The organism is Mesorhizobium sp. M00.F.Ca.ET.216.01.1.1 (assembly GCF_004010325.2).
GTDB lineage: Bacteria > Pseudomonadota > Alphaproteobacteria > Rhizobiales > Rhizobiaceae > Mesorhizobium.
The window spans coordinates 171,840-229,318 of sequence record NZ_SADR02000007.1 but is presented as its reverse complement, the minus strand read 5'-3'; the positions used below and the strand labels follow the sequence as shown (position 1 = coordinate 229,318).

The following is a 57,479-nucleotide window of genomic DNA, read 5'->3' as shown; positions in this document are numbered from 1 at the left end:
CTGCTACGCAAGGAGGCTGACGGAACGAAATTCCGGCTGCTCGGCATCGGCGTCAGCGATCTTTCGGACGACGAAAAGGCCGACCCGCCCGATCTCGTCGATATCCGGTCGCGCAAGCGCGCCATGGCCGAAGGCGCCATCGACACGCTGCGCGACAAGTTCGGCCGCAAGGCTGTGGAAACAGGCTACACTTTCGGCAAAGGCCGCAACGCCAACCCACCCGAGCCGATCGAAGACTGAAACGACACCGTCAGCTACGGCGCAAATCGATCCTGCTTGTCATCACGCTCTTGCCGGTCTTCGGATCGATGTCGGTAACCGTGAGCCGCATGCCGTTGTCGCCGGTTTTCTCGAGCCTCATCTGCGCCTTGCGATCGCCGTTGACTTCCTTCGCCCAACGGATGCCGAGATTGATCGCGTTGCCCGAGCGGCGGCCGGCGAGTTGTGCGGGCCCGGTGCGGGACCCGACATAGGTGCCGGTGTACTTCGTTCCACTGGACTTCAGATCCGCGCTAATAGCACGCGTCACCACGATAAGGCCGCGGCAGGTGCCGTCCAGGGACAATGAGGTCGAGGTCGCGTCGGAATTGAAGTTACAGGAGACATTCACCGCCGGTGCATCTGTGTTTACCTTGACAGTGCCCTTGCCAGCGAAATTGCCTTGGAACGAGCTGAGGAAATTGGCCTCGTCGGCATGAGCGCCCGCCGCAGCCATCAGGCAGCCGGCGAGCACAAATCGCGCTAATGATTTCATCGAAACTCTCCCCGCTGATATCGGAAACACAACGCTTCTACGAAGCGGGCGATACCGAGAATCAACGCCCGCCCCTGCGGCAGGTTCCGCCTTCAACATGACTGTTTTTTAACGCCGCTGGCCCAGTCGAATGCGTCGGCTAGCGATTGCGGTCGAAGTCGCGGCTTGCGACATAGCGCGCATGGCACCTGCTCCCTCAATCCCCAAGGCCGCGTTCTGGATGGCGCTGTCGATCGCGTCGTTCCTGGCGATGTCGGTCGCCGGCCGCGCCACGACAGCCGAGCTCAACGTCTTCCAGGTGCTGGAGCTGCGCTCAGTGATCGGCTTTTTTATCCTTCTGCCGCTGGTTATGATGAGCGGCGGCTTTGCGGCAATGCGTACCGAGCGTCCGCTGGCTCATGTCGCCCGCAACGTGGTCCACTATGGCGGCCAGGCGGCGTGGCTCTACGCGCTGACGCTGATCCCGCTTGCCGTGCTGATCTCCATCGAATTCACGACGCCGATCTGGACGGCCATCCTGGCGGTCGGTTTCCTTGGCGAAAGGCTCTCCCGGCCGAAGCTCGCAGCGATCGTGCTGGGGTTGATCGGCGTGGTGATCATCGTGCGTCCAGGTATCGGCTCGGTCGATCCAGGCCATGTTGTGGTGCTGGGTGCCGCAGTCTGCTTCGGCATCTCGGTGGTCCTGGTCAAGTCGCTGACACGGACCGACAGCGTCGTGCGCATCATCTTCTGGATGCTCATCATCCAGTCGGTGCTCGGCCTCATCCCGGCGCTGTATGAATGGCGCAACCCACCCCTCGAACTGTGGCCGTGGATCATGCTGATCGCCTTCACCGGCATGTCGTCGCATTTCTGCATGGCCCGCGCGCTCGCCTATGCCGACGCGACCGTCATCTCGCCGATGGATTTCTTGCGCGTCCCGCTGTCGGCGCTGATCGGTTGGCTGCTCTACAACGAGCAGATCGACGCCTTCACTGCCGGCGGCGCCTTGCTGATCCTGATGGGCAATTTGCTCAATCTGCAGCGGAAAGCGCCGCGTCCGGCGGAGATCGCGGCGTCGTAGTCAGGCAAAGTCGAGCTGGCGGCTATACCAGCTCCACTTCCACGACGCCCGGCACCGCGCGCATGGCCGACGCGATCTGCGGCGAGACGCGGTAGCGGTTGGGCAGTTCGATCTCGACCTCGCCCTGTGCTTCATCCTTGATGATGATTATGCTCACCTGACTTTCACCACGCTGGGTAAGCTGCGATTGGATCGCCGATGCGGGTCGGTCATTTCTGACAAAGATGCGCAGGGCCTTCTGGATCCGGCTTGCCTCGTCCTCCAGCGACTGCACGGTCTGGATGCGCAGGTTGACGCCTTCGGGCCTGTCCTCCGCCGAAACGGTGATCACCACCGAGCGGCCGGGCTCCAGCAGGTCGCGATACTGCGCCAGCCCTTCGGAAAACAGCACCGCCTCATACTGGCCCGACGTGTCGGAAAACTGCACGACGCCCATCTTGTTGCCGGTGCGCGTCTTGCGCTCCTGCTTGGTGGTGACGGTACCGGCAAGCCGCCCGGCGGCAGCACCGCGTTTGACGGCGGCCGAGAACTCGGCCCAGTTCTGCACCCGCATCTTCTGCAACGCCGCCTTGTACTCGTCGAGCGGATGGGCGGAGAGATAGAAGCCAACCACCTGGAATTCGCGGTGCAGGCGGTCGGCGGCAAGCCACGGCTCGGTCACCGGCAGATTGAGCGCCTGCGATTGCGCCCCGAGCGAGGCGCCGAAGATGTCGTGCTGGCCCGACATTGCATTCTGCTGTGCCAGCGACGCCAGCCCCATCATCCGTTCGACGCCCGCCATCATAGCGGCGCGGTCATGGCCGAAGCAGTCCAGCGCGCCGGCCATGATCAGGCTTTCGAAGACGCGCTTGCCGACGATCTTCGGATCGACCCTTTCGCAGAAATCGGCGAGGCTCTTGAACGGCTTTTCGCCGCGCATGGCGACAATGTGCTCGACAGCCGCGTCGCCCACCCCCTTCAACGCCGCCAGCGAATAGAAGATCTTGTTCTCGCCGACCTCGAAGGCGCGAAAACTTGTCATCACCGATGGCGCCACGACCTCAATGCCGAGGCGCAGTGCATCCTGGCGGAAATCGGCGAGCTTGTCGGTGTTGCCCATGTCGAGCGTCATCGACGCCGCCAGGAATTCGACCGGGTAATGCGCCTTCAGATAGGCTGTCTGATAAGAGACGACGGCGTAGGCGGCGGCGTGCGATTTGTTGAAACCATAGTCGGCGAACTTTGCCAGCAAGTCGAAAATGAAGTCGGCTTGCGGTTTGCCGACGCCGCGCTCGACCGCGCCCGAGACGAAGCGCTCGCGCTGCTTGTCCATCTCGGCGCGGATCTTCTTGCCCATGGCGCGGCGCAGAAGGTCGGCTTCGCCGAGCGAATAGCCGGCAAGCTCCTGCGCGATCTGCATGACCTGCTCTTGGTAGACGATGACGCCTTGCGTCTCCTTCACCAGGTGGTCGATCTTGGGGTGGATCGACGCCATCTCCTCTTCGCCATGCTTTCTGGCATTGTAGGTCGGGATGTTCTCCATCGGTCCCGGCCGGTAGAGCGCCACCAGCGCGATGATGTCCTCGATGCAGTCGGGCCGCATGCCGATCAGCGCCTTGCGCATGCCCGCACTTTCCACCTGGAACACGCCGACCACCTCGCCGCGCGACAGCATGGTGTAGGTATCGGGATCATCGAGCGGAATGTGGGCGAGATCGATCTCGACGCCGCGACGTCGGATCAGCTTGACCGCGGTCTCCAGCACCGTCAGCGTCTTCAGGCCGAGAAAGTCGAACTTCACCAGCCCGGCCTGCTCGACATATTTCATGTTGAACTGGGTAACCGGCATGTCCGAGCGCGGATCGCGGTACATCGGCACCAGTTCCGACAGCGGCCGATCGCCGATAACGATGCCGGCGGCGTGCGTCGAGGCATGGCGATAGAGCCCTTCAAGCTTCTGCGCCATGTCGAGCAGCGTCTGGACGATCGGCTCCTTTTCGGCCTCTTCGGCAAAGCGCGGCTCGTTGGCGATGGCGTCGGCAAGCTTGACCGGATTAGCCGGGTTCTGCGGCACCATCTTACTCAACTTGTCGACCTGGCCATAGGGCATCTGCAGCACGCGGCCGACGTCGCGCAGCACGGCGCGGGCCTGCAGCGTACCGAAGGTGATGATCTGGCCGACCTGGTCGCGGCCGTATTTCTGCTGGACGTAGCGGATGACCTCCTCGCGCCGGTCCTGGCAGAAGTCGATATCGAAGTCGGGCATCGACACGCGGTCGGGATTGAGGAATCGCTCGAACAGCAGCGAGAAGCGCAACGGGTCGATATCGGTGATGGTCGTAGCATAGGCGACGAGCGAACCGGCGCCCGAACCGCGGCCCGGCCCGACCGGAATGCCTTGCGCCTTGGCCCATTTGATGAAGTCGGCAACGATCAGGAAATAACCCGGATATTTCATCTTCTCGATGACGCCGAGCTCGAAATCTAGCCTTTCGCGATATTGTTCGACCGTGTAGCCGGGGGTCGGGCCGTGCGCGGCCAGCCGCGCCTCCAGCCCCTCATGCGCCTGCCTGGCAAGCTCCTGCGCCTCCGCCCGCACCGCCGCATCGGCGTCGGCGACATCGCCACCGGCAAAGCGCGGCAGGATCGGGTTGCGGGTCTTCGGATAATAGGCGCAGCGCAGTGCGATCTCGACGGTGTTGTCGATCGCTTCTGGAAGGTCGGCAAACAGCCTCGCCATGTCGGCCTGGCTTCTCAGAAAATTGTCGGGCGACAGGCGGCGGCGATTGTCGGCGGCGACGACAGAACCCTCGGCGATGGCGATCAGCGCGTCATGCGCATCATAGTCGTCGCGCGAGGAGAAAAATGCCTCGTTGGTTGCGACCAGCGGCAATTCATGGCTGTAGGCGAGATCGACCGACGACTTCTCGACGATACGGTCATAGCCGGAAACCCGCTCCAGCTCGACATAGAGCCGGTCGCCGAACAGCGCCTTGAGCGCCAGCAGCCGCGCCTCGGCGAGATCACGGCGGTCCTCCTTCAAGGCGCTGCCGACCGGGCCGCGCGGCCCGCCGGTGAGGCAGATCAGGCCGCTGGAATGGCCCTCCAGCATAGCGGTCGTCAGATGCACGGCCTCGCCGGGCGGCGTTTCGAGATAGATCCGGCTGACCAGCTTCACCAAATTGCTGTAGCCAACCTCGGTCGCCGCAATCAGCACGACGGCGCGCATCTCCGGCCCCTGGCGGCGGCGGTCGCGCTGGGCGTCGCTTGCCTCGCCGGAAAAGGCGAGATCGATCTGGCAGCCGATGATCGGCTGAATGCCGTCCTTCACCGCCTTCTGGGCAAATTCGAGCGCGCCGAACAGATTGTTGGTGTCGGTTACGGCGATCGCCGGACTTTCGTCCTTGACCGCATGGGCAACGATCGTGCCGATCTGCAAGGCACCTTCGAGCAGCGAATAGGCCGAATGCACGCGCAGATGGATGAACGGCCGCTCCGGGGCCTCCGCCCTCGTTGCCCTCGCATAGGCCTCACGCAGCAACGGGTCGCGTGGAAGTCTCTCATCCGCCATGGTTTTTGCGCCGCTTGAAAGGACTCAATTCGATGAAGATGTATTGTCCGGCACCGGACGATGCGAGTCCAGCAATAGAGGAGACCAGCAACAGCATGCTCGAGCCGGCCTCAGGCGAATTCCATGATCACCGCATCGACGGCAAGGCTGTCGCCCGGCCTCGCGTTGAGTTTCACCACGATGAGGTCGCGCTCGGCACGCAACACGTTTTCCATCTTCATCGCCTCGACCACGGCCAGCGTCTCGCCGGCCTTGACCGCCTGGCCCTCGGCAACTGCGATCGAAACGACAAGGCCGGGCATCGGGCAGAGCAGCATCTTTGAAGTGTCCGGCAACACCTTTTCCGGCATCAGCCTTTCGAGTTTGGCAATGCGCGGCAGCATGGGTCGTGCCGTCACCGACATGCCCTTCCAGGCTATGCGAAACCCGTTCGGCACCGGCCTGATCTGTGCTGCGATCTTGCGGCCGCCGACCGTGCCGCGCCAGATGAGGTCACCCGGCCGCCAGTCGGATGCCACCGTCAGCGCCTTGCCGCCATCGACCGACAGGTCGATTTCCATGGGGATGGAGATCATGCGTTCGAGAATCGAGACCGAAAGATAGTCCTCGCTGATCTTCACCACCCAGTCCCGCTTGAGGACGCCCGAATGCGGCGCCAGCCGGCCGCCGAGCCGGTCGAGCCGGTCGCGGCGCAGCAGCTCGACCGCAGTGGCGATCGCTGCCAGCACCGCTTTTTCCGCGTCGTTCGGCACGATCGGCGCGAATCCTTCCGGGTATTCCTCGGCGATGAAGCCGGTCGACAGCCGCCCTTCCCGCCAGCGCGGATGCTGCATCAGCGCCGCCAGGAACGGTATGTTGTGCTCGATGCCGTCGACGACAAAACTGTCCAGCGCCTCAGACATGGCGTCGACGGCTGCCAGCCGCGTCGGCGCCCAGGTACAGAGCTTGGCGACCATAGGGTCATAGAACATCGAAATTTCCGAACCCTCGGTGACACCGGTATCGTTGCGGATCACGACATCGCCGAACTGCCCCTCTTCCGGCGGCCGGTATCGTGTCAGCCGGCCGATCGACGGCAGGAAATTGCGGTACGGATCTTCGGCGTAGAGGCGGCTCTCCACCGCCCAGCCGTTGAGCGTCACCGCGTTCTGCTTGATGACCAGCTTTTCGCCGGCCGCGACACGGATCATCTGCTCGACAAGATCGATGCCGGTAACGAGCTCCGTCACCGGGTGCTCGACCTGCAATCGCGTATTCATTTCAAGGAAATAGAAGTTTTTTTCGCTATCGACGATGAACTCGACCGTGCCAGCGCTCTGGTAGTCGACCGCCTTGGCCAGCGCCACCGACTGCTCGCCCATGGCTTTCCGGGTCTTGGCGTCGAGAAACGCCGACGGCGCCTCTTCCACGACCTTCTGGTTGCGGCGCTGGATCGAGCATTCGCGCTCGCCGAGATAGACCGCGTTGCCATGCGCGTCGGCCAGAACCTGGATTTCGATATGGCGCGGATCGACCACGAATTTTTCGATGAAGAGGCGGTCGTCGCCGAACGAGCTTTTGGCCTCCGACCGCGCCCGGTCGAAGCCGTCGCGTACCTCGGCCTTGCTCCAGGCGATGCGCATGCCCTTGCCGCCGCCGCCGGCCGAGGCCTTGATCATCACCGGATAGCCGATCTCGCCGGCGATCTTTTCCGCGTGGTCGGCGTTCTCGATGACGCCGAGCCAGCCGGGAACCGTGCTTACCTCAGCGGCATTGGCGAATTTCTTCGATTCGATCTTGTCGCCCATCGCCCTGATCGCCTTGGGCTTCGGGCCGATGAAGATGATGCCTTCTTTCTCCAGCGCCTCGCAGAAGGAGGCACGCTCCGACAGGAAACCGTAGCCGGGATGCACGGCTTGCGCGCCAGTCGCCTTGCAGGCAGCAATGATCTTTTCTGACACCAGATAGCTCTGCGCGGCGGGCGAAGGTCCGATATGCACGGCCTCGTCGGCCATCTCGACATGCACGGCGTCGCGATCGGCATCGGAATAGACCGCGACGGTGGCAATGCCCATCTTGCGCGCCGTCTTGATGACGCGGCACGCGATCTCGCCGCGATTGGCGATCAGGATTTTTGTGAACATACGGGCTTTGTTCCCTCCGGCTGCCTTTCTTTTATGGGCTTCACGCGGCGGGTCAAGGCAAGTTGGCGCATGTCCCGGCCGCAATCGGCGGCGCCGACAAAAACGCCGGCCACGACTGTCAATTCGTCCCATAGTCCAGAACCTGCAGATAAGCTAAGGCACAGCCTCGATTATAGGTTTGCCTTGAGAGGAGATGCCCCGATGAAAACGCGCGCCGCTGTCGCTGTAGCCGCCGGAAAGCCGCTGCAGATTATGGAGGTCGACCTCGATGGCCCGCGCGAGGGTGAGGTGCTGGTCGAGATCAAGGCGACCGGCATCTGCCACACCGACGAGTTCACGCTGTCTGGCGCCGACCCCGAAGGCATCTTTCCAACCATCCTCGGCCATGAGGGTGCCGGCGTCGTCGTCGATATCGGCAAGGGCGTCACCTCGGTCAGGAAGGGCGACCACGTCATCCCGCTCTATACGCCGGAATGCCGGCAGTGCCCGTCTTGCCTGTCGCGCAAGACCAATCTGTGCACCGCCATCCGCGCCACGCAGGGCCAGGGCCTGATGCCGGACGGCTCGTCGCGCTTCTCGATCGGCAAGCACAAGATCTTCCACTATATGGGCTGCTCGACCTTCTCCAACTTTACCGTGCTGCCCGAGATCGCGCTGGCCAAGGTCAATCCCGACGCCCCCTTCGACAAGATCTGCTACATCGGCTGCGGCGTCACCACCGGCGTCGGCGCGGTGATCAACACCGCCAAGGTCGAGATCGGCGCCACGGCGGTCGTCTTCGGCCTCGGCGGCATCGGCCTCAACGTCATCCAGGGCCTGCGTCTTGCCGGCGCCGACATGATCATCGGCGTCGATTTGAACAACGACAAGAAGGAATGGGGCGAGAGGTTCGGCATGACGCATTTCGTCAATCCGAAGGAGATCGATGGCGATGTCGTGCCCTACCTTGTCAACATGACCAAGCGCGGCGCCGACCAGATCGGCGGCGCCGACTACACCTTCGACTGCACCGGCAACACCAAAGTCATGCGGCAGGCGCTGGAGGCCTCGCACCGCGGCTGGGGCAAATCGGTCGTCATCGGCGTAGCCGGCGCCGGCCAGGAGATCTCGACGCGGCCGTTCCAACTGGTCACCGGACGCACCTGGATGGGTACCGCCTTCGGCGGCGCGCGCGGCCGCACCGACGTGCCGAAGATCGTCGACTGGTATATGGACGGCAAGATCGAGATCGACCCGATGATCACCCACACGCTGAAGCTTGAGGACATCAACAAGGGTTTTGATCTCATGCATGAGGGCAAGTCGATCAGGAGTGTGGTGGTTTACTAATCGATAGGGCCGGCTAAGGCGCCCGCCCCATACGCGTTGGAACGAAAGATGTCCGCACCCGCTATTTATGTCGATGCCGATGCCTGCCCGGTGAAAGCCGAGGTCGAAAAGGTTGCCGAGCGCCACGGCGTCGTCGTCACCTTCGTTTCCAATGGCGGCCTGCGCCCGTCGCGCGATCCGATGATCCGCAACGTCGTCGTCTCCAAGGACGCCGACGCTGCCGACGACTGGATCGTCGACAATGTCAAACCCAACGACATCGTGGTGACGGCCGACATCCCGCTTGCCGCCCGCACGGTGGCGCTCGGCGCCCATGTGCTCGGCCCGACCGGACGCCCCTTCACCCCGGAGACGATCGGCATGGCGGTGGCGATGCGCGACCTCAGGCAGCATCTGCGCGAGACCGGCGAAAGCAATGGCTACAATGCCAGCTTCGCGCCGCAGGACCGCTCGCGGTTCCTCGGCGAGCTCGACCGCATCTTGCGGCGGGCACTGAAATCCGTCGCACCGGGCAGCGCATGACCCCGAAAATCGGGATCGATTTTCGGAAAGGATCATGCGCCCAATCAAAAAGTGCTACAGCGTACTTTGCGCGTAAAAAGAACGCGCGGCGCTGCAGAAACTGACCGCCACCCGAGATCAGGGCCATGGCTGCCGACACACCCATGAAGAAACCCATGCATCGGCACATGCAGTTCGCGGTGTCGGCATGCATCGGCGCGGCAGCTCTGGTCGTGGCGCTGGTTTTGCGAGCGCCGATCGCCTTTTCGATCGGCGCCAATGCGTTCTTCGCTGCCTATATTATCCTCGTCATCGCCCAGATGCCGCTGCTTACCGGCCGCTATCTGAGCAAGAAAGCGCGTGAAACCGATCAGCCGGTGCTGGTCATCTTTGCCGTGACGCTGATTGTCGTTGGTGTCGCCATCGGCTCGCTGTTCCAGCTGATCAATCAGAAGGAGAGCGCGCATCCCATAGAACTCACCTTCGCGCTGCTGTCGATCCCGCTCGGCTGGTTCACGATCCACGCCATGGCGGCGCTGCACTACGCGCATGTCTACTGGATGGATGGCGATGCGGTCGATACGGAAACCAACAAGAAGATACCCGTCGGCGGCCTGCAGTTCCCCGGCGACAAACGGCCAGAAGGTTGGGATTTCCTCTATTTCGCGACGGTGATCGGCATGACGGCGCAGACTGCCGACACCGGCATAACGACCTCGCATATGCGCCGCGTCGTGCTTGTCCATTCGATCCTGTCGTTCTTCTTCAACACCGTCATCGTCGCCGCCGCGGTCAACCTCGCCGTCAGCCTCGGCAGCCCGTAGGGTCCGTAATAATTCCGTGATCGGATGAAACATCGCTTTGGCTGAAGACGTATTGGGAGGAGAACGATCATCGCAAGCGCTGCAGGGAAACTGCACGGTCGGGAGGACGGAAAAGAATGGAATCGGTTGCCAGAAGCCAACCCACCGCAAGGGCGGATGCTGCCGCGCCTAAGGATGCGACGCTGATCTACCGGCAGTCGCGCTGGACGCGGCTGACGCACTGGCTGTGGGCGATTTCGCTGTTCTTCATGCTGCTCAGCGGCCTGCAGATATTCAACGCCCGTCCGCAACTCTATATCGGCAAGGAGTCGGGATTCGGCTACAACAACACGGTTTTCGCCATCGGCGCCGAGAACACCGCAACTGGTCCGCGCGGCTATACTGAAATCTTCGGCAAGCGCTTCGATACCACCGGCGTGCTCGGCTGGTCGGGCCCGCCTGGCCAGGAGACATCCCGCGCCTTCCCGTCCTGGGCGACGATCCCGTCCTACTATGACCTCGGCACCGCCCGCGTCGTCCATTTCTTCTTCGCCTGGGGGCTGACCACGACCCTTGTCGTCTGGCTGGTCGCCAGCCTGATCAACGGCCATCTCCGCCGCGATCTTGCCCCGCGCATCGACGATCTCAGGCGCCTGCCGCGGGACATCGTCGACCACGCCAAGCTCAAATTCCACCACACACGCGAATACAACACGCTGCAGAAGATGGCCTATGGCGGCGTGCTGTTCGTGCTGCTGCCGCTGATGATCATCACCGGCCTTGCCATGTCGCCGAGCATGAACTCGGTGCTGCCGTTCCTGAACGACCTGCTTGGTGGCCGGCAGACGGCGCGCACCATCCATTTCGCGGTGATGCTGCTACTCGTCGCCTTCTTCATCATCCATATCCTGATGATCATCGCTGCCGGCCCCATCAACGAGCTGCGCTCCATCATCACCGGCTGGTACCGCATCGACCCGCCGGCGCATGGCGATGAAAGACCCGAGAGGAGTGCTTGAGATGGCGAAGTTCCAGATCAGCCGCAGAAAGTTCCTGACCACGGCCAGCCTCGGCGTGTCCGGCATCGTGCTGTCGGGTTGCGACGCCTTCGACAGCCAGCTTGGCACGGGCGCCGCCCTGCGCAGTTTCCTAGAAAGCGCCAACAACCTGACCTGGCGCGCGCAACGCCTGCTCGCCGGCCGCGGCGCGCTGGCACCGGAATTCACCGAGGCCGACATCCGCCAGCCGCAGCGGCCGAACGGCGTCACCGCGCCCGACGACGATTTCTACAAGGGCCTGCTCGCCAGCGATTTCGCCGACTGGCGGCTCGAGGTTTCCGGCCTCGTCGAAAAGCCGCTGTCGCTGACCCGCGAGCAACTGATGAACATACCTAGCCGCACGCAGATCACCCGCCACGACTGCGTCGAGGGCTGGAGCTGCATCGCCAAATGGACCGGTACGCCGCTGTCACTGGTTCTCGATGAGGCGGTGGTCAAGCCGCAGGCGCGCTATGTCATGTTCCATTGCCTCGACACCATCGACCGCAGCCTGTCCGGCGATATCAAGTATTACGGCTCGATTGACCTGATCGATGCCCGTCACCCGCAGACAATCCTTGCCTATGGGCTCAACGGCCAGCCGTTGCCGGTCGAGAACGGCGCACCGTTGCGCGTCCGCGTCGAGCGCCAACTCGGCTACAAGATGCCGAAATACCTCTACAAGATCGAACTGATCGACAGTTTCGCCAATCTCGGCGGCGGCAAGGGCGGCTATTGGGAGGACAATGGCTACGACTGGTATGCCGGCATTTGATCAAAACGCTCAGTTGTTGCTGTACGCGTGCGCCGCTATTGGTTCGACAGCTTCAAGTGGATGTCGCGGTTCGACACCGGCGCCAAGTCGGCCAAGCAATAGTTTCGTTCGCGTGACCACGCACAACGACAACTCTAGTTCGATGCAATTGCAGCATCCAGCCGCTTGCCGAAGATGTCGGCCATCGAGCGTGCGTAGGTTGCCGTCAGATGATGGCGGTCACGCCAGACCACGACATTGCCAATGACCGCAGGGCAACGTTCGTTGGGACAGACTACGTCCTTGAAATCGATCAGCGCCACGTGCGGGTAGCTCCGTTGAGCAACCACCAGTGGGTCAGTGCGCGCTATCGACTGGTAGGGGACAAAGCAGGCTGGGTCTTTGGCCAGGCATTCGTCGGATTTTACTCCCCACTCCGGAGTATCGGCGATGACCACCACCTTCGGACCCAAAGCCTCGATATCGCGCCATAGTCGCACCAGCGTCGAGTCGATCGACGGATGGATGTTCGCAGCTCCCTCGGGATACAGCTGCAAGTCGTTCTTGTGGCTCAGGATAACGACATCCGGCTTCTGTTGCTCAATAATCTGCAACATACGTTGCCCCCAGGCCAGACATGACTCGTAGGGGCTACCGTTGCGCAGCAACATGGCTGGAAAAAGCGGACAGGCAGATTTGGTATAGGTCGCGGCATTCCAGCCGCGATCCGACGCCACCTTCTCAAACGCAGGAACCCATTGTTCGGCGTGCGAATCTCCCATCAGGAAAACCTTGAAATCGCCGTTTCGGTTGCCGAATTGGCAGGAAACAGGCGCGACACCGTCGAAGGACAGACGGCAGTCTTCCGTGCTGGTCGGGGTGTCCTCTTTTATTGTTGCGAGCGGTGGCGCAAAGAACGCCACATGGGGCACCGGCGCGCCGCTGAGCAAGGCGGCGGCGCCTGGGTAATCGCCCGGATTGGCTGCCACCGATGCGGTTTCTTGCGCAACACCGGCGTAGACCGTGCTGAAAGCAACGATTGGCACCACGATTAGGGAAGCGAGCAATTCGGCAAGCCTGCGCAGCGGCTGCGAAGGTTGCGGTGATCGGAAACGGTCCTCGATATGAACCTTCGAGATAGCGGCGAGACCGATGCTCGCGGCAAGGATCGCCGCGCCGCCGATGGGATCGATCGCCTCGCCCATTCCGTGTGAGAAGAACACGACCAGTGGCCAGTGCCAGAGATAGAGCGAATAGGAGATGTCGCCGAGAAATTGGAATGGCCGTAATTTCAGCAGGCTGAACACGCTCAGCGGTGAACGGCTCTGCCCCGAGAGGATTACGAACACGGTTCCCAATGTAGGCAGCAGCGCGGCATAACCCGGGAAAGGCGTTTTTGTGGAGAAGAGAAAGGCAGCCGCAAGGATCGCCGCTATGCCAGCAAAGCCAAAAAACCGCCGCACCCCCTCGCCGATCACGGGCACTCCGAGGGCGAGGAGGCCCCCGAGACCAAGTTCCCAAATTCGCGTGTGGGTGACGAAATAAGCCCAAGCCGGGTTGGTTAGCGTCAGCCAGATCGACGCGGCGATCGAAGCGGCGGTGATGATAGCAAACATGGCGCGTAGCAAAATGCGCGGCGACATGCCGAGCACGCGTGTCGCCGACAGCCCGGCAATGATCAGCGCAGGCCAGACAATGTAGAATTGTTCCTCGATCGAAAGCGACCAGTAATGCTGCACCGGACTTGGCGCGTTTTCGGCAGCCAGATAATCGACCGCCTGCGTCGCAAGCCGCCAGTTCTCCAGGTAGAAGCAGCTGAAGAACACCTCGATCGCGCTGTCTTTCCATTGTGAAGCCGGAAGGCACAAAGGCGTCAGCACCCCGACAAGCAGGAGCACCAGCATGGCCGCCGGCAGCAGGCGTCGCGCCCGGCGCGCGTAGAAGGCGATGAGGTCTACCCGCCCGGTTCGCTCACCCTCGCGCACCAGAACGCCGGTGATGAGGTAACCTGAAATGACGAAAAAGACATCGACACCGACATAACCGCCCGGAACCAGGGACGGCCAGACGTGAAACATTGCGACCAGGCAGACGGCGATTGCGCGCAACCCCTGAATCTCCGGACGAAATTGACTCTCAGGGCGAAATTGGAACTCTGGGCGAAACTGTGATGGGCTCAAATACTTGCTGCCGATTGCTGACCGGCTCGTCTTACTCATCTTCGGAACGAAAGACCATCTGGCAACGCTCGATATCCAGTGCCGACTGGCGGTGCCCGGGCCATCCTTTCGGTGAGGACATCGGCGGTGTCCTGAGAGCCCCCAAACCGCGTGGTTAGCGAAGACTTGTCAGTGCTTAGCGAAGACTTGTCAGTAAAATGTCGCTGGCAGGTGACAAGGTGTCGTTCGCGGGCTATGGATGACGCGTCGAGGGCTCATGCTGAGTCCTACCTGTTTGCGGGAGAGAGCAGCGAGAGCTGCCGCCGAAGGGGAAATCGCCCGAAATCTCTCAGGCAAAAGAACCGTAGACGGGAAAGACACTCTGGAAAGTCGGGGCTTGCCCCCGCGCCGAAGGTGTAAGCGCTGCCGACAGAGTTACGGGGCGCGAGTCTCTCAGGCTTCAGACAGAGGGGCACGGACTGGTCGCCATTCGCGGCCGATTGCGTGCGACTCTGGAGATGACATGACGGGCGACGACACCAAACACCTTCCCCTCGAAGACCTACACGCCGCCGCCGGTGCGCGCTTCGGCGCGTTCGCCGGCTGGTCGATGCCGCTGACCTATCCGGCCGGCGTGATGAAGGAGCATCTTCACACACGCGAGCATGCCGGCCTGTTCGACATCTCGCATATGAGGCTATTCGAAGTCAGCGGCCCGGGCGCCGCAGCGCTTGTGACCCGCGCCTGCCCGCTCGATGCTGGCGCGCTGGCAATTTCCCAGTCCAAATATACCTTTTTCCTGAATGAGGCCGCCGGCATAATCGACGATCTCATCATCACCAGGCTCGGCGGTGAGCGCTTCATGGTGGTCGCCAATGCCGGCAACGCCGCCACCGACGAAAAGCACCTGCGCGCTCTTGCCGCGGATTTCGATGCGAAGGTGGATGCCCTCGACCGCGTCTTTCTGGCCATCCAGGGCCCCGAGGCCTGGGCCGCCCTTTTCCGCGCCGGCATCGAGACCGGCTCGCTCTTGTTCATGCACGGCATCGAACCCCGTGAAAACTGGTTCATGAGCCGCTCGGGCTACACCGGCGAAGACGGCTTCGAGATCGGCCTGCCGGAAGCGGACGCGCGAAACCTCGTCGCCAAGCTGCTCGAGGACGAGCGTGTGCTGTGGATCGGCCTCGCCGCCCGCGACAGCCTGCGGCTGGAGGCCGGGCTCTGCCTGCACGGTCAGGACATCACGCCGGAGATTGACCCGGTCAGCGCCGGGTTGATGTGGGCGGTGCCCAAGGAAATCCGGGCGGCCGGCTCGTTCATCGGCGCCGACGCGCTGCGCGCGATTGCCGCGCGCGGCCCGGCGCATAAGCGCGTCGGCCTGAAACCGGAGGGCCGCCAGCCGGTGCGCGCCGGCGCCGCCCTTTTCGACGCCGACGGCAATCCCGCCGGCCATGTTACCTCTGGCGGCTTCGGTCCCTCGGCGGCCCATCCGGTCGCCATGGGCTATGTCCAGACAGCGCTGGCCCTATCAGGCACAAGACTGTTCGCTGACGTTCGCGGGACGAAAATCCCGATCGATATCAATCCCCTGCCCTTCACGCCTCATCGCTATCGCAAAGGATGAATCTCTCATGGCAAAGACCTATTTCACAGAAGATCACGAATGGCTCCGCGTCGAAGGCGACATCGCCACTGTCGGCATCACCGACTACGCGCAGGAGCAGCTTGGCGATCTCGTTTTCGTCGAATTGCCGGAGCTCGGAAAAAAACTGACCAAGGGCGATACGGCGGTGGTGGTCGAATCCGTCAAGGCGGCATCAGATGTCTACGCCCCGGTCGACGGCGAAATCATCGAGGCCAACACCTCGCTGTCGTCGGACCCGTCCCTGGTCAATTCGGCGGCGACCGGCGCCGGCTGGCTGTGGAAGATGAAGCTGGCCGATGCAAGCCAACTCGAAGGCCTCCTGGATGAGGCCGCGTACAAAACCCATATCGGCTGATATCAGGACCAGGAAAATGACTGCAGCACCCTACTCCTTCTCGGCTCGCCACATTGGCCCCGGCCTCAATGATGTCAGAGCCATGCTGGCCACGATCGGCGTTCCCTCGGTCGAAACCCTGATCAGCCAAGCAGTGCCCAAATCGATCCGGCTCGACCGGCCGCTGGCCTTGCCGGCACCGGCGAGCGAGGCGCAGGCGCTGGCCGAGCTTTCGGCGACAATGGCAAAAAATACGGTGCTGAAGAGCTTCATCGGCGCCGGCTATCATGGCGTTCACGTGCCGCCGGTCATCCAGCGCAATCTGTTCGAGAACCCAGCTTGGTATACGGCCTACACGCCCTACCAGGCCGAGATCAGCCAGGGCCGGCTCGAAATGCTGTTCAATTTCCAGACCCTGGTCACCGAACTGACCGGCCTGCCGGTGGCGTCGGCCTCGCTGCTCGACGAAGCGACGGCGGTTGCCGAGGCCGTCGGCATTGCCTTGCGCCATCATCGTGACAAGCGGACCAAGGTGGCGCTGGCCGGCACGCCGCATCCACAGACGCTGGATGTCGTGCGCACCCGCGCCGAGCCGCTTGGCATCGAGGTCGACGGCGACACGATCGACGACAACACCGCCGCTGTGCTTGTCTCCTGGCCGGATACATCAGGCGTCTACGGCGACCACAAGGCAGCAATCGAAAAGGCCCGCGCCACCGGCGCCCTCGTCGTCTTCATCGCCGATCCACTCGGCCTGACGCTGACCGACGCGCCGGCAAAGTTTGGCGCCGACATCGCCGTCGGTTCGATGCAGCGCTTCGGCGTGCCGATGGGCTTTGGCGGACCGCATGCGGCCTATTGCGCCGTCTCCGACAGGCTGACGCGTCTGATGCCTGGCCGCCTCGTCGGCCAGTCGACGGACAGCAAGGGTCGCCCTGGCTATCGCCTCGCCCTGCAGACGCGCGAACAGCACATCCGCCGCGACAAGGCGACCTCCAACATCTGCACCGCGCAAGCGCTGCTTGCCAACATGGCGACGGCCTATGCGATCTGGCATGGCCCCACCGGCCTGCAGGCGATAGCCGGCCGAATCCACACACTGGCCAACCGCCTGGCTGCCGGCCTCAAGGCATCAGGCGTTTCGGTTCTTGGCGAAAGCCGCTTTGACACGGTAACGGTGGAAGTGAAAGGCAAGGCCTCCGAGATTGCCGCTGCTGCCGAAAAGACCGGCCGGCTGCTGCGCGTCATCGACGCCGACCATATCGGCATCAGCTTCGACGAGACCTCTACCGATGCCGATCTGGATGCGATCGCCAGACTGTTCGGCGCCAAGGCCGGCGTCGCTGCCAGCACCATGCCCGGGACGGCGCGTGGCAAGGAGTTCCTGACCCAGCCTGTTTTCCACGAGAACTGCTCGGAAACCGACATGATGCGCTTCCTGCGTCGGCTGGCCGATAAGGATCTGGCGCTTGACCGCGCCATGATCCCGCTCGGCTCCTGCACCATGAAGCTCAACGCCGCCGCCGAGATGATGCCGGTAAGCTGGCCGAGCATCGCCAATCTGCACCCCCTTGCGTCAGTAAGCCATTCGGCCGGTTACCGCGCCATGATCGCCGAGCTGGAAGGCTGGCTGTCGGAGATCACCGGTTTCGACGCGGTGACCATGCAGCCCAATGCCGGCAGCCAGGGCGAGTATGCAGGGCTTCTCGCCATCCGCGGTTATCATCGCTCACGCGGCGAGGGCCATCGCACCGTCTGCCTGATCCCGTCCTCCGCGCATGGCACCAATCCGGCGAGTGCGGCGATGGCCGGCATGAGCGTCGTCGTCGTGCGCTGTACCGAGGACGGCAACATCGACATCGACGACCTGAGGGCCAAGGCGGCCGAACATGCGGAAGATCTCGCGGCGCTGATGTTCACCTATCCCTCGACGCACGGCGTGTTCGAGGAAGGCGCGCGCGACCTCTGCGCCCTCGTCCACAGCCACGGCGGCCAGGTCTATTTCGACGGCGCCAACCTCAACGCGCTGGTCGGTCTCGCCCGCCCCGGCGACATCGGCGCCGATGTCTGCCACATGAACCTGCACAAGACCTTCTGCATCCCGCATGGCGGCGGCGGTCCCGGCGTCGGCCCGATCGGCGTCAAGGCCCATCTGAAGCCGTATCTGCCTGGCCACGTCACCGAGGGCTCAGGCCATGCCGTGTCTGCAGCACCGTTCGGCAGTGCCTCGATCCTGCCGATCACCTGGATGTATATCCGCATGATGGGCGCTTCCGGCCTGAAGCAGGCGACGGAGACAGCGATCATTTCCGCCAACTACGTGGCGACGCGGCTCGGAGCGCATTTCCCGGTGCTCTACAAAGGCAGGCATGGGCGTATCGCGCATGAATGCATCCTCGACACCCGCGTGCTCAAGGACAGCGCCGGCATCAGTGTCGATGACGTCGCCAAGCGGCTGATCGATTATGGTTTCCATGCACCGACCATGTCGTTTCCGGTGGCCGGCACGCTGATGGTGGAGCCGACGGAGTCCGAGCCCAAGCGCGAACTCGACCGCTTCTGCGAGGCGATGATCGCGATAGCCGGCGAGGCAGCCAAGGTGGCAAAGGGCGAATGGCCTTTGGCCGACAATCCGCTGGTCAATGCGCCGCATACCGCGGCCGAGGCGCTGGCCGGCCAGTGGACCCATCCCTATTCGCGCCTGGAAGCGGCCTACCCCGCCGGCGATGCCGACATCGCGGCCAAATACTGGCCGCCGGTGTCGCGTATCGACAATGTCGCCGGCGACCGCAACCTCGTCTGCTCCTGCCCGCCGCTCTCGGAATATTTGGGGGCTGCAGAATAGCTATCAGGCAGAACGCAAGGCCGGCTCGTCGGCCTTGCTTGCCTTGTTCTGGACGACGACGCGATTTCGCCCGGCGCGCTTGGCCGCATAGAGCGCAGCGTCGGCTGCGGCCAGGACATCGTCGAGGCTGCTGCCGCCTGTCTCGCCAAAGCCGATGCCGCCGCTGACCGTGCTGCGCAGCGGACCACGCTGGGTGGCCACGACTTCGGTGCCGAAGGCGACGCAGACCTTGCTCGCAATGTCGTACGCCTTCTCCTCCGTCATCCGGGACATGACCAGCGCGAATTCCTCGCCGCCCAGCCGATAGGCATCTACACCGGTTCTGCCATATTTCCTGATGACGGCGGCGAACCGGCACAGAACCTTATCGCCGACCGGATGACCGAAAACATCGTTCGTCATCTTGAAATGATCGAGGTCGAACATGACGACGGACATGAACGGACCAAAGGCGCGGTCGCCGTAATGTGCCGTCAACGCCCGCCTGTTCATCAGGCCCGTCAACGGGTCTGTCATGGTCTCGGCCTTCAATTCGATCTGCGCCTGCAGATGATGCAGCGATAGCGTCAACGCGCCGAGCCCGGTCATGCAGGCGACCGCGACGACGGAATTCAGCCGTTCGGCCCAGTTGTCGGGCGCCACGCCGAGCACCCATTGTCCACGGATCGCCAGCATCACGCCGCACAGTGCGAAGGACACCGCACAGGTGCCGCTGAGGAACGAAACAACCAGTAGGATCCGGCGATCATGACCGCCGCCTTTGATCCAGAACATCACCCCGATCACGGCGAGCAACGCCGTTACCGTCATATAGATGATGATGAAGCCAAAGCCGTCCAGGCCGAGATAAGTCACGGCCGCGCAGACGGCCATCGCAACCAGCGTCGGCAGGATAACGTTGCCATAGTTGCCCACGCCCAGATATTGCATGGCCGACAGGCAGATGATCAGAAAACCCAGGCTGAGCAGCGCCAGCACCGATTGGCAAAGCCAGGGGCCGGGATCCTTGGTGTACTGCCAGAACAGAACGACATGCGCGACAAGCACGAGGATGCCGCACGCCACCGTCAGCAAAAAGCGTGCCTGTGGAGCTGTGAACCAGATCGCCAACATGGTTATGCTGAGGCACGTGCCCGACAGCGCAGCCGCAAGTAGAAGCGAACTGAAATCCAACATGCGTAAACAGCAGCCTCTTGAGGTCGTCGGTTCCGCTGCATTCTAGGTCAACGGCAGACAGCAGATACCGTTTTCAGCTGACCTTCCGACGCTACCTTCGGACAAGGTTTACAAAGCGTCGATGCCCATCTTGCGGCATCGCTACACGAAAAGGTGCGAAGACCAAGAAGAGCTCAGCCCTTGCTCAGCAGCGCCAAATTGGCATCGACCACGGTGGCGTCGGCCATGCCGGCTTTCGCTTCCAGCAGCAGCGCCCTGGCCTTCTTTCTGTTGCCGCGCAGCAGCTGTGAATAGCCCATATTGTTGACGATCTGCGGCTTGCGCCCGGCGACTTTCAAAAGCTGGTCGTAGGCGCGGTCGGCGAAGTCGAATCGGCCAAGCTCGTCATAGGAGGCGGCCAGGCCCATCCACGCCTCGGCGTTGTCGGCCTTCAATTCCACCGCCTTGCGGAAGTGCTTTTCGGCAAGGCCGTAATTTGCCTCGCGGAACTGAGCCTTGCCTTGCACCAGATCGGAGGCGCTGACGTCCTTTGCCACTGGCTGGATGGCAGTGGTCTTGGTCGTGTCGACGTTGCCCGTCGTGCAACCGGTGATCATCAAGACGACCGCCATCGCGGCCGTTGCCGTGAGAGTTCTGTGACGCATGCCCCTGCCCCAATCGCCCGATTTTGCCGGGTCGTTCTTCAGCAAGCACTGTACAAGAAAGCAATTAACCTTCGGTGCCGAAACGAGCCTAAGATTTGGTTTCGCACAACGGTCGCATTAGACTTTAATACGAAAATTCTAATCCGCCGTCATTTTGACGATGATGGGGATGATGGCGAGCATCAGCACCACCGGCAGGATGCACACCGTCACCGGCACCGACATCTTGGCCGGCAGTGCGTGCGCTTTCTCTTCGGCAAGCGACATGCGCTTGTGGCGCATTTCGTCTGAGAAGACCCTCAGTGCCCCCGACAGACTGGTGCCGAGTTCCTTCGACTGCTGCAAAAGCGTGGCGAAGGAACGCACTTCGTCGAGGCTGAGGCGATCGGCGAGCGCCTTCAGCGCATCGTCGAGGCCGCGGCCCGCCCTGAGCTCCAGCGAGACGAGCTGCAGGTTCTGGCTGAGCGCCGGGTAGGTCTTGGCGAGTTCCTTAGAAACGCGTTCGATGCCCGCTTCCATGCTCATGCCGGCGTCGGAACAGACGATCATCAGGTCCATGAAGTCGGGAAAGCCGTTGCGGTATTCGCGCATCTTTTCCCGCACTTTCTGGGTCAGCACCAGGCCGGGCAGGAAATAGCCGGCAGCTCCCGACATGATGATGAAGGCCCAGCGGCTACTCATCGTCGCATCGGCGCTGGCCATCCACTGGTTGATGGCAAACGTGCCGATCGCGGCACCGACAAAGCCGGCAAAACGGATCAGAAAGAACATACCGACCGCGCGCGGCTCCATGTAACCTGCCTGGATAAGCTTCATGCGCAGCCGGGCGACGTTCTCCGGATCGCTCTTGGCATAAAATTCCTGTGCCCGCTTCACCGCCCTCTCACGCACGGCGCTGGAATTCTTCCTGGGCGCCGGTTCGGCCCGTTCAGCCACTTTGCTGTTCTCGACCTTGAGCCGGCGCTTGAGTTCGTTGCGGCCGCCTTTCGCCGCGACCAGCGGCCACGCCACTGCCCCGGCACCCAATGCCAACAGCAGCACCGCCACCGGTATCAGCGAGGTGGGCGCTAGCGACGCGAGGAACCGGATGATCTGTTCCATGTCAGAATTTGAAGTTCGACATCTTGAACATGATGAGATTGCCCAGCATCAGCCAGGTGATCGAGCCGCCAAGCAGGTACCAGGTCTTGGGTTCGCCCCAGACGTCCTGGTAGAACTGCGGCATCAACGCCATGATGGCGGCAAACAGCAGCGCCGGTACCGCCGTCAGAATGTAGGCCGACATGCGGCCTTCGGTCGAAATGGCGCGCACCTTGCGGCGTAGTTTGCCGCGTTCGCGGATCGTTGACGACAACCCGTCGAGGATTTCGCGCAAATTGCCACCCGAGCTGGTCTGGATCGATACCGCGGTGACGAACAGCGGCAGGTCCTCATGGCCGACCCTGTCGAACAACGAGTTCAACGCCGAAACCAGATCGGAGCCATAGGTCACCTCGTCGGCGATGACGCCGAACTCGGTGCCGATCGGGTCCGGCATTTCACGCGCCACCATGGCAATCGCCACCGGTACCGGATGGCCTGCCTTCAGGCCGCGCGTGATCAATTCAAGCGCTTCCGGCAACTGCATGCCGAACCGCTTCAGCCGACGGCCGCGCTTGAAACGCATCACCATAACCGGAAGCATCGGCACCAGGACGGCAAGCAAGAGAAGGCCTATCAGTGGTGGCAGCCCGTACCAGAGCATGACCAAAGCCATCGCCAGCGCCACGCCCGACGTGATTATCAGGAATTTCGACAGCGGCATCGTCATGCCAGACTGTGTGCGCAGCGCGCGAAACCGGTCGGGCGAAAACAGTGACGTGCCGGCTTCGAGGCCGCGCTCCTTGCGCAACTGGATCAGCACCTGTTCCTGGCTGATCTGGTTCTCCTGCAACTTCATGCGCCGGTTGATGGCGGTGCGCTTGTCGCTACGGCCGGCATAGAGCAGGTAGCACGCCTCGGCAATCATGATGCCGGTGAGCGCGGCCGCTGCATAGACGACGTAGATCGCGCTGAACCCGTCGAACACGTGCTACTCCTGCGGCCGGCCAGGTTCGAAGTATTTTCCGGGAAACTCGATGCCCATGGCGCGCAGATCCTCGAGGAAGCGCGGACGGATACCGGTCGCTTCGTAATAGCCGAGGATCTTGCCGTCTGCCTCCATGCCGGTACGCACGAAGCGGAAGATCTCCTGCATCTGGATGACATCGCCTTCCATGCCGGTCACCTCGGCGACACTGGTCACCTTGCGCTTGCCGTCGGACAGGCGGGTCAACTGCACGATGATGTCGATCGCGCTGGCGATCTGGCTGCGGATCGACTGCACCGTCATCGGCATGCCGGTCATGCCGAGCATCTGTTCCAGTCGCGAAATGGCGTCGCGCGGCGTGTTGGCGTGGATCGTCGCCATCGACCCTTCATGGCCGGTGTTCATCGCCTGCAACATGTCGAACGCTTCCTCGCCGCGGCATTCGCCGAGGATGACGCGGTCGGGGCGCATGCGCAGCGCATTCTTGACCAGGTCGCGCTGCTTCAGCTCGCCATGGCCTTCGATGTTGGCCGGGCGCGTTTCCATGCGGGCGACATGCGGCTGCTGAAGCTGAAGCTCGGCCGCATCCTCGATGGTGATCAGCCGCTCGTCTTCCGGGATGAAAGCCGAGAGTGCGTTCAGCATCGTCGTCTTGCCGGTGCCGGTGCCGCCCGAGATGATGGTGGTCTTGCGGGCATGCACGGCCGCGGCCAGCACTTCGGCCATGTTCTGGGTGATGGCGCCGAATTCGACCAGTTTGTGCAGGCCAAGCTTGTTCTTCGAGAATTTTCTGATCGACACCAGCGGTCCGTCGACGCCAACGGGTCGAATGGCGGCGTTGAAACGCGAGCCGTCCAGCATGCGCGCGTCGACCATCGGCTGTGATTCGTCGACGCGGCGGCCGACCGCGGCGACGATTTTGTTTACGATTCGAAGCAGATGCGCCTCGTCCTTGAACGGGATGTGAACCTGCTGCAGCTTGCCGTGCTTTTCGACGAAGCAGTTTTGGTGGCCGTTGATCAGGATGTCGTTGATGTCCGGATCTTTCAGCAGCGGCTCCAGCGGGCCGAGGCCGACCATCTCGTCGACGATGTCGTCGACCAGTGCGTCGAGCTCGGCGGTGTTGATCGCCATCCGCTCTTGCCGGGTCTTTTCCGACACGAATTCATGCACCTGGCGCCGCATCTCGTCCTTGGGCAGCCGTTCCAGCGCCACAAGGTTGATTTCCTCGAGCAGCAACCGGTGGATACGCACGCGCGCGTCGAGCACCTTGTTGGCGTTCTTGGCCGGCGCGGCTTCCGGCTTTGCCGGCAAGGGCTTGCGGGTTGTCGGAATGACGACGGCGTGTGTAGCCGGCGCTGCCTCGGCCGGCCTTTGCGGGCGCGCGTCGCGGTTCTGCAGGGTGGAGAAGCGGCTGGTCATCCGGCCTTCCTCTTCAACAATCCCTTGCCGATGCCGAACAGCGACCGTGATTTCTCAGGCGCTGTGACCGCTTCCTCCGGCAGGATGATCTTCTTCAGATCGTTGATAACATTGGCGTTCGGCTCGATCTCGTGCAGCGGCACGCCGCGATCGACTGCCTCGCGCACGAGCCGGTAGTTGTTGGAGATGCCGCCGACGAAATGCTCGCCGAGGATTTCCTGGACATCCGCTTGCTTGATGCCGTTGTCGAACATCTTCTGCTCGAAGCGGTTGACGATGACGTTCGGCTTCACTTCCTTGCCGGCTGTCTCATAGACCGCCTGGATGAGCCGCTGCGTATGGCGCAGGCACGGCACTGTCATTTCGGCGACGATGTAGAGCTTGTTGGAGCCAAGCAGCACCGTCTCGGTCCACGGAAACCAGGTGCGCGGCATGTCGATGACGACATTGTCGAAATAAGCCGAGACGAGATCGAGCATGCGCACCACGACATCGGTCTTGAACGAGCGCATCTCCGAAGGGTGCGTCGGTGCCGCGAGCACGCAGAGCCCGCTCGCATGCTTGGACAACATCACGTCGAGCAGTTGCCTATCGAGGCGCTCAGGCTGGTTCTCGATCTCGGTGATGTCGAAGCGCGGTTCGAGGTCGAGATATTCGGCGCAGGCGCCTTGCTGGAAGTTGAGGTCGACGACGCAGGTCGAAGCGCCCCGCGTTACCGAATGGTGGAGTTGGAATGCGGTCTGCAGTGCCAGTGTCGTGGTACCGACGCCGCCGGCGGCAGGCATGAAGGTGTAGATCTGCGACTCGGTATTCTCCTCGCGCCCTGGCCCTTGCAGCGCGCGAACGACGGAACGCACCAGATCAGCGGTTGTGATCGGCTTGACCAGGAAATCGGCGACTTGGAGCTGAACCAGGATGCGCACCGCCGCCGCATTGAATTCCTGGGTGACGACGACCACAGGAACGCGGCCTTCCAGCCGGCGCATGACGCGTTGCAGTGACTCGATCTCCTCGAGCTTCGCCGCATCCATGTCGACGATGAGAGCACCAAAGTCGGCTTCCTGGGTCTCGCCGCGAAGCTCGGTGACATTCTTCTCGACCGTCGAAAGCTGGATGATCTCCGAGGCGGCGAAAGCCGTGCGCGTGTCCTGCAGGAAAGTCCCGTCGGAAGATACGAGCAGGATTTTCTTGGTCTTGATGCCGCTTGCCATTGTTGTCAACCTGTCAGGTAAGTCGCAATAAAATCAATCGGTTGTGGTCGCCTGTGCGGAAGTTGCGCTGGTCGCCGGATCGGCGGCGCTGGGCGCCGCGCTGGAACGCTGTGCCGGAACCAGAAGCCTGGTGTTCTGGACCCCGTATTTCCACGGGTCGACCATCTGCATGACCGTGTTGGCAGCCTGCGCGTTGCCGGCGGCCGGCGTCACCCCTTCGCTGCGCACGTAGTCGTCACTGGTGCAGCCGCTCGAAAAGCCGGCGAGCAGCAGCGTGATGCATAGTCCCGAAACCAGACGCATCGCTTCAATCCTTCGGCAGGTCGAGGAAATGCCCGACGGTGGTGACCCCGGCCGGTTGTGCAGCACCGCCATCGGCCAGTGCCAGCGCGCGGTTGGCATCGGATGCCTTCACCTCCTCCGTGTTGTTGAGGAAGTAGTCGGCACTGCTGGCCGGCTGTGTGCCGTCGGTTGGCTCGGCGAGCTTCTTCGACGGGTCGACCGGCTTGACCAGATAGGGTGTGACGATGATCACCAGGTCGGTTTCGCGCCGTTGATAAGCATTCGAAGAAAATAGCGATCCAAGCACCGGCAATTTGCCGAGACCGGGAACGCGCGACGTGGTGATGTCGTTCTGGGATTGCAGCAGACCGGCGATCATGAAGCTCTGGCCATTCTTCAAGTCGACCGACGTCTTGGCGCGGCGCACGATGAAGCCCGGCACTGAGATATCGCCGATATTGTAGGAGGCCGAAGCGTCGATCGAGGAGACCTCCGGCGCGATGTCCAGGCTGACCAGCCCGTCCTTGAGCACGGTCGGCTTGAAATCGAGGCTGACGCCGTATTTCTTGTAGCTGACCGAGATCTTGCCGTTGTCCTCCGAAACCGGGATCGGGAACTCGCCGCCGGCGAGGAAGCTTGCCGTTTCGCCCGAACGGGCGATCAGGTTCGGCTCAGCCAGCCGCCTGGCGAGGCCGCGCTCTTCCAGCGCCTTGATGGCGATATCGATCGAAAGACCGTTGGACAGCAGCCTGCCGACAATCTCGCCGGTCCCAGCCCCCGGTATCTCCCCCGGATCCAGGATGAGGTCACGCCCACCCATGCCATAGGCGAAATTGGCGCTGTATTTTGCGCCGAGTTCCTGTCCGGCCTGGCGGTTGATCTCGACGAAGCGGACATTGAGCTGAACTTGCTGCGACGAGGAGATATTGACCGAGTTGATCACCTCCTCGTTGCCGGAAAAACGCGTTGCGATCTTGTTCGCCTTCTCGGCGGCGACCGCATCATCCGCCTCGCCCGACAGCACGACGCGGCCGTTGGCGGAACCCACCCTGATGTTGGCGTCTGGCACGCTGGCGCGAATGGTGCTCGCCAGTTGATCGGTGTCGAGGGTCACCTCGATGTCGACGGTGCCAACAAGCTGCTTGTTCTCGTCGAACAGCGCGATGCCGGTGGTGCCGAGATTGTTGCCGAGCACGTAGAAGGATTTGTCGGTCAGCGGATTGACGTTGGCGATCTCCGGATCGCCGATGACGATCTGGTAGAAGGCAGCACTCGTCATGATCGTCTTCGGCTTGCCCTTGGCCACCTTGATTGACGCATTCTTGGTCGATGAGACGTAGACGATCTCGTTGTCAGCCTTGGCCTGCGCGCCGAGGGCGAGTATCCCGCTTGCGGCCAGCGAAGCTGCCACCGCCAGAGCCCGCACAAGGCGCAATCCTCTCGTCATCCGATATGTATCCAGCCCCGACATTGTCCCGTCCTCGTCCGGTCCCCACCGGCTATTGTTTCTGGTCCCGCGAAGGAACCTGGTATTCCTCGGCCTGCGTGCCGCGCGTTACGATGATCGTTTTGAACTTCGGCTTCTCCGGTTCCTTTGTCGCAGCATTGAACAGCGATCCGGCAGCGGCCTGGGCGCTGGATGCGACCGATCCTCCGAAGGATGAGATGGTGGTGAGGCCGTCCTTGCCGGCGCTGTCTTCGCTGGCTGACCGAAGCGACAGCGACAATGTGCCGACGGTACGGGCAAGCGCCACTTTCTGCGCGCCTTCGGTCGTCACCTCGATGGTCACGGAATTGGCGATCTGCGGCGCGGTCTGCCGCTCGTCGGCGCCCTGGCCGACGGTCAGCACCTTCGCGTCGGCCACGACGATCTCGGAGGTGATGGTCGAACCGGCCGCACCTTGCGCGTTCTTTGCCACTTCCTGGATTTCACCCGCGTCGCGCGTCAACACGACGTCGACCCGGTCGCCCGGCGTCACGAAGCCGCCGACGCCGGCGATCTCGTCGGTGCGGATGGTCACCGCCCGCATTCCGGGTGACAGCATGTTGGAAAGCGTCGCGCGGCCATTCGGTCCCGACAGCTTGGTAAGCAGAACCGGCTCGTTGACCTCGATAGGCGACAGGACGACACGGCTGCCGTCGGCAAGCAGTGCATCGGCGGAGGTGAAAGCGCCTTGCGGCAAGGAATCCTGTGGCCAAGGGATTTCGCTGAGTTGCGCCCGGTCGAGTCCCATGCCGTAACGCAGCGGCGCGTTCGCCACCACGATGGTCTTGAATTCGATCTTGGCGGTCTCGGGCGCAGGGATCGCCGCCGTTTTCTCTTCGAAATCGGCCTTCGCCTGGCTCTTGACCCAGAAATCCGCGGCAAAGATCGAGATCGCTCCGAAAACGGCAGCGATGCCGATCATCGTTATGGCTTTGCCCCTCACACCGAAACCCCTGAAGCCGCAGTCTTTTCTTCGTTGGCGCTTACGTTAGGCGGCATTGTTAAAGATTCAGGAATCCTGTTTGGCTACATTCGACCTATTTCCGCCGGCTTGGTTATCGAATGGTTCTAAGCTAGAAGCGCACAATTCCCTGAACGGAACAGGAACCTCGTTCGCGCTCACCAGAAAAGCGTGGCAATATCGAATTTGATTCGCAGCATCGGAATCCAGGCAAGCATGGACGATAACAACGATCTTTTCGGCAATCTGGAAAAGCAGCCGCAACCAGCTCGCGCCCCGGCGCGCCCCGTCGATCCGCTGGTGCAGGCAGCGAAGCGTCCGACCATCTCGCGTGACGGCAGCGAGAGCTACAGTGCCGCCGACATCGAGGTGCTGGAGGGCCTGGAGCCGGTCCGCCGGCGGCCCGGCATGTATATCGGCGGCACCGACGACAAGGCGATGCACCATCTGTTTGCCGAGGTCATCGACAATTCGATGGACGAGGCGGTCGCCGGCCATGCGACGTTCATCGACGTCGAGCTTTCCGCCGACGGCTATCTCTCGGTCACCGACAATGGCCGCGGTATTCCGGTCGATCCGCACCCGAAATTCAAGAAGCCGGCGCTCGAAGTCATCATGACGACACTGCATTCCGGCGGCAAATTCGACAGCAAGGTCTATGAGACTTCCGGCGGCCTGCACGGCGTCGGTGTCTCCGTGGTCAATGCGCTATCCGACCACCTCGAGGTCGAGGTCGCGCGAGGACGGCAACTTTATCGGCAGCGCTTTTCGCGCGGCGTTCCGGTGACCGGCCTGGAGCGGCTCGGCGAGGTGCACAACCGGCGCGGCACCAAGATACGTTTTCATCCCGACGAGCAGATCTTCGGCAAGGGCGCGGCGTTCGAACCGGCGCGGCTCTATCGCATGACGCGTTCGAAGGCCTATCTGTTCGGCGGCGTCGAGATTCGCTGGACCTGCGATCCCTCGCTGATCAAGGAAAAGGACCCGACCCCGGCCAAGGCCGAGTTCCATTTCCCTGGCGGCCTCAAGGACTATCTGAAGGCCTCGCTCGGCGACGAATTCCAGGTCACCCGCGAAATCTTCGCCGGCAAGAGCGACAGGCAAGGCGGCCACGGTTCGCTCGAATGGGCGGTGACCTGGTTCGGCGGCGACGGCTTTCTCAATTCCTATTGCAACACCATCCCGACCGGCGAAGGCGGCACGCATGAGGCCGGTTTCCGCAATGTGCTGACGCGGGGCTTGCGCGCCTATGCCGATCTGGTCGGCAACAAACGCGCTTCGATCGTCACCTCGGAGGACGTCATGATCTCGGCGGCGGGCATGCTGTCGGTGTTCATCCGCGAGCCGGAATTCGTCGGCCAGACCAAGGACAGGCTGGCGACGATCGAGGCGGTCCGCATCGTCGAGAGCGCCATTCGCGATCCCTTCGACCACTGGCTGGCCGACAATCCGCAGGAAGCCTCGAAGCTGCTCGAATGGGTGATCGCGCGCGCCGACGAGCGGGTGCGCCGGCGCCAGGAAAAGGAAGTGTCGCGCAAGAGCGTGGTGCGCAAGCTGCGTCTGCCTGGCAAGCTCGCCGACTGCACGCAGAATGCCGCGGCCGGGGCCGAACTCTTCATCGTCGAGGGCGATTCGGCCGGCGGCTCGGCAAAACAGGCACGTGACCGCGCCAGCCAGGCGGTGCTGCCGCTGCGCGGCAAGATCCTCAACGTCGCCAGCGCCGGTAACGACAAGCTGGCCGCCAACCAGCAGATCTCGGACCTGATCCAGGCGTTGGGCTGCGGGACGCGGTCGAAATATCGCGACGAGGATCTGCGCTACGACCGCGTCATCATCATGACCGACGCCGACGTCGACGGCGCCCACATCGCCTCGCTGCTGATCACCTTCTTCTATCAGGAGATGCCGAGCCTGGTGCGCGGCGGTCATCTCTATCTGGCGGTGCCACCGCTCTACTCGATCCGGCAAGGTGGCAAGGTCGCCTACGCTCGTGACGATGCGCACAAGGACGAACTTCTGCGCACTGAATTCACCGGGCGCGCCAAGGTGGAGATCGGCCGCTTCAAGGGGCTGGGCGAGATGATGGCCGCGCAGCTCAAGGAAACCACCATGGACCCCAAGAAGCGCACGCTGCTGAGGGTCGACGTGATTGACGCCGAGATCGCGACCAAGGATGCAGTCGATGCGCTGATGGGCACCAAGCCGGAGGCCCGCTTCCGCTTCATCCAGGAGCGCGCCGAATTCGCCGAAACGGACGTGCTGGATATCTGAGCGTTCTAGCTTGCTCTTCTAGGCGCGGAGATGAGCGTGTGATCTGGGACCGGCTGCGCAAGGGTTTTGTCGCGAGGCTCCCCGGACTGACGCACCGACACGCTCGGACTGGATTTTTGCCCTGCGCACCGTTTCGGCCGGGCTGATCGCGCTTCATCGCCGCCGCGATCGAGGATTTTCCGGACTTCTTCGCGAAGGATCGCGTTTAAGCTGCAGCGATCGCCAGGGCATGCCCACGCGCGTTTTCGCGCAGCGCATCGACATGGATCGACTTGACCAGCCCGACGAGGTCGCCCTGGGCGGACTGCCCGCCCAGTTCCTTCAGCATCAGCCAGCTGACTTCCTGCACGCCGGCAACACGCTTGCCGTTGGCAACCTCGCGCCAGATCTTCAGTGCGCGCAGGATGATGGCGTGGGTGGCGGCGGCAAGACCAGCACTGCGGAACAATGCCTGCAGGGCGACGTCGTGTCCGCCGGCCAGCAGCGCCCTCACCCGCTGTTCGGACTGCTGGCTGAGCGCGACCAGCGTCGAGCCGAAGAAATCGACCTTGCCATGTGCAATGGTGCGGATGATGAAGCTTGCCGACAGGTCGCCGCGCAGGCGCAAATGCTCGATGAGTGCGGCATGTTCTTTCGCGCGCGTGCCTTCGATCAACGTCACGGAAGCCTTGACGCAGGCGTCGCGCATGACGCGATCGGCCCTGGCGGTGCCCATCAGTGCCACCACCAGAGGCGACCCTTTGAGCGTTTCGCCGAGCTTGACCAGCAGCATGTGCCGGCAGTCAGCAGGCAGGCGCGCATCGGCGATCAACGCTTCGCGCACCAGGGGCAGGTGGCCCTGCCGTTCGGCCATGCGGCGAAAGCTGAGTGACGCGATGTCGGCGCCGCTGTTGGCAAGAAGCGTGGCGCAGGCTTCCGGCTCGCCGATTTCGGCGATCGCAGCCGCAAGCGCCATGGAGACGACCGGCCGGTTGGCGATCAGTTTCTGTGTCGCCTTCTGCCCGCAGGCGACCCGGTCGATCAGGTCGGCATCGGTGAGCAGCGGCGAACGTGCCAGTACAAGAGCGGCCACTTCCGGCTGGTCGGAGGCCAATGCGCTGATGATCTGGAGCGGCGCGTGATGACTCATCGACAGCACCTCTGCAATCGCCAGCCGCACTTTCGACGACGCGTCGTCGAGCAGCAGTGTCAGCGCTGCCTCGGCGGCGCAGCGGTCTTCGAACGGCAGGTCGGCGCTGATATAGGCGCGGGCCAACGCGCTTGCTGCCGCGGCGCGCTCGGAAACCCTGGCCGTGTAAATCCATTTCAGGAAATGCGAAACAACCATGCCGCCTGCTTACGCCCCTCGCCAGAACGCTTCTGGCCCCAGTGTAGACCGTAGGCAGAAATGGTTTACGAAGCGTTCACCATATTCCTTAACCGGCTTGATGGAGCCGCAGCCAACGCCTATCAAGCAACCGGAAGCGGAGGAGATCGACCATGGCCGGGCTTTATCTGGAAGAGTTCGTCGTCGGTCGTGTCTTCAAGCACACGCTGCGCAAAACCGTCACCGAAAGCGATAACATGCTGTTCTCGGTGATGACGCTGAACCCGCAGCCGCTGCACATCGATTTCGACTTTGCCGCCAAGAGCGAATGGGGCAAGCCGCTGGTCAATTCGCTGTTTACGCTGGGCCTGATGATCGGCATTTCGGTCAACGACATCACCGTCGGCACCACCATCGCCAATCTCGGCATGAAGGAGACGGTGTTTCCGCATCCGGTCTTCCACGGCGACACCATTCGCGTCGAGACCACTGTGATTTCGGTGCGCGATTCCAGGTCTAAGCTGGACCGCGGCATCGTCGAGTTCGAGCACCGCGCCTATAACCAGGATGATGTGCTCGTTGCCAAATGCACAAGACAGGCGATGATGATGAAAAAGGCGGCCTGACGGATGCGCTCGCTGCTGTTCGTTCCGGGCGATTCCGAAAAGAAGCTGGGAAAAGCCTTTGGCGCGGGCGCCGATGTGGTCATCGTCGACCTCGAGGATTCCGTGGCGGCCGAGAACAAGCCGTCGGCGCGCGACATCGCGGCACGCTTCATCGCCGGGCACAGGCATCGAACGAAGTCCGCGATCTATGTGCGGGTCAACGATCTCTCGACCGGGTTGACCGACGACGATCTCGCAGCGCTGGTTCCGGCCAAGCCCGACGGGATCATTCTGCCGAAGTCGAACAGCGGCCAGGATGTGCAGCAGCTTTCGGCAAAGCTCAGGGTGCACGAGGCCGAAAACGGCCTGCCGGACGGCGCCATAAGAATCCTGCCGATCATCACCGAAACCGCCGCTGGCGTGCTGGCGGCAGCGACCTATGCCAAGGCAAGCGCGCGGCTTGCTGGCGTCACCTGGGGCGCGGAGGACCTGTCGGCGGCAATCGGCGCGCGCACGGCGCGCGATGAACGAGGCCGTTATACCGATCTCTTCCGTTTCGCCCGCACGATGACCATCCTTGCGGCAGGCGCGGCGGAGGTCGCTGCGATCGACACGGTTTTCCCGGATTTTCGCAACATGGCCGCCTTCGAGAAGGAATGCGCCGAGGCCGAGCGCGACGGCTTCACCGGCAAGATGGCGATTCACCCAGCACAGGTTCCGGTCATCAACGCCGCCTTCACACCGTCGGCCGAGGCGGTGAAACACTCTTTGGCGGTCGTTAGGGCATTCGCGGCAGCTGGAAATCCCGGCGTCGTCGGCATCGACGGCAAGATGTACGACCGGCCGCACCTGCGGCTGGCCGAGCGGCTGCTGGCGCGAGCCAGGGCTGCGGGCATCCCGACCTGACACCATTCCCTGTCCGCGTTGAGCGTCAGCCCGCCCACGGCCCCGCATAGTCGGCATAGAGTTTTGCGGCATCAGGCCGCGGCCGCTCAGGCGCCGGCCCCTGATAGGAGCCGATATGGACGAAGCCGACGACACGTTCATGCGACGCCAGCCCCAGGATCGCCCTGCCCTCCTGCACGTCGGAATACCAGTTGCTGATCATGTTGGTGCCATAGCCCAGCGCATTGGCGGCGATCATCAGGTTCATCGCCGCCATGCCGCCGGAAAGGAACATTTCCCATTGCGGGATTTTCGGATTTTCCTTTGGGCTCGACACGACACCGATCACCAGCGGTGCGCGCGAAAAGCGCGCCAGTTCCTGGTTGCGGCGGCCTTCGGGCAGCGGCCCTTCGCGCTGTTCGGCAAGCGCTGCCAGCTTCTTGCCGATCTCGGCGCGTGCCTCGCCGCGATAGAGGATAAAACGCCAGGGCTCCATCCGGCCGTGGTCCGGCACCCGCGTGGCGGCAGTGATCATCGTCGCGATCTCCGCATCGCTGGGCGCCGGTTCCTTCAGGTCCGGGATCGGCGCGGAATTTCGGGTCAGCAGGAATTCGATGATCGGCGACGCCATGGGCGCAAGTCTCCTAAAAACACTCGATTTTGAGCTGAAGCGCGCCATCGGGAATTCGGGCGGCTTGGGCATTGGCGCAACGCGCCGGACGAAAAAGCCCCCTAGCACAAGCGGATCGGGCTCTTAAGCCTTGAAATTGCCACCGCCTTGGGCTTCAACGCAAGGCATGTTTGAGGGGACAATCCGACTTTTCCTGATTTGGCTCGGCGCCGCACTGTTCATGGTGCTGGTTTCATCGGCTGTCGCGCAGAACGCAGACGGCATCAGCAATTTGAAACTCCCCGGAATTTCGAGCTACGCGTCGCCCAAAAACGAAACATCACTCGCATTGGGCACCGGCGGCGCGATCACGCTGTCGGCGCAACTGACGGACAAGGGCGCCGACATCACACGCGGCATCGTCTGGCGCGTCTTCAAGCCTGAAGCGGCCAGCGATGGCAAGCTGCCGATGGTCGCCTCCGCCCATGGCGGCACCGCCGTGTTCCAACTCGAGCCCGGCAGCTATCTGGTGCATGCCTCCTACGGACGGGCCGGCGCCACCAAGCGCGTCACCGTCGGCAAGGACGCCAAGCGCGAAAGCCTCGTGCTCGATGCCGGCGGCCTCAAGCTCGACGCCGTGCTTTCGGGCGGGGTGCGTATTACACCGAAGAAGCTGCGCTTCTCGATCTATGAGGGGCAGGCCGAAACCCATGGCGACCGTGCCCTGATCATACCCGATGTCGAACCGAACAGCGTCGTGCGGCTGAACGCCGGCGTATACCATGTCGTTTCGACCTATGGTTCGGTGAATGCGGTCATCCGTTCCGATATCCGCGTCGAGGCCGGCAAGCTGACAGAAGCCACCGTCGAGCATCGCGCGGCGGAGATGACAATGAAGTTGGTGCGCGAGCCCGGCGGCGAGGCGATAGCCGACACCGCGTGGTCGCTGCTCAACGAATCCGGTGATCCCATCAAGGAAACCGTCGGCGCCTTCGCCTCGATGGTGCTGGCCGAAGGCGACTACACCATAATCGCCAAGAACCGCGACCGCATCTACCAGAAGGATTTCAAGGTCGTCGCCGGGCAGAACCAGGAAATCGAGGTTCTGGCCACGGAAGCTTCGGCCATCGACCCCGAGGAAGGCGCCGACTAGGCGGCATTAGGCTGCCTTGCGCAAGCGTCTCGGCAGAAACTGGACACGGCCACGTGATGGTTCGGTGGGCGCCAGGTCGAAGACACCGCGATAGAGGCGGTCGAGCAAAGCCTTGCGGTCGCGCAGCGGCTCCAGTTCGTCCCATCTCAGCACGTCGCCGACTCGCACGTCGATCGACTTGCCGGACAGCCGCGCGAATTCATGGATGAGGAGCGAGATGCGCAACGTCAGCGAAGCCTTGCCGACGAACTTCGCCACACGCCCGTCGCGCTCGGCCATGTTCATCGGTCCGCTGACCAGATGGAACAACCGGCCGTTCTGACCGGAAAAATGCATCGGGATGACCGACGCCCTGGCGTCCTGGACGAGACGGGCCGTAAACATCTTCCACGGCAGATCGCGCGCCCGGCCAAAACCCTTCGGCGCGGTGGCGACGCCGCCGGCCGGGAACACGACGATGGTGACGCCTTCCTTCAGCAGCCGCACCGCCTCGTGGCGCACCGCCATGTTGTTCTTCAGCGCCTCCTTGGTCTCGGAGAAGTCGATCGGCAGCGAATAGGGTTCCATTTCGCGGATCTTGAGCAGATCCTTGTGAATCATGACGCGAAACGGCCGCCCCAACTGCTCGGCCAGCGACAGCACGGCAATGCCGTCGCCGATGCCGAACGGATGGTTGGCGACGATCACCAGCGGCGTGTCAGGCAGCTTTGCCGGCGGCCATCGATCGGCGGTCCGCACCCGGACGTCGATCAATTCCAACATGCGGCTGAACACGCGCTCGCCGGTCGGCACCACCTGACAGCGCCAGAAATCGTAGAGCGCAGCAAAGCGATCGCGCCCGGACAGGCCTTCGATCGAGTGGATGAACCATCGCGTCAACGCCGGCTGATGCGGACCGGCATAGGAAAGCTCGGGAAACGGTCTTTCGCGCATTTTCAGCTTCAGCATGAAGGCTCGCTACATGGTCGGCGTGACAGGCATGTGAAAATGGCGGTGGATCGCTCCACCGCCATTTCGTCGGGAGTGGACGGATCAAGCCGCGCGGCGCCTGCGGTCAGGCGTCACTGCCTCTTCCGCAAGCATCGCCACCGCCTCGCCAAGACGAAGCGATTCCTGGTCACGCGAACCCAGGCGGCGGATGTTGACCGTCTCTTCCTCTGCCTCTCGCCTGCCGCAGACGAGGATGACCGGAACCTTGGCTAGGCTGTGCTCGCGGACCTTGTAGTTGATCTTCTCGTTGCGCAGATCGGCCTCCGCCAGAAGACCGGCCGCTTTCAACTGCTGGACAACCTTCACGGCGTAGTCGTCGGCATCGGAGGTGATCGTCGCCACTACAACCTGCAGCGGCGCGAACCACAGCGGCAAATGGCCGGAATAGTTTTCGATCAGGATGCCGAGGAAGCGCTCCATCGAGCCGCAGATGGCGCGGTGGACCATCACCGGCTGCTTCTTTTCCGAATCCGAGCCGATATAGAAGGCGCCGAAGCGTTCCGGCAGGTTGAAGTCGACCTGCGTGGTGCCGCATTGCCAGTCGCGGCCGATGGCGTCGCGCAGCACATATTCGAACTTCGGCCCGTAGAACGTGCCCTCGCCCGGATTGACACCCGTCTTGATCCGGTTGCCCGACCGCGCCGCGATCTTGTCGAGCACGTCCTGCAGCACGCCCTCGGCATGATCCCACATCGCGTCGGTGCCGACCCGTTTTTCGGGGCGGGTCGCCAGCTTGACGGTGATTTCGTCGAAGCCGAAATCGGCGTAGGTCGACAGGATCAGGTCGTTGATCTTGATGCACTCGTCGGCGAGTTGTTCCTCGGTGCAGAAGATGTGGGCATCGTCCTGGGTAAAGCCGCGCACGCGCATCAGCCCGTGCAGCGCGCCGGACGGCTCATAGCGATGAACGGCGCCGAATTCAGCCAATCTTACAGGCAGATCTCGGTATGACTTCAATCCATGCTTGAAGATTTGGACATGGCCGGGACAGTTCATCGGCTTCAGCGCGAAGACGCGGTCGTCATCAGTGTCGTCGCCGGCAACCGTCACCTTGAACATATTGTCCCGGTACCAGCCCCAGTGGCCTGAAGTCTCCCACAGCGACTTGTCGAGCACTTGCGGAGCGTTGACTTCCTGATAGCTGAGGTCGTCCAGCCGGCGGCGCATGTAGTTGACCAGGTTCTGGAACATCTTCCAGCCCTTGGCGTGCCAGAAGACGACGCCTGGGCCCTCTTCCTGGAAATGGAACAGGTCCATCTCGCGGCCAAGCTTCCTGTGGTCGCGCTTTTCGGCTTCCTCGAGCATCGTCTGGTAGGCATCGAGCTGCGCCTGGTCGGCCCAGGCCGTGCCGTAGATGCGCGTCAGCATCGGATTGTTGGAATCGCCGCGCCAATAGGCGCCGGCCACCTTCATCAGCTTGAAGGCGTTGCCGATCTGGCCGGTCGAGACCATGTGCGGGCCGCGGCAAAGGTCGAACCAGTCGCCCTGCGCATAGATCTTGAGGTCCTGATCGTCGGGAATGGCGTCGATCAGCTCCAGCTTGTAGCTCTCGCCCTTGTCGGCAAAGATCCTCTTCGCCTTTTCGCGTGACCACACCTCTTTGGTGAACGGCTTGTTGCGCGCAATGATCTCGCGCATCTTCTTCTCGATCACCGGGAAATCGTCGGGCGTGAATGGCTCGTTGCGGGCGAAATCATAATAGAACCCGTTCTCGATCACCGGCCCGATGGTCACCTGCGTTCCCGGCCACAATTCCTGCACGGCTTCGGCCAGCACATGTGCGGCGTCGTGCCGGATCAGCTCCAGCGCGCGTGGGTCGTCGCGGGTGATGATCTCGACCTTGCCGGACTTGCCGAGCGGATCGGAAAGATCGCGCATCACGCCGTCGAGGCTGTAGGCCACGGCCTTCTTGGCCAGCGACTTCGAGATCGATTCTGCCAGGTCGGCGCCGGTCATCGCCGCGTCGTAGTCGCGGACGGAGCCATCGGGAAATGTCAGGGAAACGGAATTCAGCATAGATATCTCCTATCCAGTCCCGCAAACGAGCGCGGGTGGTGAAATGCCGGATGCGTCCGGCGGCGGGCAGTCTTTTATGGGCAGATTCCCGCGCCGTAAAGGCGGATGGTGGATCACTTGATGAGATTCGGCAGGTTTTCCAGGAACGTTGTCCGCGTCTTGATGCCTTCGGCGTATCCGATCGTTTCGTATCGACTACCGGGCAGGACCAACGCGCATTCGACCTCCCTTAGCGGCGCGGACCGGGCGCGCACCGGAAGACCCAGAAACCATGCCAGAAGATAGAGAACCAGGGCGAAGACGAATGGAAAGCGATCTATCTGGCGCATCTGGCAATCTCTCCTGAGGGCTGTCAGGAGCGGCTTAGCGAGGCGTCATGTCTCGATTTTGTCTCAAATGCGCAACATGCGGTTAACCTAACCAAATCGTAAACACTTGGTCGCGCCGGGCATCAGTTTTCCATATCACTGCGCTTCTTGCCGATCTGCCAGTACCGCCACGGCGTGAACCAGACATAGCGATCGGCCAGTGTCTCGGGCACGCGGTCGATGCCATGGGTCCCGAACGGCCCGCAGCGCAGCACACGGAAAAGCCCCATCCAGCCGCCGGCCCAAAGCCCGTGGCGGGCGATCGCCTCATGCGCGTATTCGGAACAGGTCGGCAGATGCCGGCAGGAATTGCCGACAAACCCGGACAGCGTCAGCTGGTAGAGCCGGACAAGCGACGTGCCGAGGATGCGGCCCGGCGTCTTGCGCCACGGGCCTGGCCAGTTGCGCCCGCGCTTTGCGGCCAACGCTGCATGTGCATGTCGGTGCTCGTCGCTCATCGCAATCCCTGGTGTCGTCCTCATGCCTCCGACAGATGTGAGTATTTAGGAAAGCAATGTCTCCTGGAATTCCCTGGCCAGCGTTTCTGGAAGATTGAGCCTCAGGCCTAGGCCGCCTGTCCGGCGCGCTTCCGTTCGATCTGGCCGATCGCATCCACCACGGCATCGAAAGTCAGCATTGTCGAGGCATGGCGCGCCTTGTAGTCGCGCACCGGCTCGAGATATCTGAGATCGGCAAAACGGCCTTCCGGCGGCGCGCCGTTTTCCTTCAGCATCTTCAGCATCGTTTCGCGCACCGCGCGCAATTCGTCCGCGCTGGCGCCGACGACATGCTGCGCCATGATCGAGGACGACGCCTGGCCGAGCGCGCAGGCCTTCACGTCATGAGCAAAATCGGTAACGACGCCGTCATCCATCTTCAGATCGACGGTTACGGTCGAGCCGCACAATTTGGAATGTGCTCGCGCGGTTGCATCGGGATGTTCGAGCCGGCCGATCCGCGCGATGTTCCCGGCAAATCCCAGAATTTTCGCATTGTAGACGTCGTCGATCATATTTTTCCAATCCGTCGCCGCCGAGCGAACAGTGATTGCCGCTGATGGTCTTCCTTTCGCTCGGCACGAACATATATAATGCTGGCAGTCGGGTATGGACAAGGCAACCAATGGCCGCGTCCCTGCCCAGATCAGTTCACGCCGCTTGCGGGCTGGAAACCGGGCGAGTTTCTAACACCCGAAAGGTCGTGGTCCGTTCAACTCGTTCCTCCTGAGAGAGGAACTACGGGAGACGCCCTTATGGATGCCGTTATCAAGAAATTCATGCCTCCGTCCGCTTATCTGGAAAAGCCGGTCACCGATCGGCCAAGCGAAGCTGAAGTCGAAGCCGCGGTGCGCACTCTGTTGCGCTGGACCGGAGACAATCCGGACCGTGAGGGCCTGATCGATACGCCAAAGCGTGTGGTGAAGGCCTACCGCGAAATGTTCGGCGGCTACGACATGAACCCGGTCGAGGAGCTCGGCCGTACCTTCGAGGAAGTCGCCGGCTATGACGACCTCGTCCTCGTCAAGGACATATCGTTCCATTCGCATTGCGAGCACCACATGGTGCCGATCATCGGCAAGGCGCATGTCGGCTACCTGCCGGACGGCAAGGTTGTCGGCCTGTCCAAGATCGCCCGCGTCGTCGATATCTTCGCCCACCGCCTGCAGACCCAGGAAGCGATGACCGCGCAGATCGCCGGCGTCATCCAGGACGTGCTCAATCCGCGCGGCGTCGCCGTTATGCTCGAAGCCGAGCATATGTGCATGGCCATGCGCGGCATCCGCAAGCAGGGCTCCACAACGCTGACCTCGACCTTCACCGGCGTCTTCAAGGACACGCCCGGAGAGCAGCTCCGTTTCGTCACCATGGTGCGCGGTGGCGGGGTCTGACCCGCCTTCGCCGGTTGCACAAGATAAGGACCGGCGATGTCGGCACTGGAATTCCCCAAACCTTCGTCAGACAAGAAAGCGCTGGAGGAAGGTGCGGTGTTTTCGCCGCGCTTCGATGCCCACGGCCTCCTCACGGCGGTCGTCACCGATGCCAAAGACGGCATGCTGTTGATGGTCGCGCATATGAACGCCGAGGCGCTGGCGTTGACACTGGAAACCGGCATCGCCCACTTTTGGTCGCGCTCGCGCGACGCGCTGTGGAAGAAGGGCGAAACCTCGGGCAATGTCCAGCAAGTCGTCGAGATGCTCACGGATTGTGACCAGGACGCGATATGGTTGCGCGTCAAAGTGTTGGGCCACGACGCAACTTGTCACACCGGCCGGCGTTCTTGCTTTTATCGGACGGTGGGACTGATTGACGGCAAGGGGACGCTTGCCGGCGACGGTAGCAAAGCGCTGTTCGATGCGGAAACAACGTATCGGAAGCCTTTGTGAACCATTCAATATTCACAAACCACTCATATTCACTATTCTCAAACATCCTTCCGATAGAAGGGACGTGGGACAAGGGGAGATTGTGATGCTCGAATGGGCGTCATTGCGTAACAGATCAGACGTTCGAGAGGCCAACGGCCCGTCCTCGTCCGGCGGCGCGTCCGAAACAAAACCTCCGAAGAAACCGGGCATTTCACTGGCTCTGGGCGGCGGCTGTGCTCGCGGCTGGGCTCATATCGGCGTGCTGCGCGCGCTCGACGAGGCCGGCATCGAAGTGTCGATGATCGCCGGCACTTCTATCGGCGCGTTGGTCGGCGGCTGCTATCTTGCCGGCAAACTGGATGAGCTGGAAGAATTCGCCAGGAGCCTGACCCGGCGGCGCATCTTTGGCCTTCTCGACCTCAATCTGCGCGGCAGCGGCCTGTTCGGCGGCATGAAGCTCGATGCACGACTGCGCGAACATATTGCCGGCATTCGTTTCGAAGACCTGTCGAAGCCGTTCGTCTGCGTCACCTCTGAAATCCGCACCGGCCACGAAATCTGGCTGCACAGCGGCTCGCTGATCACCGCCATGCGCGCCTCCTATGCGCTGCCCGGCGTGTTCGAGCCGGTGGCCTGCAACGGACGTGTGCTGGTTGACGGTGCGCTGGTCAATCCGGTGCCGGTTTCAGCCTGCCGCGCCTACGAGCAGCAGCTCGTGGTCGCGGTGAACCTTCACTATGATCTGTTCGGCCGCGCTGCGGTGATCAGGCACAGCGCCGGCGAACTGGTCATCGAGAACGACGCGCCGAAGCCTGGCCTGATCGATACCGAACATCAGGCCCGTGAGACCAAGCTCGGCATCACCGGCGTCATGGTCGAAGCCTTCAATATCATCCAGGACCGTATTTCACGCGCCAGGCTTGCAGGCGATCCTCCAGACATGTCGCTGCATCCAAAACTCAGCCATATCGGCCTGACCGAATTCCACCGTGCCGACGAAGCGATCCGCCTCGGCTATCAGACAACGATGGCCCAGATCGGCGAACTGACCCGGCTGCAGACTGTCCTCGGCTAAACCGTAATCCCGCAGGTCCGCGTCAGCGACAAATGGAATCCGGTTTTTTCTGCGCTGACCTCCGGTTCGGACAAGATCAGGCACGTGCCGCGTCGGTGATGCGGAACTGCACCGTGCGGTTGCCGTTCCAGTAATTGCCCGACAGCGAGCCGGCGACGTGCACGGTCTTGCCCCTGTTCTTGAACAGGAATTCGCCAAGCGCAGTATCGACGGCGCGAAAGGCGATCGCCTGGATGCGACCGCCGCTTTCTGACTGCAGGTCGGCGCGGATGTGGTTGGTGCCGACCGGCCGTGCGTCGGCCAGCCGGTGGCGCGGCAGCGCGAAGACCGGCGCGACATGCCCGGCGCCGAACGGCCCCGCCTTTTCCAGTGCGTCGAGCAGCGCGAGCGTTGCACCTTCGGCAGCGAGTGCGCCGTCGATGGCCAGGCTTTCCTCGTCCTGCAGCCGGAACACGTCGGCTGCCGCGCGTTCCTCGAAGAACGCCCTCAGCTCGCCGAGCCTCGCTCGCTCCACCGTGATACCCGCCGCCATGCCATGGCCGCCGCCCTTGACGATCAACCCGGCGTCGGCCGCCTCGCGCACCAGCCGGCCGAGGTCGAAGCCGGACACCGAACGGCCTGAGCCGGTGCCGACGCCGTTGGCGTTGAAGGCAATGGCGAAGGCAGGCCGGCGTGCGTGGTCCTTCAACCGCGAGGCAAGCAGGCCGACGATGCCCGGATGCCAGGTGCTGCTGGCCGTGACGACGACTGCCGGGCCATTGCCGCCGGCAAGCTCGGCATCGGCCTCGATGCGCGCTTGCGCCAGCATTTCCAGTTCCATCTGCTGCCGCTCCTGGTTGAGCCGATCGAGCGTCTCAGCGATGGTGCGGGCTTCGACCGGATCGTCGGTGGCAAGCAGGCGGCTGCCAAGGGCTGCGTCACCGATGCGCCCGCCGGCATTGATACGCGGGCCGATCAGATAGGCGAGGTGAAAGGTGCTGATCGGTTCGCCGATGCGCGAGACCCGCGCCAGCGCCGCCAGCCCCTCGTTCTTCTGCTGGCGCGCCACCTGCAGCCCCTTGACCACGAAAGCGCGGTTGACGCCGGTCAGCGGCACTACGTCGCAAACGGTGGCCAGTGCCACCAGGTCGAGCAAGGAAAGCAGATCCGGCGGCGCGGCTGCCGGCAAACGGCTACGCAGGATCTTTGCCGTCTGCACCAGGCAGAGGAAGACGACGCCGGCGGCGCAAAGATGGCCCTGTCCCGACAGATCATCGTCGCGATTGGGATTGACGACTGCACCTGCCGCCGGCAGCTGGCCACCGACCTGATGGTGGTCGAGCACCACGACGTCGGCGCCGGCGGCCTTAGCCGCGTCTACGGAAGCCGCGCTGTTGGTGCCGCAGTCGACGGTGACGATCAATTTCGCGCCCCGGCTGACGAGTTCGCGCATGGCTTCCGGATTGGGGCCGTAGCCCTCGAAAATGCGATCCGGAATATAGATCTCGGATGCCACCGAAAAATGCGCCAAAAACCGCTTGAGCAGTGCCGATGAGGCCGCGCCGTCGACATCGTAGTCGCCGAAGATCGCCACCTTTTCCCCGGCAACGACTGCCTCGGCGACGCGCGCGGCGGCCTTGTCCATGTCGGTCAGCGAAGCAGGGTCCGGCAGCAACTCGCGGATTGTCGGATCAAGGAAACGCTCGGTCTGCTCGACACTCACGCCGCGCCCGGCAAGCACCCGTGCGACGATGTCCGGCACGCCATGACCTTGCGCAATGGCGAGCGCCGTCATGTCCTGGCGCTCAGTCAGCCGGTGCTCCCACGAAACACCTGATGCCGACTGCCTGACATCGAGGAAGAAGCGTCTTTCGCCCGTCATGTGACGCGCCGTCTGCAGATTGTCATTTCTCACAATATGCGACGGCTAACTGAGTCGGAATCAAAACTTTTCCGGATCCTGGTGTCTGGCCTTGATCTCGCGCACGGTTCGCGACGACGAGCGCAGGACGATCGTGTGCGTGGTGATATAGGTGCGGCCGAACTTGACGCCGGCCAGCATGTTGCCGTCGGTGACGCCGGTTGCCGCAAACAACACGTCGCCGCGCGCCATGTCTTGCGCCCGGTAAACCTGCTTCGGGTCGGAAATGCCCATCTTGGCCGCGCGCGCCAGCTTTTCCGGCGTGTCGAGAACCAGCCGGCCCTGCATCTGACCTCCGATGCAGCGCAAGGCGGCCGCGGCCAGCACGCCTTCCGGTGCACCACCGATGCCAAGATAAATGTCGATGCCGGTCTCTTCCGGATCGGTGGTGTGGATGACGCCGGCGACATCGCCGTCGCCGATCAGCCGGATCGCGGCACCCGTCGCCCGCACGGCATCGATCAGCTCGGCATGGCGCGGCCGGTCGAGGATGCAGGCGGTGATATCAGGTACCTCAACGCCCTTGGCCTTGGCTAGATTGGCAATGTTTTCGGCCGGCGAGGCATCGATATCGATAATGCCGTCAGCGTAGCCAGGGCCGATGGCGATCTTGTCCATATAGACGTCGGGCGCGAACAGCAGGCTGCCCTTTTCCGCAATGGCGATGACAGCAAGTGCATTGGGCAGGTTCTTGGCGCAGATCGTCGTGCCTTCGAGCGGATCGAGTGCGATATCGACCGCCGGGCCTTTGCCGCTGCCGACCTCTTCGCCGATATAAAGCATCGGTGCCTCGTCGCGCTCGCCCTCGCCGATCACCACGGTGCCCTTGATGGCGAGGCGGTTGAGTTCCTGCCGCATGGCGTCGACCGCGGCCTGGTCGGCGGCCTTTTCATCACCGCGTCCACGCAATCTGGCGGCCGCGACTGCGGCGCGTTCGGTGACACGCACCAGCTCCATGGTGAGAATTCGGTCGAGGCCGGCGACAATGTTATGTGCCACATTCATCGGTGGAGATCCTCGTTTGTCTCACGCCTCCCGCCAGAGGCGCGCTCCTTGTGTCAAAGCTGCATGACAACAGCAAGACTTGCGCAAGGCGTTTTTTTGCCAGCGCTGCGATATCAATCGATTGAAGGAGAAAGATGACTTTCTATCCTGCCCGCTCGATGCGGATGACCTGCGGCTTGTCGGTTAAATGGCCGTCCTTGGTGATGCCGTCGACAGCCCTGCGCACCGCCGCCTCGGTCGTCTCGTGGGTGACGAGGATCACCGTCTTTTTTTGCGCGGCGGTTTCCGGCCCGTCGGCGTGCTGCACGATCGATTCCAGCGAAATGTCGTTGTCGGCCATGCGTTTGGCGATAGCGGCGAAGACGCCGATGCGGTCGTGCACGGTCAGCCGAATGAAATAGCCGCCGGCATGGCTGCGCATCTGCGCCTTCTTGTAGGGTTTCAATTCCTTCGCGGGCAGGCCGAACACCGGACCGTGCTGGAAACCCGGCCGGCTCTTGGCGATGTCGGCGATGTCGCCGACCACCGCCGATGCGGTGGCGTTGCCGCCGGCGCCGGGGCCCGAGAGCAGGAGTTCGCCGAGGATGTCGGTCTCGATAGCCACCGCATTGGTGACGCCATGCACCTGGGCGATGACCGATGCGGTCGGCACCATCGTCGGGTGGACGCGCTGCTCGATGCCGCTTTCCGTGCGCTGGGCAACACCAAGCAGCTTGATCCGGTAACCGAGATCGCCGGCGGCGCGGATGTCGGCTTGGCTGATGTTGGAAATGCCTTCCATGTAGATGTCGTTGGCGGCGATCCGCGTGCCGAAGGCAAGACTGGTCAGGATCGACAGCTTATGCGCGGTGTCGTGGCCCTCGATGTCGAAGGTCGGATCGGCCTCGGCATAGCCCAGCCGCTGCGCGTCCTCCAGGCAGGCGTCGAAGGACAAGCCCTCGGCCTCCATGCGGGTCAGGATGTAGTTGCAGGTGCCGTTGAGGATGCCGAAGACGCGGGTGACCGAATTGCCGGCCATCGCCTCGCGCATCGTCTTGATGACCGGTATGCCGCCGGCCACCGCCGCCTCGTAGTTGAGCAGTACGCCTTTCTTCTCGGCGATCTCCGCCAGCGCCACGCCATGCTTGGAGAGCAGCGCCTTGTTGGCGGTGACGACGTGGCGGCCGGCTTCGAGCGCCGCCTTTACGGATGCTCGCGCCGCACCCTCGTCGCCGCCGATCAGTTCGACGAAGACATCGATATCGGCGATCTGCGCCATCTTTATCGCATCGTCGAACCACTTTGCCGCGCCGAGATCGATACCACGGTCGCGCTTGGGATCGCGCGCCGAAACGGCGGTGATGACGATATCGCGTCCGCACTGGCGCGTCAGTTCGGCCGCCTTGTCGCGCAGCACGCGCGCCACCGACGCGCCGACAGTGCCGAGCCCGGCAATTCCAACACGCAATGCTTCAGCCATGTAAGGCGGCGCCCCTCAAGAATTCAGTCGATGTAAAATGTGCAGAAAACTCAGCGGTGAGCTGCCAACGGCACCACATTGTTGGGCTGCTTGGCGCTGGACGCCAGGAAGCGCTTGATGTTGCGCGCCGCCTGCCGGATCCGGTGCTCGTTTTCGACCAGCGCGATGCGCACGTGATCGTCGCCATGCTCGCCGAAGCCGACGCCCGGCGCCACCGCCACGTCGGCGTGCTCGATCAGGAGCTTGGAGAACTCGAGCGAACCGAGGTGACGGAATGGCTCCGGGATCGGCGCCCAGGCGAACATCGAGGCCGCCGGCGCCGGGACGGTCCAGCCGGCACGGCTGAAGGCGTCGACCATGACATCGCGGCGCTTGTGGTAGATGTCGCGCACTTCGGCGATGTCGGCGCCATCGCCGTTGAGAGCATGCGCGGCCGCTACCTGGATCGGCGTGAAGGCACCATAGTCGAGATAGGATTTGACGCGCGTCAGCGCCGAGATCAGCCGCTCGTTGCCGACCGCGAACCCCATGCGCCAGCCGGGCATCGAAAAGGTCTTCGACATCGAGGTGAATTCGACCGCCACGTCGATCGCGCCGGGCACCTGCAGCACCGACGGTGGCGGATTGCCATCGAAATAGATTTCGGAATAGGCAAGGTCCGACAGGATGATGATGTCGTTCTTCCTGGCGAAGGCCACCACGTCCTTGTAGAAATCGAGCGAGGCGACCAGCGCCGTCGGGTTCGATGGGTAGTTGAGGATCAGCGCCAGCGGCTTGGGGATGGAATGGCGGATGGCGCGCTCCAGCGCCGAAATGAAGCCGTCGTCCGGTTCGACCTGCAGCGAGCGGATGACGCCGCCTGACATGATGAAGCCGAAAGCGTGGATCGGATAGGTCGGATTGGGGCACAGGATCACGTCGCCGGGGGCAGTGATCGCCTGCGCCATGTTGGCAAAACCTTCCTTCGAGCCCAGCGTCGCCACCACTTGCGTGTCCGGGTCGAGTTTTACGCCGAAGCGGCGCGCATAGTAGTTGGCCTGGGCGCGGCGCAGGCCTGGAATACCACGCGACGATGAATAGCGATGCGTGCGCGGGTCGCGCACGACCTCACACAATTTGTCGACGATTGCCTTTGGTGTCGGCAGGTCCGGGTTGCCCATACCAAGGTCGATGATGTCGGCACCACGTGAACGGGCGCTGGCCTTCAGCCGGTTGACCTGCTCGAACACATAGGGCGGAAGCCGGCGGACCTTGTGAAATTCTTCCATGTCAGTTCCAGACGATCAATGGTGGCTTTGGCAAAAGAGTTTAGGCGCGCGATATAGCCCTATTTGCAGGTAGGGTCGAGGGCGGCGTCACATTTGGCTTCGATCTGCTTGAGCGTTTCATCGCCGTGGGTTTTCGCCAGCGAGCTCAGTGCCGCCGGGTTCGCGGCTGGAGCACCACCGCCACCCTTGGCTGTCTGCGCTTGCTGGTCCGCCTTCAACTGGGCAAGCTTGGCGTTCCTCTCTTCGTCCGTCAGCTGCTGTGCCGCCACCTGCGGCGGGATGTTCAGGTTCGGATAGGAGCCGGTGTCCTTCGGCCCTTCGAGGCCGGCAACGGGTGCAGCGCCGTCCATATGGCTGCTCGTGCAGCCCCCGGTCGTCAGCAAGGCAGCCCCCGTTGCCAAAAAGACCATCGCAGCAGCGCTGCGGCAAAAACGACCCGTTGCCAAAAAAACATTCTCGCGAATATCAAACGTCATATTGTTTCCCTGGCAGCCGGGGTAGAGCACATTGGACCCGGTCAGATGTCGCATGGTAATATGTCAAGAAAACGCTTCGTGAGGAACCCCGCGAACCATGTCCAAAACACCCGATTCGGGCAAAGCGGAAGATGACGAGCCTTCGACCGTCGAGCAATATCTGGTGAAGGACCCGGAACGCTTCGCCCTGAACATGGCGCGCATGATCGAGCAGGCCGGCAAGGCCGCCTCGGCATGGGCCGAGCCGCGCGAAAAAGGCGACGTGCGCGATCATGTCGCCGAGCCCGTGGTCGACATGGTCAAGACCTTCTCCAAGCTCAGCGAATACTGGCTTTCCGATCCGCAGCGCGCGCTGGAGGCGCAGACGCGGCTGTTCGGGGGCTATATGAGCGTCTGGGCAAACGCCATCCAGCGCATTAGTCCTGGCGCTGAAGCGCCCGACGACGCGGTCAAGCCCGAGCGTGGCGACAAGCGCTTCCAGGACCCTGAATGGGGCCGCAACGCGTTCTTCGATTTCCTGAAGCAGGCCTATCTCGTCACCTCGCGCTGGGCGGCAGATCTCGTCGAGCACGCCGACGGCCTCGACGAGCACACCCGTCACAAGGCCGCCTTCTACGTCAAGCAGGTGTCTAACGCCATCTCGCCGTCGAATTTCATCCTGACCAATCCGGAGCTGTTTCGCGAGACCGTCGCCTCGAATGGCGAGAACCTGGTGCGCGGCATGAAGATGCTGGCCGAGGACATCGCCGCCGGCAAGGGCGACCTGAAGCTCAGGCAGGCCGATTACTCGCCCTTCGAAATCGGCAAGAACCTCGCCACCACGCCCGGCAAGGTGGTGGGCCGCAGCGATGTCGCCGAGATCATCCAGTACGATCCCGCGACCGAGACTGTGCTCAAGCGGCCGCTGCTGATTTGTCCGCCATGGATCAACAAGTTCTACATTCTCGACCTCAACCCGCAAAAATCTTTCATTCGCTGGGCAGTCGAGCAGGGCCACACCGTCTTCGTCATCTCCTGGATCAATCCGGACGAGCGCCACGGCACCAAGAGCTGGGAAGCCTATATTCGCGAGGGCCTGCAATACGGCCTCGACACCATCGAGAAGGCCACCGGCGAAAAGGAGGTCAACGCCATCGGCTACTGTGTCGGCGGCACACTGATGGCGGCAGCCTTGGCGCTGATGGCGCAGGAAGGCGACAACCGCGTCAAATCGGCGACCTTCTTCACCACGCAGGTCGACTTCACCTATGCCGGCGACCTGAAAGTGTTCGTCGACGAGGAGCAGGTCGCGGCCGTCGAAAAGGCGATGAACGAAAGAGGCTACCTCGAAGGCACCAAGATGGCGACCGCCTTCAACATGCTGCGCTCGGGCGACTTGATCTGGCCCTATGTCGTCAACAACTACATGCGCGGCAAGGATCCCCTGCCCTTCGACCTGCTCTACTGGAACGCCGATTCTACCCGCATGGGCGCGGCCAACCATTCCTTCTATCTGCGCAACTGCTATCTCGAGAACAAGCTCTCGCAAGGCATGATGGAACTGGCCGGCCGCACGGTCTCGCTCGGTGACATCACCATCCCGGTCTACAACCTCGCCTCGAAGGAAGACCACATCGCACCGGCGCTTTCGGTGTTCCTCGGCTCGAAATATTTCGGCGGCGAGGTCGAGTACGTGATGGCAGGCTCTGGCCACATCGCCGGCGTCGTCAACCCGCCGGCGGCGCAGAAATATCATTACTGGACGGGCGGCAAGCCGGTCGGCGACTTCGACCAATGGATCGCCGGGGCCAAGGATCATCCCGGCTCCTGGTGGCCGCACTGGCAAAACTGGATCGAGGCCAGGGACAACACCCGCGTGCCCGCCCGCAAACCCGGCAAGCATATGAAAACCCTGGGTGATGCGCCGGGCACCTATGTCAAGGTGCGTGTGTAACGGACTGTAATGTCTGGTGAGTTGACGGGGTGGCAAAACAGGGCGAAATGGTGTCGTCAACTATTAAGCTGCCTTAACGCGTCTCCAACTACCGAATAACTTCAAGGCATGCAGATTTGACACAGGTCTCGTTTCCGGTTCGGGAACAAGGGTCATTTCGACGAGACGTTTCGACGCCGCGCCAATGACGAACCGGCCGGACACCGAGGGGGAATTTTGTTTTGAAATCAGCAGGATCGCGTCTCGCGAAGGGGGAAGGCCGCACCATTGTGGTAGCGCTTTTCTCCGTGCTCCTGGCGTCCTGTACTTCGGCTGGCGACCCGAACATGTCCGTCGGCATGCCCGGTTATAACGCCACGGCGTCCGACATCAGTGCGGCCTCCAGCGCCAAGCCGGCGGCCGCAGACGATTCGTCCTCGCAGGTGACGACCCAGCAGATGACGATGACGGCCGAGGGCGATGCCCCCCTTCCCGAGCAGGTTTCGTATGTACCGATAGCCAAGCCAGGGACTAGGACAGACGCCGGCTTCCCCGTCCCAACTGGTGCCGAGACGATCGCTGGACACACGCCGCAGCCGCTGGAGCAGCCAGCACAAACGGCTGAGCAGACCGACGCCGCCGCGCAGAAGGTTGCCGCCGCCGATGCTGGCACGACGAAGCAAGAGGCCAACGCCGCCGCTCCGGCGACGAACAACCAGGTCTACGTCACCGCCGGCGAGATGCCGCAGCCGCAGGCCTATGCACCGAAGAAAAAGGGATTCTTCGCGTCGCTATTCGGCACTACGCCCGCCTCCGCAGCACCTGCGCCGCTTATCGACGCAAAACCGGGCGAGCAGCCCGAGACCGCCCAGTCCGCCGCTGCACAGCCCACGCCGACGCCATCGCCGGCAAAGCCGATCATTACGCTGGCCTCTGCCAATCCGGCTGAAAAGCCGGTGCAACTCGCTTCCGTCGACACCAGCGGTTACACAAGCGACGCGCTGCCCGGCGTGCGCAAGACGGCGCTGTTCGAGATCAAGCGCAAATCCGGCCTCGACGACGAGAGCGACGTCGATCTAAATGAGGACGAAGGCGGTGCCTATCAGGTTGCGTCCGCGGCCGGCCTCGCCCGATTGGCGCCCAACGGCCTCTTGAAGCAGACCGAAAGCGTCGACGTCGCCTGCCTGAAACCGTCGCTGGTCCGCGTGCTGAAGACGATTGAAGGCCACTACGGCAAGAAGATGATCGTAACCTCCGGCTATCGCGATCCGGCCCGCAACCGTCGCGCCAACGGCGCCAAGAATTCACTGCACATGTATTGCGCGGCAGCCGACATCCAGGTTCCGGGCGTCTCGAAATGGGAACTGGCGAGCTATATCCGCTCCATGCCCGGCCGCGGTGGCGTCGGCACCTACTGCCACACCGAATCCATCCACGTCGATGTCGGCCCCGAGCGCGACTGGAACTGGCGCTGCCGCCGGCGCAGTGGCGGCGACGGTTAGTTTCTTTGTCCCGCCTGACGCAAGTTTGCGAGATACGCCGACTGAGGCATAACGTTCGACACCCGCGAAACCAGGCCCCGACCCGTCGAAAACGTGCATTTTTGCGGCTATCGAAAAAAGTTGTCGCAGGCGTGGCAGACGGGTTGCCGGTTTGGCGCAACGCAACTATAAACCGCTCACATCTTGAGCGCGCCCATCGTCTAGCGGTCAGGACACCGCCCTTTCACGGCGGTAACAGGGGTTCGATTCCCCTTGGGCGTACCAGATAAATCAAAGGCCCTGGCTGAAACCTGCCCGAATTCGCAGCGAAGCGCGAAGTCGTCGCAAATGTCGAGGATTCCTTAAATGTCGCCTGAAGCGAAAACCCCGGCATCCACCGGGGTTTTCGGCAAGACCAGTTGCTAAAACCGAAACCAGACCCAAACGCGCCTGCGATAGCACCGGGTGCGCCGACGGCCATACCGCCAGTAACGGCGACAGACCCTTCTCCAAACCCGCCGCCGTCGGCGAGGGCGGTGCCACCGCCGATGGTAGACCGGTTGCAATTCTGCTTGAGTATCTGAGTCTTCGAAGGTCTCCGTATCCTGCGCTTCGAGCTCATCGAGAATGCCGCTTCTGGCGACTGGAACACCAGCCACTGCGTTGACAGGCCGAACTGCGCCCGCAAGGGCTGCTGCCCCTGCAATGCCAAACATTCCTGTCAAGAATAATCGCCGATCCATGTAACCCTCCTAATCTTCTAACCAGCGAGACAAGGTTCACAACGGGGAAATAGCGCAGTGGATATAAAAACCCAGGGTAGAATCGCGTGGCCCAGAGAGCGCGCGCTCTCCTTCGTAGCTATAGACTTCCGGCGCCTTCAACAGCTCGATACTGCGCCCGTTGGGGCGCCCTGCGATAGAGTTTTTGAACTGTCGTGTTTCCGGTTGTGGCCGGCAGCCCACATTGCCAAAGAGCTCCAAGCCGCAACGCTAATCAGTCAGCGTCCTTGGTCGTGAGCTGGTTGGGGCCAGCGCTGTAATGCGGCATGGCCGACCTCGGTGAGCGCATAGACCCCACGCTCGGCCCTGGCAAACCAGCCATAGACGTTGTGAAGCAGGATCTTTGCGGCGCGAGGTGAAATGGCCCTGAGGTCGCGCGGTCGCTTCGGCCCGTCGGCCATTGCGGCGGCACATGCCAACGCATCCTGCCGGTAGGCGGTCATGATCGGCGTCCGGGAGCCGCCGCCGACCACAGGATCGCCGCGCCGGCGCCGGTGCTCGTCCATCAGTCGCGATCTTCGCCTCGGGTCTCGCCGGGGCGGCAGGGCGGCCGGACTGAGCAACAGCTCGACATTGCCGGCGGCGCCAACTCCCAGAAGGCCGAAACCGAGCCGTCGACAGAGTGCGCGGAACCGCCGATCATGCTCACGGCCCTTGCCGCGAGCCGACATCCTCGCCGCAAGCCAGACCTCATCGCATGCCGCGGCACGATCGACAGCTTGAAGCACCAGCTCGAGGTTGAATTGCAGCTTCAATTCGCAGATGACGACGACGGGAGGCTCGCCGTCACGCAATCCCACGACATCGCAGCCGCCGACTTCGCCTTTGACGGTGAATTCCAGGCTCTCAAGAAACCGCTTCACCGGAATGTAAAGAGACGTTTCTTGCATGCCGGAGCCATAGCCGATTCGAGCCGGGTCCGCACGGAGGCGCCGAGGAGCACTCCATTGGGCTGGGCGTTCCCACCGACCTTCGATGTCTCCCATCCCCGGTGTATCAGGAAACAGCGTCGAAAACGACCTTCTGCGACAACCCGCCACCGGCGCGATTTTCCAATGTGATGGTTCCGCCATAGCGCTCGATGATTTCCCTGGCGATGGCGAGACCCAGGCCGGCGCCAGGGATGGATTGCCAGCGGCCGGGATCGACGCGAAAAAACGGCTCGAATGCCTTGTTCAGCAGTTCCGGCGGAATGCCGGGACCGCGGTCGACGATGGTGAGGACGGCATGACCTTCGGCGGCGGAAAGGGCAACGCTGCAGCCCTTGCCGTGGGTGGCGGCGTTAACAATCAAATTACGCAATGCCCGGCGCAGGCCGAGCGCACCTGCCCTCACCGAGACCTTGTCCAGATGCTCGATCGATACCGCATGTCCAAGTGATGTCATCTCGGCTTCGATGTCGCCGACCAGCTTTTCGAGGTCGACCGGTTCGACGGCGTCCTGGTCGACCTCTTCGCGCACCAACCGGATGGCGCTGTCGGCGATGCGGTCGAGTTCGTCGAGGTCGTGAAGCCATTTGTCGCGCTCGTCGTCGAGAAATTCGGCGCGCAGCCGCATCCGCGTCATCGGGGTTCGCAGATCGTGGCCGGCGGCGGCAACCAGCCGCATACGGCTTTCCATGGCCGTCTTAAGCCTGGTGGAGAGCTGATTGAGAGCACGCGCGGTTGCTTTGACTTCCGCCGACCCCTCCTCCGGCAGCGCCGCCAGAACGCCGTCTGATCCGATCTTGGTGACGGCAGCCTCGATCATCTCGAGCGGCCGGATGAGCACGGCGGTGAAGTAGACCGAGACCGCCGTGGCGCCAAGCACGATCAGCGTGATCCAGCCCGCCAGGACAAACCAGCCACGCCTCGGCGGGCCGAAATCGGGGACGTCCACGATCACCCAACGATTATCAGGCAAACCGACAGAAGCGACCATGCCGGGCTTGCCCTCCATGCGGCTTACAACGGCCGAAACGTTGACGCCGTCGCGATGCAGGATGTCGTTTAGCACCCGCGTGTGCTTTCGGTCTTCGACGCCACCTGCGGGATGATCGCGCAGATCTATCGGAATGTTGACGCCCGGCATACGGCCCGCGACGAGTTGCACCGTAAGCTGGACCTGGCGGGCAACGGGGCCCATGGTCAGCTCAGGCGAAGGCTCCCCGAGCACGCTGATGGCGGCGGCCGTCGCGAGGCCGACAACGCCGACGATCGAAACCACCAGCAGCACGATGAGGCGCCTGCGCAGCGAGTTCATGCCTCGGTCTCCGCCGTCTCGACGCGAGCGGTGAGCTGGTAGCCGCCGTTGCGCACCGTCTTGAACAATGGCTCCCCTGCAGCTTCGCCGAATTTGCGGCGCAGCCGGCTCATCAGCACATCGACGGAGCGGTCGAGCGGGTCGCGCTCGCGGCCTTGCGTGAGATCAAGCAACTGGTCGCGGGACAACAGTCGGCCGGGACGGTCGAGGAAAACCTGCAACAAGTCGAATTCGGCACCGGTGAGATCGATGAGCGCGCCTTGCGCATCTGTCACCTTGCGGGTGTCGGGTTCCAGCCTGTAGCCGGCGAAGTGGTAGACACGGGCGCGAGGCGCTGCTGCTTCTTCCAGCACTGAGCGCCGCAGCACGGCGCGGATGCGGGCGGTCAGCTCGCGTGGATTGAACGGCTTGCCGAGATAATCGTCGGCGCCAAGTTCCAGTCCGATGATGCGGTCCACATCTTCCTTCAGCGCCGTCAGCAGGATGACGGGAATGTGCGGCCTGCGGTCACGCAGGGCGCGGCAGATATCGAGCCCCGAGCCGTCGGGCAGCATGACGTCGAGCACGATCAGGTCGAATTGGCCGGAGGCCAGTCTGTGCTCGCATTCGCGTCGGTTCGCGGCCATCGAAACGCGAAACCCCTGGCCGTCGAGATAGCGCCCGAGAAGCGTCCTGATCTCGCGGTCGTCGTCGACGACAAGGATGTGGGATTGTGACTGCATTCTTCGCCCGGTGCCTGTTTGGCCTGTTCATTGCCGATTATAGGGAGAGCCCGCGGTGAGCGGCATGGAAAATTGCAACCGAATGTTTCCGGCCGGGAAGCAGAAACATTCGGAAACAAATCTCCCTTTTCTGGAAACCTTCGGCAACCTGCCGAAGCAAAGCGGAAAAAAACGCCTCCTATCCTCCTGCCATCGGAAGCATGTGGGAAGGGAAAGGATTTACATCATGCGAAGCACGTTTTTTGCGCTTGGCCTGTTTTCCGTCGCGGCCATCCATCCGGCGCTGGCGCAGCAGGCGGACCCTGGCGCGACGCGCGGCGGCGAACCACTGGTCGCAGCTACACAGGGCGGCCCAAACCAGGGCCCAATGCCGTGGCCCGGACCACGCCGGCCGATGCCGCACGGACCGGAAGCCTTCGATCCGCAACGCATGGGACCGCCGCCGGAATTGATGCTGGCAGCCCGGCTTTCCGCGCTCGAGACCCGCATCGGTGCCAGGGCCGAACAGCTCAACGCCTGGCGCGACTATACCAGCGCGCTGCAGGTGGTGCTGACGCCGCCACGGCCCGATCATGGCCCGGATGGTCGCCCCAATGCGGGAGAGCCCGGCCCCGGCGTCGATCACACAACCCGCGATCCGTTCGCCTTCCAGGAACGGCTGGCCGACGATCTTACCAAGCGTGCGGCCTCCGCCGTTAAGCTGAAGGACGCGATCGTCGCGCTTCGCGCCAAGCTGACGCCAGAACAACTCGAAATCCTCGCTTCGGCGGATCAGCCCCATGGACCACCCGCCGGTCTTCCATGGGGCAATCCGCCGGACGAAGCAGCCGGCCCCGGAGGTCTGCCTGACGGCAGACAGCTCCCAATGGCCCTACCCCGGACAGACGAGCAACTCTGACCGGCTGCGCCGGCCGGATCTGCCGCGTGCCGTCGGCAGTCCGGCCGGTTCGTTTCCTGAGAATGGCGAGCCTGTCCGCACGGGCTCGTCTTTCAAATCAACCAAGAAGGCAAGGCAAATGTGGGAAGCCCTGATGATGCTGCGGCTGATCGCGTCCGTTGGCCCGATCTTCTCGATCGGCCACGGCACCCGCGTCGCGCAGCTGCCCCTGCCGGCCGACACGCTCAAAGGCATGATTCGGCTGAGCTTCGCATCCTATCGCCTGTCGCTTCCACCTTCTGTCTCTGCAAACAACCACAAAAATCATGACCAGAAAATTGCGTAAAAGATATCTTATCCTGACAGCTGCGTTGATCGTGCTAGCGGCTGTCGCGGCACTCAAGGCCTATGGCCGCAACACGGCCGAACCAGCCGTACAGGCGGCAGCGCCAGTACAGGCCTCCTTGACGGTTTCGGTCGAAAAGGTTCGTTCCGAGGCCATCGCTTCCTCGGTCAGTGCCACTGGCACAGTCGCTGCCTGGCAGGAAGGCACCATTGGCGCGGAAGCCAGCGGGTTGCAATTGACGGAGGTTCTGGTCGCGGAAGGCGACCATGTGCAGGCCGGCCAGATCGTGGCGCGGCTGAATGCTTCGCTGCTGAAAGCGCAGCTGGCCGAGCAGAAAGCTGCAATCATCGAGGCCCGGGCGACGCTGGAGGGGGCCGAATCTGCTGCCGCGCGCGCCGTCAAACTGCTAGAGAGCAAGGCGGTCAGCGCCGAAGCCGCCGAGGAAAAGGTCACGGCCGTCAAGACCGACCGGGCGCAGGTCGAACAGGCGGAGGCCGCTGCACAAAGATTGCAGGCCGAACTCGATCAGGCGACCGTCCGTGCGCCCTTCGACGGTGTCGTCTCCAGCAGGCCGGCGGTCGCCGGCTCGATCGTCCAGGTCGGCACCGAGCTGATGAAGATCATTCGCGACGGCAGACTGGAAGTCGGCGTTCTCGTCCCGGAAAAGGACCTGCCGAAAATCTCGGTTGGTCAAGCGGCGACTGTCGTCGACGCCTCGAGCCACACCACCCAAGGCAAGATTTCGTCGATCGCCCAAACGGTCAATTCGACGACGCGGCTTGCCACCGTCTACGTCTCCTTGGGCGTGGACTCGGGCCTGAAGCCGGGCATGTTCGCCCGTGTATCGATAGCAACCACGGCTTCGCAACAGCTAAGCGTCGCGGAAGCCGCCCTCGTCTGGCGTGACGGCAAGCCGGCGGTCTTCGTCGTCGACGAGGCTGGCAAGGTCAATGCGCGTTCTGTCGTCACCGGCGCCCGCCAGAACGGCCGCGTCGCGATCGAATCGGGCCTGTCGGAGGGCAACAGCGTCGTCGTCGCCGGCGCCGGTTTTCTGAGTGATGGCAATCTGGTGCGCATCGCCACCAAAGAGGCGGATGCCGGCGATGCCGCGACCGCCAAGGGCATTTCCCGATGAACGCCATTTCCTCCTGGTCGATCCGCAACCCGGTTCCAACCATCGTGCTGTTCCTGTCGCTGACAATCGCCGGCCTTTACAGCT

The 57,479-nt window shown here is 62.7% G+C and carries 50 protein-coding genes, 1 tRNA gene, 1 pseudogene and 1 riboswitch (2 of these 53 cut by a window edge); of the genes and pseudogenes, 24 read left to right on the top strand and 28 right to left on the bottom strand.

Annotated elements, in window-relative coordinates; all coding sequences use genetic code 11:
• Positions 1-240, top strand: the final stretch of a protein-coding gene (locus tag EN859_RS12185) for a DNA polymerase IV (RefSeq protein WP_127851326.1). The gene continues 1,089 nt to the left of window position 1, outside the view; only the last 240 of its 1,329 coding nucleotides appear in the window; the start codon falls outside the window, past its left edge; the stop codon is at positions 238-240.
• 10 nt (positions 241-250) lie between these two features.
• On the opposite strand, the gene EN859_RS12180 is transcribed toward EN859_RS12185, so the two are convergent.
• On the bottom strand, positions 251-754 hold the full coding sequence (locus EN859_RS12180; protein ID WP_127851781.1) for a hypothetical protein: 504 nt from the start codon (positions 752-754) through the stop codon (positions 251-253).
• A 181-nt stretch (positions 755-935) separates the two neighbouring features.
• On the opposite strand from EN859_RS12180, the gene EN859_RS12175 reads away from it, so the two are divergent.
• Positions 936-1,817 carry a DMT family transporter gene (locus EN859_RS12175; protein WP_127851327.1) on the top strand — a complete coding sequence of 294 codons (882 nt, stop codon included), beginning with the start codon at positions 936-938 and terminating at the stop codon, positions 1,815-1,817.
• Positions 1,818-1,839: 22 nt separating this feature from the next.
• Here the strand turns inward: EN859_RS12175 and dnaE are convergent, their stop codons facing one another.
• Positions 1,840-5,367, bottom strand: coding sequence for a DNA polymerase III subunit alpha (gene dnaE / locus EN859_RS12170; protein ID WP_127851328.1), 3,528 nt, complete (start codon positions 5,365-5,367; stop codon positions 1,840-1,842).
• 110 nt (positions 5,368-5,477) lie between these two features.
• On the bottom strand, positions 5,478-7,490 hold the full coding sequence (locus EN859_RS12165; protein WP_127851329.1) for an acetyl/propionyl/methylcrotonyl-CoA carboxylase subunit alpha: 2,013 nt from the start codon (positions 7,488-7,490) through the stop codon (positions 5,478-5,480).
• Positions 7,491-7,691: 201 nt separating this feature from the next.
• On the opposite strand from EN859_RS12165, the gene EN859_RS12160 reads away from it, so the two are divergent.
• The 5 genes from EN859_RS12160 to EN859_RS12140 all read left to right on the top strand — a co-directional run bounded on the left by EN859_RS12160 (position 7,692) and on the right by EN859_RS12140 (position 11,935).
• The gene (locus EN859_RS12160; RefSeq protein ID WP_127851330.1) at positions 7,692-8,819 is read left to right on the top strand and encodes an S-(hydroxymethyl)glutathione dehydrogenase/class III alcohol dehydrogenase; all 1,128 of its coding nucleotides are present in this window, start codon (positions 7,692-7,694) and stop codon (positions 8,817-8,819) included.
• Positions 8,820-8,867: 48 nt separating this feature from the next.
• Complete coding sequence (locus tag EN859_RS12155; protein ID WP_127851331.1) at positions 8,868-9,341, top strand: YaiI/YqxD family protein; 474 nt, start codon at positions 8,868-8,870, stop codon at positions 9,339-9,341.
• Positions 9,342-9,466: 125 nt separating this feature from the next.
• Positions 9,467-10,144, top strand: coding sequence for a DUF1345 domain-containing protein (locus EN859_RS12150; protein ID WP_127851332.1), 678 nt, complete (start codon positions 9,467-9,469; stop codon positions 10,142-10,144).
• A gap of 116 nt (positions 10,145-10,260) precedes the next feature.
• Positions 10,261-11,142 (top strand): cytochrome b/b6 domain-containing protein, encoded by an 882-nt coding sequence (locus EN859_RS12145; RefSeq protein WP_127851333.1) that lies wholly within the window; start codon positions 10,261-10,263, stop codon positions 11,140-11,142.
• A 1-nt stretch (position 11,143) separates the two neighbouring features.
• A complete protein-coding gene (locus EN859_RS12140) occupies positions 11,144-11,935 on the top strand; it encodes a molybdopterin-binding protein (RefSeq protein ID WP_127851334.1) in 792 nt (263 codons plus the stop codon).
• Positions 11,936-12,069: 134 nt separating this feature from the next.
• On the opposite strand, the gene EN859_RS12135 is transcribed toward EN859_RS12140, so the two are convergent.
• Entirely contained in the window at positions 12,070-14,022 is a 1,953-nt protein-coding gene (locus tag EN859_RS12135; RefSeq protein WP_189501885.1) for an acyltransferase family protein, read from the bottom strand.
• Positions 14,023-14,361: 339 nt separating this feature from the next.
• A riboswitch (glycine riboswitch) is annotated at positions 14,362-14,448 on the top strand.
• A gap of 148 nt (positions 14,449-14,596) precedes the next feature.
• On the opposite strand from EN859_RS12135, the gene gcvT reads away from it, so the two are divergent.
• The 3 genes from gcvT to gcvP are packed head-to-tail and all read left to right on the top strand — an operon-like array spanning position 14,597 to position 18,897.
• Positions 14,597-15,697 (top strand): glycine cleavage system aminomethyltransferase GcvT, encoded by a 1,101-nt coding sequence (gene gcvT / locus EN859_RS12130; protein ID WP_127851336.1) that lies wholly within the window; start codon positions 14,597-14,599, stop codon positions 15,695-15,697.
• Positions 15,698-15,704: 7 nt separating this feature from the next.
• Positions 15,705-16,073 (top strand): glycine cleavage system protein GcvH, encoded by a 369-nt coding sequence (gene gcvH / locus EN859_RS12125; protein WP_127851337.1) that lies wholly within the window; start codon positions 15,705-15,707, stop codon positions 16,071-16,073.
• 16 nt (positions 16,074-16,089) lie between these two features.
• On the top strand, positions 16,090-18,897 hold the full coding sequence (gene gcvP / locus EN859_RS12120; protein WP_127851338.1) for an aminomethyl-transferring glycine dehydrogenase: 2,808 nt from the start codon (positions 16,090-16,092) through the stop codon (positions 18,895-18,897).
• A gap of 3 nt (positions 18,898-18,900) precedes the next feature.
• Here gcvP and EN859_RS12115 read toward each other — a convergent pair whose 3' ends face one another.
• The 9 genes from EN859_RS12115 to cpaB all read right to left on the bottom strand — a co-directional run bounded on the left by EN859_RS12115 (position 18,901) and on the right by cpaB (position 28,129).
• The gene (locus tag EN859_RS12115) at positions 18,901-19,962 is read right to left on the bottom strand and encodes a sensor domain-containing diguanylate cyclase (RefSeq protein ID WP_245525550.1); all 1,062 of its coding nucleotides are present in this window, start codon (positions 19,960-19,962) and stop codon (positions 18,901-18,903) included.
• 284 nt (positions 19,963-20,246) lie between these two features.
• The gene (locus tag EN859_RS12110; RefSeq protein WP_245525549.1) at positions 20,247-20,684 is read right to left on the bottom strand and encodes a tetratricopeptide repeat protein; all 438 of its coding nucleotides are present in this window, start codon (positions 20,682-20,684) and stop codon (positions 20,247-20,249) included.
• 171 nt (positions 20,685-20,855) lie between these two features.
• A complete protein-coding gene (locus EN859_RS12105; RefSeq protein WP_127851341.1) occupies positions 20,856-21,818 on the bottom strand; it encodes a type II secretion system F family protein in 963 nt (320 codons plus the stop codon).
• A gap of 1 nt (position 21,819) precedes the next feature.
• Positions 21,820-22,785, bottom strand: a complete 966-nt coding sequence (locus EN859_RS12100) for a type II secretion system F family protein (RefSeq protein ID WP_127851342.1) — start codon at positions 22,783-22,785, stop codon at positions 21,820-21,822.
• 3 nt (positions 22,786-22,788) lie between these two features.
• Positions 22,789-24,207 (bottom strand): CpaF family protein, encoded by a 1,419-nt coding sequence (locus EN859_RS12095; protein WP_127851343.1) that lies wholly within the window; start codon positions 24,205-24,207, stop codon positions 22,789-22,791.
• Positions 24,204-25,418 (bottom strand): CpaE family protein, encoded by a 1,215-nt coding sequence (locus tag EN859_RS12090; protein WP_127851344.1) that lies wholly within the window; start codon positions 25,416-25,418, stop codon positions 24,204-24,206. The genes EN859_RS12095 and EN859_RS12090 overlap by 4 nt, the downstream gene beginning before the upstream one ends.
• Before the next feature lie 33 nt (positions 25,419-25,451).
• Positions 25,452-25,721 (bottom strand): hypothetical protein, encoded by a 270-nt coding sequence (locus EN859_RS12085; RefSeq protein WP_127851345.1) that lies wholly within the window; start codon positions 25,719-25,721, stop codon positions 25,452-25,454.
• 4 nt (positions 25,722-25,725) lie between these two features.
• Positions 25,726-27,147, bottom strand: a complete 1,422-nt coding sequence (locus tag EN859_RS12080) for a type II and III secretion system protein family protein (RefSeq protein WP_245525546.1) — start codon at positions 27,145-27,147, stop codon at positions 25,726-25,728.
• A gap of 52 nt (positions 27,148-27,199) precedes the next feature.
• Positions 27,200-28,129 (bottom strand): Flp pilus assembly protein CpaB, encoded by a 930-nt coding sequence (gene cpaB, locus EN859_RS12075; RefSeq protein WP_245525545.1) that lies wholly within the window; start codon positions 28,127-28,129, stop codon positions 27,200-27,202.
• A 234-nt stretch (positions 28,130-28,363) separates the two neighbouring features.
• Between cpaB and parE the strand changes: the two genes are divergently transcribed.
• Complete coding sequence (gene parE / locus EN859_RS12070; RefSeq protein ID WP_127851347.1) at positions 28,364-30,418, top strand: DNA topoisomerase IV subunit B; 2,055 nt, start codon at positions 28,364-28,366, stop codon at positions 30,416-30,418.
• Between the two features lie 205 nt (positions 30,419-30,623).
• Here the strand turns inward: parE and EN859_RS12065 are convergent, their stop codons facing one another.
• Positions 30,624-31,745, bottom strand: a complete 1,122-nt coding sequence (locus EN859_RS12065; RefSeq protein WP_127851348.1) for a DUF2336 domain-containing protein — start codon at positions 31,743-31,745, stop codon at positions 30,624-30,626.
• 152 nt (positions 31,746-31,897) lie between these two features.
• Between EN859_RS12065 and EN859_RS12060 the strand changes: the two genes are divergently transcribed.
• Positions 31,898-32,350, top strand: a complete 453-nt coding sequence (locus EN859_RS12060; protein WP_127851349.1) for a MaoC family dehydratase — start codon at positions 31,898-31,900, stop codon at positions 32,348-32,350.
• Positions 32,351-32,353: 3 nt separating this feature from the next.
• Entirely contained in the window at positions 32,354-33,235 is an 882-nt protein-coding gene (locus EN859_RS12055) for a CoA ester lyase (RefSeq protein WP_127851350.1), read from the top strand.
• A gap of 25 nt (positions 33,236-33,260) precedes the next feature.
• On the opposite strand, the gene EN859_RS12050 is transcribed toward EN859_RS12055, so the two are convergent.
• Positions 33,261-33,845 carry a nitroreductase gene (locus tag EN859_RS12050; protein WP_127851351.1) on the bottom strand — a complete coding sequence of 195 codons (585 nt, stop codon included), beginning with the start codon at positions 33,843-33,845 and terminating at the stop codon, positions 33,261-33,263.
• A gap of 166 nt (positions 33,846-34,011) precedes the next feature.
• Between EN859_RS12050 and EN859_RS12045 the strand changes: the two genes are divergently transcribed.
• Positions 34,012-34,977 carry a hypothetical protein gene (locus tag EN859_RS12045; RefSeq protein ID WP_127851352.1) on the top strand — a complete coding sequence of 322 codons (966 nt, stop codon included), beginning with the start codon at positions 34,012-34,014 and terminating at the stop codon, positions 34,975-34,977.
• Positions 34,978-34,983: 6 nt separating this feature from the next.
• On the opposite strand, the gene EN859_RS12040 is transcribed toward EN859_RS12045, so the two are convergent.
• The 5 genes and pseudogenes from EN859_RS12040 to EN859_RS12020 all read right to left on the bottom strand — a co-directional run bounded on the left by EN859_RS12040 (position 34,984) and on the right by EN859_RS12020 (position 39,363).
• Complete coding sequence (locus tag EN859_RS12040; RefSeq protein WP_127851353.1) at positions 34,984-35,925, bottom strand: GNAT family N-acetyltransferase; 942 nt, start codon at positions 35,923-35,925, stop codon at positions 34,984-34,986.
• Positions 35,926-36,009: 84 nt separating this feature from the next.
• A complete protein-coding gene (gene thrS / locus EN859_RS12035; RefSeq protein ID WP_127851354.1) occupies positions 36,010-37,983 on the bottom strand; it encodes a threonine--tRNA ligase in 1,974 nt (657 codons plus the stop codon).
• A 161-nt stretch (positions 37,984-38,144) separates the two neighbouring features.
• Positions 38,145-38,312 (bottom strand): annotated as a pseudogene (locus EN859_RS39205) (class D beta-lactamase); the annotation flags it as partial.
• 122 nt (positions 38,313-38,434) lie between these two features.
• Positions 38,435-38,809, bottom strand: coding sequence for a membrane protein insertion efficiency factor YidD (gene yidD, locus EN859_RS12025; protein ID WP_127851783.1), 375 nt, complete (start codon positions 38,807-38,809; stop codon positions 38,435-38,437).
• Positions 38,810-38,916: 107 nt separating this feature from the next.
• Complete coding sequence (locus tag EN859_RS12020) at positions 38,917-39,363, bottom strand: iron-sulfur cluster assembly scaffold protein (RefSeq protein ID WP_127851355.1); 447 nt, start codon at positions 39,361-39,363, stop codon at positions 38,917-38,919.
• Between the two features lie 240 nt (positions 39,364-39,603).
• Here EN859_RS12020 and folE point away from each other — a divergent pair, with 240 nt between their 5' ends.
• The 3 genes from folE to EN859_RS12005 all read left to right on the top strand — a co-directional run bounded on the left by folE (position 39,604) and on the right by EN859_RS12005 (position 41,791).
• The gene (folE, locus tag EN859_RS12015; protein WP_127851356.1) at positions 39,604-40,239 is read left to right on the top strand and encodes a GTP cyclohydrolase I FolE; all 636 of its coding nucleotides are present in this window, start codon (positions 39,604-39,606) and stop codon (positions 40,237-40,239) included.
• A gap of 36 nt (positions 40,240-40,275) precedes the next feature.
• Positions 40,276-40,734, top strand: a complete 459-nt coding sequence (gene hisI / locus EN859_RS12010; protein WP_127851357.1) for a phosphoribosyl-AMP cyclohydrolase — start codon at positions 40,276-40,278, stop codon at positions 40,732-40,734.
• Between the two features lie 85 nt (positions 40,735-40,819).
• Entirely contained in the window at positions 40,820-41,791 is a 972-nt protein-coding gene (locus EN859_RS12005) for a patatin family protein (protein ID WP_127851358.1), read from the top strand.
• Between the two features lie 76 nt (positions 41,792-41,867).
• On the opposite strand, the gene recJ is transcribed toward EN859_RS12005, so the two are convergent.
• The 5 genes from recJ to EN859_RS11980 all read right to left on the bottom strand — a co-directional run bounded on the left by recJ (position 41,868) and on the right by EN859_RS11980 (position 47,899).
• The gene (gene recJ / locus EN859_RS12000) at positions 41,868-43,652 is read right to left on the bottom strand and encodes a single-stranded-DNA-specific exonuclease RecJ (RefSeq protein ID WP_127851359.1); all 1,785 of its coding nucleotides are present in this window, start codon (positions 43,650-43,652) and stop codon (positions 41,868-41,870) included.
• Positions 43,653-43,712: 60 nt separating this feature from the next.
• A complete protein-coding gene (gene glpX / locus EN859_RS11995; RefSeq protein WP_127851360.1) occupies positions 43,713-44,696 on the bottom strand; it encodes a class II fructose-bisphosphatase in 984 nt (327 codons plus the stop codon).
• Positions 44,697-44,838: 142 nt separating this feature from the next.
• Positions 44,839-46,155 (bottom strand): homoserine dehydrogenase, encoded by a 1,317-nt coding sequence (locus tag EN859_RS11990; RefSeq protein ID WP_127851361.1) that lies wholly within the window; start codon positions 46,153-46,155, stop codon positions 44,839-44,841.
• A 50-nt stretch (positions 46,156-46,205) separates the two neighbouring features.
• On the bottom strand, positions 46,206-47,423 hold the full coding sequence (locus tag EN859_RS11985) for an LL-diaminopimelate aminotransferase (protein WP_127851362.1): 1,218 nt from the start codon (positions 47,421-47,423) through the stop codon (positions 46,206-46,208).
• A gap of 59 nt (positions 47,424-47,482) precedes the next feature.
• The gene (locus tag EN859_RS11980; RefSeq protein ID WP_189501883.1) at positions 47,483-47,899 is read right to left on the bottom strand and encodes a hypothetical protein; all 417 of its coding nucleotides are present in this window, start codon (positions 47,897-47,899) and stop codon (positions 47,483-47,485) included.
• Between the two features lie 97 nt (positions 47,900-47,996).
• Between EN859_RS11980 and phaC the strand changes: the two genes are divergently transcribed.
• The 3 genes from phaC to EN859_RS11965 all read left to right on the top strand — a co-directional run bounded on the left by phaC (position 47,997) and on the right by EN859_RS11965 (position 51,577).
• On the top strand, positions 47,997-49,832 hold the full coding sequence (gene phaC, locus EN859_RS11975) for a class I poly(R)-hydroxyalkanoic acid synthase (protein ID WP_127851363.1): 1,836 nt from the start codon (positions 47,997-47,999) through the stop codon (positions 49,830-49,832).
• Between the two features lie 326 nt (positions 49,833-50,158).
• Positions 50,159-51,313: a YcbK family protein gene (locus tag EN859_RS11970; RefSeq protein WP_245525543.1), complete on the top strand. Its 1,155-nt coding sequence runs from the start codon at positions 50,159-50,161 to the stop codon at positions 51,311-51,313.
• A gap of 189 nt (positions 51,314-51,502) precedes the next feature.
• Positions 51,503-51,577: transfer RNA gene (locus EN859_RS11965), tRNA-Glu, on the top strand.
• A gap of 715 nt (positions 51,578-52,292) precedes the next feature.
• On the opposite strand, the gene EN859_RS11955 is transcribed toward EN859_RS11965, so the two are convergent.
• From EN859_RS11955 to EN859_RS11945, 3 genes are all read right to left on the bottom strand, one after another.
• Entirely contained in the window at positions 52,293-52,964 is a 672-nt protein-coding gene (locus EN859_RS11955) for a DUF2161 family putative PD-(D/E)XK-type phosphodiesterase (RefSeq protein WP_127851366.1), read from the bottom strand.
• Between the two features lie 106 nt (positions 52,965-53,070).
• Positions 53,071-54,315, bottom strand: coding sequence for an ATP-binding protein (locus tag EN859_RS11950; protein WP_127851367.1), 1,245 nt, complete (start codon positions 54,313-54,315; stop codon positions 53,071-53,073).
• Complete coding sequence (locus EN859_RS11945) at positions 54,312-55,037, bottom strand: response regulator (protein ID WP_127851368.1); 726 nt, start codon at positions 55,035-55,037, stop codon at positions 54,312-54,314. Before EN859_RS11945 ends, EN859_RS11950 begins: the two co-directional genes overlap by 4 nt.
• Positions 55,038-55,263: 226 nt before the next feature.
• Here EN859_RS11945 and EN859_RS11940 point away from each other — a divergent pair, with 226 nt between their 5' ends.
• The 4 genes from EN859_RS11940 to EN859_RS11925 form a co-directional block, all read left to right on the top strand.
• Complete coding sequence (locus tag EN859_RS11940; RefSeq protein WP_127851369.1) at positions 55,264-55,935, top strand: hypothetical protein; 672 nt, start codon at positions 55,264-55,266, stop codon at positions 55,933-55,935.
• Positions 55,936-56,053: 118 nt separating this feature from the next.
• Positions 56,054-56,260, top strand: coding sequence for a hypothetical protein (locus EN859_RS11935; RefSeq protein ID WP_127851370.1), 207 nt, complete (start codon positions 56,054-56,056; stop codon positions 56,258-56,260).
• Positions 56,241-57,395, top strand: a complete 1,155-nt coding sequence (locus EN859_RS11930) for an efflux RND transporter periplasmic adaptor subunit (protein WP_127851371.1) — start codon at positions 56,241-56,243, stop codon at positions 57,393-57,395. Before EN859_RS11935 ends, EN859_RS11930 begins: the two co-directional genes overlap by 20 nt.
• Positions 57,392-57,479, top strand: partial view of an efflux RND transporter permease subunit gene (locus tag EN859_RS11925; protein ID WP_127851372.1) — the start only. It continues 3,044 nt past the right edge of the window; 88 of the gene's 3,132 nt are visible here — the first part of the coding sequence; its start codon is at positions 57,392-57,394; its stop codon lies beyond the right edge, outside the window. Before EN859_RS11930 ends, EN859_RS11925 begins: the two co-directional genes overlap by 4 nt.

Bases quoted from the DNA above. Each gene is read 5' to 3' on its own strand.
- EN859_RS12180 (WP_127851781.1), bottom strand. From the start codon at position 754: ATGAAATCATTAGCGCGATTTGTGCTCGCCGGCTGCCTGATGGCTGCG.
- EN859_RS12175 (WP_127851327.1), top strand. From the start codon at position 936: ATGGCACCTGCTCCCTCAATCCCCAAGGCCGCGTTCTGGATGGCGCTG.
- dnaE (WP_127851328.1), bottom strand. From the start codon at position 5,367: ATGGCGGATGAGAGACTTCCACGCGACCCGTTGCTGCGTGAGGCCTAT.
- EN859_RS12165 (WP_127851329.1), bottom strand. From the start codon at position 7,490: ATGTTCACAAAAATCCTGATCGCCAATCGCGGCGAGATCGCGTGCCGC.
- EN859_RS12160 (WP_127851330.1), top strand. From the start codon at position 7,692: ATGAAAACGCGCGCCGCTGTCGCTGTAGCCGCCGGAAAGCCGCTGCAG.
- EN859_RS12155 (WP_127851331.1), top strand. From the start codon at position 8,868: ATGTCCGCACCCGCTATTTATGTCGATGCCGATGCCTGCCCGGTGAAA.
- EN859_RS12150 (WP_127851332.1), top strand. From the start codon at position 9,467: ATGGCTGCCGACACACCCATGAAGAAACCCATGCATCGGCACATGCAG.
- EN859_RS12145 (WP_127851333.1), top strand. From the start codon at position 10,261: ATGGAATCGGTTGCCAGAAGCCAACCCACCGCAAGGGCGGATGCTGCC.
- EN859_RS12140 (WP_127851334.1), top strand. From the start codon at position 11,144: ATGGCGAAGTTCCAGATCAGCCGCAGAAAGTTCCTGACCACGGCCAGC.
- gcvT (WP_127851336.1), top strand. From the start codon at position 14,597: ATGACGGGCGACGACACCAAACACCTTCCCCTCGAAGACCTACACGCC.
- gcvH (WP_127851337.1), top strand. From the start codon at position 15,705: ATGGCAAAGACCTATTTCACAGAAGATCACGAATGGCTCCGCGTCGAA.
- gcvP (WP_127851338.1), top strand. From the start codon at position 16,090: ATGACTGCAGCACCCTACTCCTTCTCGGCTCGCCACATTGGCCCCGGC.
- EN859_RS12110 (WP_245525549.1), bottom strand. From the start codon at position 20,684: ATGGCGGTCGTCTTGATGATCACCGGTTGCACGACGGGCAACGTCGAC.
- EN859_RS12105 (WP_127851341.1), bottom strand. From the start codon at position 21,818: ATGGAACAGATCATCCGGTTCCTCGCGTCGCTAGCGCCCACCTCGCTG.
- EN859_RS12095 (WP_127851343.1), bottom strand. From the start codon at position 24,207: ATGACCAGCCGCTTCTCCACCCTGCAGAACCGCGACGCGCGCCCGCAA.
- EN859_RS12090 (WP_127851344.1), bottom strand. From the start codon at position 25,418: ATGGCAAGCGGCATCAAGACCAAGAAAATCCTGCTCGTATCTTCCGAC.
- EN859_RS12085 (WP_127851345.1), bottom strand. From the start codon at position 25,721: ATGCGTCTGGTTTCGGGACTATGCATCACGCTGCTGCTCGCCGGCTTT.
- EN859_RS12080 (WP_245525546.1), bottom strand. From the start codon at position 27,147: ATGACGAGAGGATTGCGCCTTGTGCGGGCTCTGGCGGTGGCAGCTTCG.
- parE (WP_127851347.1), top strand. From the start codon at position 28,364: ATGGACGATAACAACGATCTTTTCGGCAATCTGGAAAAGCAGCCGCAA.
- EN859_RS12065 (WP_127851348.1), bottom strand. From the start codon at position 31,745: ATGGTTGTTTCGCATTTCCTGAAATGGATTTACACGGCCAGGGTTTCC.
- EN859_RS12060 (WP_127851349.1), top strand. From the start codon at position 31,898: ATGGCCGGGCTTTATCTGGAAGAGTTCGTCGTCGGTCGTGTCTTCAAG.
- EN859_RS12055 (WP_127851350.1), top strand. From the start codon at position 32,354: ATGCGCTCGCTGCTGTTCGTTCCGGGCGATTCCGAAAAGAAGCTGGGA.
- EN859_RS12050 (WP_127851351.1), bottom strand. From the start codon at position 33,845: ATGGCGTCGCCGATCATCGAATTCCTGCTGACCCGAAATTCCGCGCCG.
- EN859_RS12045 (WP_127851352.1), top strand. From the start codon at position 34,012: ATGTTTGAGGGGACAATCCGACTTTTCCTGATTTGGCTCGGCGCCGCA.
- EN859_RS12040 (WP_127851353.1), bottom strand. From the start codon at position 35,925: ATGCTGAAGCTGAAAATGCGCGAAAGACCGTTTCCCGAGCTTTCCTAT.
- thrS (WP_127851354.1), bottom strand. From the start codon at position 37,983: ATGCTGAATTCCGTTTCCCTGACATTTCCCGATGGCTCCGTCCGCGAC.
- yidD (WP_127851783.1), bottom strand. From the start codon at position 38,809: ATGAGCGACGAGCACCGACATGCACATGCAGCGTTGGCCGCAAAGCGC.
- EN859_RS12020 (WP_127851355.1), bottom strand. From the start codon at position 39,363: ATGATCGACGACGTCTACAATGCGAAAATTCTGGGATTTGCCGGGAAC.
- folE (WP_127851356.1), top strand. From the start codon at position 39,604: ATGGATGCCGTTATCAAGAAATTCATGCCTCCGTCCGCTTATCTGGAA.
- hisI (WP_127851357.1), top strand. From the start codon at position 40,276: ATGTCGGCACTGGAATTCCCCAAACCTTCGTCAGACAAGAAAGCGCTG.
- EN859_RS12005 (WP_127851358.1), top strand. From the start codon at position 40,820: ATGCTCGAATGGGCGTCATTGCGTAACAGATCAGACGTTCGAGAGGCC.
- recJ (WP_127851359.1), bottom strand. From the start codon at position 43,652: ATGACGGGCGAAAGACGCTTCTTCCTCGATGTCAGGCAGTCGGCATCA.
- glpX (WP_127851360.1), bottom strand. From the start codon at position 44,696: ATGAATGTGGCACATAACATTGTCGCCGGCCTCGACCGAATTCTCACC.
- EN859_RS11990 (WP_127851361.1), bottom strand. From the start codon at position 46,155: ATGGCTGAAGCATTGCGTGTTGGAATTGCCGGGCTCGGCACTGTCGGC.
- EN859_RS11985 (WP_127851362.1), bottom strand. From the start codon at position 47,423: ATGGAAGAATTTCACAAGGTCCGCCGGCTTCCGCCCTATGTGTTCGAG.
- EN859_RS11980 (WP_189501883.1), bottom strand. From the start codon at position 47,899: ATGACGTTTGATATTCGCGAGAATGTTTTTTTGGCAACGGGTCGTTTT.
- phaC (WP_127851363.1), top strand. From the start codon at position 47,997: ATGTCCAAAACACCCGATTCGGGCAAAGCGGAAGATGACGAGCCTTCG.
- EN859_RS11970 (WP_245525543.1), top strand. From the start codon at position 50,159: ATGTCCGTCGGCATGCCCGGTTATAACGCCACGGCGTCCGACATCAGT.
- EN859_RS11955 (WP_127851366.1), bottom strand. From the start codon at position 52,964: ATGCAAGAAACGTCTCTTTACATTCCGGTGAAGCGGTTTCTTGAGAGC.
- EN859_RS11950 (WP_127851367.1), bottom strand. From the start codon at position 54,315: ATGAACTCGCTGCGCAGGCGCCTCATCGTGCTGCTGGTGGTTTCGATC.
- EN859_RS11945 (WP_127851368.1), bottom strand. From the start codon at position 55,037: ATGCAGTCACAATCCCACATCCTTGTCGTCGACGACGACCGCGAGATC.
- EN859_RS11940 (WP_127851369.1), top strand. From the start codon at position 55,264: ATGCGAAGCACGTTTTTTGCGCTTGGCCTGTTTTCCGTCGCGGCCATC.
- EN859_RS11935 (WP_127851370.1), top strand. From the start codon at position 56,054: ATGTGGGAAGCCCTGATGATGCTGCGGCTGATCGCGTCCGTTGGCCCG.
- EN859_RS11930 (WP_127851371.1), top strand. From the start codon at position 56,241: ATGACCAGAAAATTGCGTAAAAGATATCTTATCCTGACAGCTGCGTTG.